General features: G+C 66.9%; 47 protein-coding genes and 1 tRNA gene (1 of these 48 cut by a window edge). 21 read left to right on the forward strand and 27 right to left on the reverse strand.

The features are described 5' to 3' along the window. Positions 1-257 precede the first annotated feature (257 nt). Entirely contained in the window at positions 258-1,475 is a 1,218-nt protein-coding gene (gene fabB, locus ACTCB7_RS03735) for a beta-ketoacyl-ACP synthase I (protein WP_463005594.1), read from the reverse strand. A gap of 13 nt (positions 1,476-1,488) precedes the next feature. Next, the gene (gene fabA, locus ACTCB7_RS03740) at positions 1,489-2,004 is read right to left on the reverse strand and encodes a 3-hydroxyacyl-[acyl-carrier-protein] dehydratase FabA (RefSeq protein WP_463005595.1); all 516 of its coding nucleotides are present in this window, start codon (positions 2,002-2,004) and stop codon (positions 1,489-1,491) included. Positions 2,005-2,223: 219 nt separating this feature from the next. Between fabA and ACTCB7_RS03745 the strand changes: the two genes are divergently transcribed. Next, complete coding sequence (locus tag ACTCB7_RS03745; RefSeq protein WP_463005596.1) at positions 2,224-4,053, forward strand: putative bifunctional diguanylate cyclase/phosphodiesterase; 1,830 nt, start codon at positions 2,224-2,226, stop codon at positions 4,051-4,053. A gap of 27 nt (positions 4,054-4,080) precedes the next feature. Here the strand turns inward: ACTCB7_RS03745 and ACTCB7_RS03750 are convergent, their stop codons facing one another. From ACTCB7_RS03750 to ACTCB7_RS03790, 9 genes are all read right to left on the reverse strand, one after another. Further along, on the reverse strand, positions 4,081-5,352 hold the full coding sequence (locus ACTCB7_RS03750; RefSeq protein WP_463005597.1) for a class I SAM-dependent methyltransferase: 1,272 nt from the start codon (positions 5,350-5,352) through the stop codon (positions 4,081-4,083). Beyond that, the gene (locus ACTCB7_RS03755) at positions 5,349-6,161 is read right to left on the reverse strand and encodes a DUF1365 domain-containing protein (RefSeq protein WP_463005598.1); all 813 of its coding nucleotides are present in this window, start codon (positions 6,159-6,161) and stop codon (positions 5,349-5,351) included. The genes ACTCB7_RS03750 and ACTCB7_RS03755 overlap by 4 nt, the downstream gene beginning before the upstream one ends. Continuing rightward, a complete protein-coding gene (locus ACTCB7_RS03760; RefSeq protein ID WP_463005599.1) occupies positions 6,158-7,471 on the reverse strand; it encodes an NAD(P)/FAD-dependent oxidoreductase in 1,314 nt (437 codons plus the stop codon). The genes ACTCB7_RS03755 and ACTCB7_RS03760 overlap by 4 nt, the downstream gene beginning before the upstream one ends. Next, complete coding sequence (locus ACTCB7_RS03765) at positions 7,468-8,265, reverse strand: SDR family NAD(P)-dependent oxidoreductase (protein ID WP_463005600.1); 798 nt, start codon at positions 8,263-8,265, stop codon at positions 7,468-7,470. Before ACTCB7_RS03765 ends, ACTCB7_RS03760 begins: the two co-directional genes overlap by 4 nt. Positions 8,266-8,290: 25 nt before the next feature. Then, a complete protein-coding gene (locus ACTCB7_RS03770; protein WP_463005601.1) occupies positions 8,291-8,719 on the reverse strand; it encodes a nuclear transport factor 2 family protein in 429 nt (142 codons plus the stop codon). A gap of 179 nt (positions 8,720-8,898) precedes the next feature. Continuing rightward, positions 8,899-10,314 (reverse strand): deoxyribodipyrimidine photo-lyase, encoded by a 1,416-nt coding sequence (gene phrB / locus ACTCB7_RS03775; protein WP_463005602.1) that lies wholly within the window; start codon positions 10,312-10,314, stop codon positions 8,899-8,901. A 24-nt stretch (positions 10,315-10,338) separates the two neighbouring features. Beyond that, positions 10,339-11,250 carry a MerR family transcriptional regulator gene (locus ACTCB7_RS03780; RefSeq protein ID WP_463005603.1) on the reverse strand — a complete coding sequence of 304 codons (912 nt, stop codon included), beginning with the start codon at positions 11,248-11,250 and terminating at the stop codon, positions 10,339-10,341. A gap of 123 nt (positions 11,251-11,373) precedes the next feature. Further along, positions 11,374-11,754: a sirohydrochlorin chelatase gene (locus tag ACTCB7_RS03785; RefSeq protein WP_463005604.1), complete on the reverse strand. Its 381-nt coding sequence runs from the start codon at positions 11,752-11,754 to the stop codon at positions 11,374-11,376. Beyond that, positions 11,747-12,778 (reverse strand): NAD(P)/FAD-dependent oxidoreductase, encoded by a 1,032-nt coding sequence (locus tag ACTCB7_RS03790; protein WP_463005605.1) that lies wholly within the window; start codon positions 12,776-12,778, stop codon positions 11,747-11,749. Before ACTCB7_RS03790 ends, ACTCB7_RS03785 begins: the two co-directional genes overlap by 8 nt. 128 nt (positions 12,779-12,906) lie before the next feature. On the opposite strand from ACTCB7_RS03790, the gene ACTCB7_RS03795 reads away from it, so the two are divergent. Next, the gene (locus tag ACTCB7_RS03795) at positions 12,907-13,818 is read left to right on the forward strand and encodes a TIGR01777 family oxidoreductase (protein WP_463005606.1); all 912 of its coding nucleotides are present in this window, start codon (positions 12,907-12,909) and stop codon (positions 13,816-13,818) included. A gap of 126 nt (positions 13,819-13,944) precedes the next feature. Here ACTCB7_RS03795 and rapA read toward each other — a convergent pair whose 3' ends face one another. Continuing rightward, positions 13,945-16,881 carry an RNA polymerase-associated protein RapA gene (gene rapA / locus ACTCB7_RS03800; RefSeq protein ID WP_463005607.1) on the reverse strand — a complete coding sequence of 979 codons (2,937 nt, stop codon included), beginning with the start codon at positions 16,879-16,881 and terminating at the stop codon, positions 13,945-13,947. Positions 16,882-17,014: 133 nt separating this feature from the next. Next, entirely contained in the window at positions 17,015-17,821 is an 807-nt protein-coding gene (locus ACTCB7_RS03805) for a TlpA family protein disulfide reductase (protein WP_463005608.1), read from the reverse strand. Positions 17,822-18,144: 323 nt separating this feature from the next. Here ACTCB7_RS03805 and ACTCB7_RS03810 point away from each other — a divergent pair, with 323 nt between their 5' ends. Both ACTCB7_RS03810 and ACTCB7_RS03815 read left to right on the forward strand, forming a co-directional pair. Continuing rightward, positions 18,145-19,446, forward strand: a complete 1,302-nt coding sequence (locus ACTCB7_RS03810) for an ATP-grasp domain-containing protein (RefSeq protein WP_463005609.1) — start codon at positions 18,145-18,147, stop codon at positions 19,444-19,446. Between the two features lie 36 nt (positions 19,447-19,482). After that, positions 19,483-21,525 (forward strand): CocE/NonD family hydrolase, encoded by a 2,043-nt coding sequence (locus ACTCB7_RS03815; RefSeq protein WP_463005610.1) that lies wholly within the window; start codon positions 19,483-19,485, stop codon positions 21,523-21,525. A gap of 67 nt (positions 21,526-21,592) precedes the next feature. Here ACTCB7_RS03815 and ACTCB7_RS03820 read toward each other — a convergent pair whose 3' ends face one another. After that, the gene (locus ACTCB7_RS03820; RefSeq protein WP_463005611.1) at positions 21,593-21,775 is read right to left on the reverse strand and encodes a hypothetical protein; all 183 of its coding nucleotides are present in this window, start codon (positions 21,773-21,775) and stop codon (positions 21,593-21,595) included. A gap of 285 nt (positions 21,776-22,060) precedes the next feature. Between ACTCB7_RS03820 and ACTCB7_RS03825 the strand changes: the two genes are divergently transcribed. The 3 genes from ACTCB7_RS03825 to ACTCB7_RS03835 all read left to right on the forward strand — a co-directional run bounded on the left by ACTCB7_RS03825 (position 22,061) and on the right by ACTCB7_RS03835 (position 23,571). Then, on the forward strand, positions 22,061-22,306 hold the full coding sequence (locus ACTCB7_RS03825) for a hypothetical protein (protein ID WP_163650616.1): 246 nt from the start codon (positions 22,061-22,063) through the stop codon (positions 22,304-22,306). A gap of 124 nt (positions 22,307-22,430) precedes the next feature. After that, entirely contained in the window at positions 22,431-23,012 is a 582-nt protein-coding gene (locus tag ACTCB7_RS03830) for a hypothetical protein (protein WP_463005612.1), read from the forward strand. 88 nt (positions 23,013-23,100) lie between these two features. Continuing rightward, positions 23,101-23,571, forward strand: a complete 471-nt coding sequence (locus ACTCB7_RS03835; protein ID WP_463005613.1) for a YqhA family protein — start codon at positions 23,101-23,103, stop codon at positions 23,569-23,571. A 452-nt stretch (positions 23,572-24,023) separates the two neighbouring features. On the opposite strand, the gene ACTCB7_RS03840 is transcribed toward ACTCB7_RS03835, so the two are convergent. From ACTCB7_RS03840 to ACTCB7_RS03850, 3 genes are all read right to left on the reverse strand, one after another. After that, positions 24,024-24,242, reverse strand: a complete 219-nt coding sequence (locus ACTCB7_RS03840) for a CocE/NonD family hydrolase (protein WP_463005614.1) — start codon at positions 24,240-24,242, stop codon at positions 24,024-24,026. Between the two features lie 167 nt (positions 24,243-24,409). Continuing rightward, a complete protein-coding gene (locus tag ACTCB7_RS03845) occupies positions 24,410-25,738 on the reverse strand; it encodes an ATP-grasp domain-containing protein (RefSeq protein ID WP_463005615.1) in 1,329 nt (442 codons plus the stop codon). 204 nt (positions 25,739-25,942) lie between these two features. Beyond that, positions 25,943-26,614 (reverse strand): IclR family transcriptional regulator, encoded by a 672-nt coding sequence (locus ACTCB7_RS03850; RefSeq protein ID WP_463005616.1) that lies wholly within the window; start codon positions 26,612-26,614, stop codon positions 25,943-25,945. A gap of 152 nt (positions 26,615-26,766) precedes the next feature. Between ACTCB7_RS03850 and ACTCB7_RS03855 the strand changes: the two genes are divergently transcribed. The 4 genes from ACTCB7_RS03855 to ACTCB7_RS03870 all read left to right on the forward strand — a co-directional run bounded on the left by ACTCB7_RS03855 (position 26,767) and on the right by ACTCB7_RS03870 (position 32,100). Then, on the forward strand, positions 26,767-29,115 hold the full coding sequence (locus tag ACTCB7_RS03855) for a cytochrome P450 (RefSeq protein ID WP_463005617.1): 2,349 nt from the start codon (positions 26,767-26,769) through the stop codon (positions 29,113-29,115). A gap of 90 nt (positions 29,116-29,205) precedes the next feature. Beyond that, a complete protein-coding gene (locus ACTCB7_RS03860) occupies positions 29,206-30,240 on the forward strand; it encodes a TRAP transporter substrate-binding protein (protein ID WP_463005618.1) in 1,035 nt (344 codons plus the stop codon). Between the two features lie 64 nt (positions 30,241-30,304). Continuing rightward, the gene (locus ACTCB7_RS03865; RefSeq protein WP_463005619.1) at positions 30,305-30,802 is read left to right on the forward strand and encodes a TRAP transporter small permease; all 498 of its coding nucleotides are present in this window, start codon (positions 30,305-30,307) and stop codon (positions 30,800-30,802) included. Beyond that, positions 30,799-32,100 carry a TRAP transporter large permease gene (locus ACTCB7_RS03870; protein WP_463005620.1) on the forward strand — a complete coding sequence of 434 codons (1,302 nt, stop codon included), beginning with the start codon at positions 30,799-30,801 and terminating at the stop codon, positions 32,098-32,100. Before ACTCB7_RS03865 ends, ACTCB7_RS03870 begins: the two co-directional genes overlap by 4 nt. 121 nt (positions 32,101-32,221) lie before the next feature. Here ACTCB7_RS03870 and ACTCB7_RS03875 read toward each other — a convergent pair whose 3' ends face one another. The 10 genes from ACTCB7_RS03875 to ispB all read right to left on the reverse strand — a co-directional run bounded on the left by ACTCB7_RS03875 (position 32,222) and on the right by ispB (position 46,297). Continuing rightward, positions 32,222-32,923 carry a M48 family metallopeptidase gene (locus ACTCB7_RS03875; RefSeq protein ID WP_463005621.1) on the reverse strand — a complete coding sequence of 234 codons (702 nt, stop codon included), beginning with the start codon at positions 32,921-32,923 and terminating at the stop codon, positions 32,222-32,224. Then, entirely contained in the window at positions 32,920-36,285 is a 3,366-nt protein-coding gene (locus ACTCB7_RS03880; protein WP_463005622.1) for a type I restriction endonuclease subunit R, read from the reverse strand. The genes ACTCB7_RS03875 and ACTCB7_RS03880 overlap by 4 nt, the downstream gene beginning before the upstream one ends. A 75-nt stretch (positions 36,286-36,360) precedes the next feature. Further along, complete coding sequence (locus ACTCB7_RS03885; RefSeq protein ID WP_463005623.1) at positions 36,361-37,584, reverse strand: hypothetical protein; 1,224 nt, start codon at positions 37,582-37,584, stop codon at positions 36,361-36,363. A 40-nt stretch (positions 37,585-37,624) separates the two neighbouring features. Next, complete coding sequence (darG, locus tag ACTCB7_RS03890) at positions 37,625-38,719, reverse strand: type II toxin-antitoxin system antitoxin DNA ADP-ribosyl glycohydrolase DarG (RefSeq protein ID WP_463005624.1); 1,095 nt, start codon at positions 38,717-38,719, stop codon at positions 37,625-37,627. Next, positions 38,716-39,372: a type II toxin-antitoxin system toxin DNA ADP-ribosyl transferase DarT gene (gene darT, locus ACTCB7_RS03895; protein WP_463005625.1), complete on the reverse strand. Its 657-nt coding sequence runs from the start codon at positions 39,370-39,372 to the stop codon at positions 38,716-38,718. Before darT ends, darG begins: the two co-directional genes overlap by 4 nt. 3 nt (positions 39,373-39,375) lie before the next feature. Further along, the gene (locus ACTCB7_RS03900) at positions 39,376-41,187 is read right to left on the reverse strand and encodes a GmrSD restriction endonuclease domain-containing protein (RefSeq protein ID WP_463005626.1); all 1,812 of its coding nucleotides are present in this window, start codon (positions 41,185-41,187) and stop codon (positions 39,376-39,378) included. A gap of 57 nt (positions 41,188-41,244) precedes the next feature. Further along, positions 41,245-42,453, reverse strand: coding sequence for a restriction endonuclease subunit S (locus ACTCB7_RS03905; RefSeq protein WP_463005627.1), 1,209 nt, complete (start codon positions 42,451-42,453; stop codon positions 41,245-41,247). Continuing rightward, on the reverse strand, positions 42,446-44,872 hold the full coding sequence (locus ACTCB7_RS03910; RefSeq protein ID WP_463005628.1) for a type I restriction-modification system subunit M: 2,427 nt from the start codon (positions 44,870-44,872) through the stop codon (positions 42,446-42,448). Before ACTCB7_RS03910 ends, ACTCB7_RS03905 begins: the two co-directional genes overlap by 8 nt. 305 nt (positions 44,873-45,177) lie before the next feature. After that, positions 45,178-45,254 (reverse strand) — tRNA-Pro (locus tag ACTCB7_RS03915). A gap of 68 nt (positions 45,255-45,322) precedes the next feature. After that, positions 45,323-46,297: an octaprenyl diphosphate synthase gene (gene ispB / locus ACTCB7_RS03920; RefSeq protein ID WP_463005629.1), complete on the reverse strand. Its 975-nt coding sequence runs from the start codon at positions 46,295-46,297 to the stop codon at positions 45,323-45,325. Between the two features lie 341 nt (positions 46,298-46,638). Here ispB and rplU point away from each other — a divergent pair, with 341 nt between their 5' ends. The 10 genes from rplU to fkpB form a co-directional block, all read left to right on the forward strand. Further along, complete coding sequence (rplU, locus tag ACTCB7_RS03925) at positions 46,639-46,950, forward strand: 50S ribosomal protein L21 (protein WP_163650584.1); 312 nt, start codon at positions 46,639-46,641, stop codon at positions 46,948-46,950. Positions 46,951-46,986: 36 nt separating this feature from the next. Then, on the forward strand, positions 46,987-47,244 hold the full coding sequence (gene rpmA / locus ACTCB7_RS03930; RefSeq protein WP_463005630.1) for a 50S ribosomal protein L27: 258 nt from the start codon (positions 46,987-46,989) through the stop codon (positions 47,242-47,244). Positions 47,245-47,342: 98 nt separating this feature from the next. Beyond that, positions 47,343-48,539 (forward strand): Obg family GTPase CgtA, encoded by a 1,197-nt coding sequence (cgtA, locus tag ACTCB7_RS03935; RefSeq protein ID WP_463005631.1) that lies wholly within the window; start codon positions 47,343-47,345, stop codon positions 48,537-48,539. A gap of 57 nt (positions 48,540-48,596) precedes the next feature. After that, the gene (proB, locus tag ACTCB7_RS03940; RefSeq protein WP_463005632.1) at positions 48,597-49,739 is read left to right on the forward strand and encodes a glutamate 5-kinase; all 1,143 of its coding nucleotides are present in this window, start codon (positions 48,597-48,599) and stop codon (positions 49,737-49,739) included. A gap of 384 nt (positions 49,740-50,123) precedes the next feature. After that, a complete protein-coding gene (rpsT, locus tag ACTCB7_RS03945) occupies positions 50,124-50,390 on the forward strand; it encodes a 30S ribosomal protein S20 (RefSeq protein WP_163650588.1) in 267 nt (88 codons plus the stop codon). 290 nt (positions 50,391-50,680) lie between these two features. Continuing rightward, positions 50,681-52,180, forward strand: a complete 1,500-nt coding sequence (gene murJ, locus ACTCB7_RS03950; RefSeq protein WP_463005651.1) for a murein biosynthesis integral membrane protein MurJ — start codon at positions 50,681-50,683, stop codon at positions 52,178-52,180. Positions 52,181-52,243: 63 nt separating this feature from the next. Further along, the gene (gene ribF, locus ACTCB7_RS03955) at positions 52,244-53,293 is read left to right on the forward strand and encodes a bifunctional riboflavin kinase/FAD synthetase (protein WP_463005652.1); all 1,050 of its coding nucleotides are present in this window, start codon (positions 52,244-52,246) and stop codon (positions 53,291-53,293) included. Positions 53,294-53,302: 9 nt separating this feature from the next. Then, entirely contained in the window at positions 53,303-56,137 is a 2,835-nt protein-coding gene (ileS, locus tag ACTCB7_RS03960; RefSeq protein ID WP_463005633.1) for an isoleucine--tRNA ligase, read from the forward strand. 51 nt (positions 56,138-56,188) lie between these two features. Continuing rightward, entirely contained in the window at positions 56,189-56,698 is a 510-nt protein-coding gene (gene lspA, locus ACTCB7_RS03965) for a signal peptidase II (protein ID WP_463005634.1), read from the forward strand. Between the two features lie 25 nt (positions 56,699-56,723). Then, positions 56,724-57,085, forward strand: partial view of an FKBP-type peptidyl-prolyl cis-trans isomerase gene (gene fkpB / locus ACTCB7_RS03970; protein WP_463005635.1) — the 5' portion only. 88 nt of this gene lie beyond the right edge of the window; the window shows 362 of its 450 coding nt (coding positions 1-362); it begins with the start codon at positions 56,724-56,726; its stop codon lies beyond the right edge, outside the window.

A 57,085-nucleotide genomic window follows, 5' to 3' on the forward strand; every position in this document is an offset into this window, starting at 1 on the left:
AGCTGGCACGCATCGCCTTTTCACTGATGAAGCATGAGACGGGATATCGCCCTCCAAGCCCCATCAAGGCTTGACGGGCAACATAGAATCTCCCACGGCTTTGCTTCCCCTGGTGAGGTGGCTCTGGGGGGAGGGGATTTATCCCCGACGGCGGGGCCCCGGGGCTGACTCATCGCGACTGAAGTCGCTCCCATGATGATATGCAAAACGCCCGGCCAATTGGCCGGGCGTCTCGGTTCAGCGGGAGCGGGAGCCGCTCAGTCGCGGAACTTCTGCAGCACCAGGCAGGCGTTGGTGCCGCCGAAGCCGAAGCTGTTGGAGAGCACGCGCTCCAGGTTCACGCCGTCGCGCCGCCGGGTGACGATGTCGAAGCCGTCGGCCTGGTCGTCGAGCGAGTCGATGTTGGCCGAGGCGGCGACGAAGTCGTTCTTCATCATCAGCAGCGAGTAGATCGCTTCCTGAACCCCGGTGGCCCCCAGCGAGTGGCCGGTGAGCGACTTGGTGGAGCTCATCGCCGGTGTGGCGTCGCCGAATACCTCGCGGATCGCCTTGAGCTCGGCGACGTCGCCGACCGGCGTGGAGGTGCCGTGGGTGTTGATGTAGTCGATGTCGCCGTCGACGGTGGCCATGGCCTGGCGCATGCAGCGCGCCGCGCCCTCGCCGGAGGGCGCGACCATGTCATAGCCGTCGGACGTGGCGCCGTAGCCGACCACCTCGGCGTAGATTGTCGCGCCGCGGGCCCGGGCGTGCTCGAGGTCCTCGAGCACCACCATGCCGCCGCCGCCGGCGATGACGAAGCCGTCGCGGTCCTTGTCGTAGGGGCGCGAGGCCTTCTCGGGGCTGTCGTTGTAGCCGGTGGACAGCGCGCCCATGGCGTCGAACAGGCACGACAGGGTCCAGTGCTCCTCCTCGCCGCCGCCGGCGAAGACCACATCCTGCTTGCCGAGCTGGATCTGCTCGACGGCGTTGCCGATGCAGTGTGCCGAGGTGGCGCAGGCCGAGGAGATCGAGTAGTTCACGCCCTTGATCTTGAACGGCGTGGCCAGGCAGGCGGATACCGTGCTGCCCATGGTGCGGGTGACGCGGTAGGGGCCGACGCGGCGCAGGCCTTTCTCGCGCAGGATATCCGCCGCCTCGACCTGATTGGCGCTGGAAGCGCCGCCGGAACCGGCGATCAGCCCGGTGCGCTCGTTGGACACCTGCTCGGGGGTGAGTCCGGCATCCTCGATCGCCTGGGCCATCGCCACGTAGGCGTAGGCTGCCGCATCGCCCATGAAGCGGCGCTGCTTGCGGTCGACCAGGGCATCGAGGTCGATGTCGACCACGCCGGCCACATGGCTGCGAAAGCCCATGTCGGCGTACTGGTCCTTGAAGCGAATGCCGGAGCGCCCCGCCTTGAGCGCGTCCAGAACCTGGTGCTGGTCATTGCCCAGGCAGGAGACGATGCCCAGGCCGGTGACTACCACTCGTTTCATGGAAGCCTCCTGATCAGAAATTCGCAGTGGAGGTGAACAGACCGACACGCAGGTCGTTGGCCTGGTAGATGTCCCGGCCGTCGACCGACACGGTTCCATCGGCGATACCCAGGATCAACCGCCGCGTGATCACCCGCTTGATGTTGATGTGATAGGTAACCTTGCCGGCGTCCGGCAGGATCTGGCCCGAGAACTTGACCTCGCCGCAGCCCAGTGCGCGGCCACGGCCCGGATGGCCCAGCCAGCCCAGATAGAAGCCGACCAGCTGCCACATGGCGTCCAGGCCCAGGCAGCCGGGCATGACCGGATCGCCGGGGAAGTGGCAATCGAAGAACCACAGGTCCGGATGGATATCCAGCTCGGCGATCAGCTCGCCCTTGCCGTGCTCGCCACCGGTTTCCTGAATGCTGGTGATGCGGTCGAGCATCAGCATGTTGGGGGCCGGCAGCTGGGCGTTGCCCGGGCCGAAGAGCTCACCGCGGCTGCAAGCCAGCAGTTCTTCGTAACTAAAGGAGTGTTGCTTGCTCACTGAGTCGTTCCGAGAGTCAGAATTGTTGTGCCCCGCACTCTGCGCGACGCGCCTAGTCTACTGGCAGCGTGAAGCGAATGCACGCCGGGCCCCAAGGCTAGTGGGCACCGGCGGCCGGCGCAACGCATCTTTGGACGGAGGTCGGCTTGCGCCGGGGTTCGCGAGCGGGGCATGATGCGTGGGTTTTTACCCTCTCGAGAAACCGCACGATGAAACACCATGTGGCCCGCCTTCACGCTTAATCGCCCGACCAGCTGGATGGGGCTGGCCGCCCTGTCGGCGATGGTCTGGCTGCCGTTTCTCGGGTTGCGTCTGGCGGCGCTGGGCATCGTCGCCGTGGCCCTGGTCGACGGCTGGCGGCAGATCCGTCGGGAGCACCAGCGCCGCCGGCTCAGCGAGGAGGCGCTCAAGCTCTCCGGCGACGGGGTGATCATCGCCGACCGCCACAACCGCATCCTCGGCATCAACCCCGCGTTCACCCAGATCACCGGCTATACCCGCGAGGAAGTGCTGGGGATGGACGCCTCGATGCTCTCCTCGGGTCGTCACGACAAGGCCTTCTATGAGCGCTACTGGCAGACCCTGCAGGCCACCGGGCGCTGGGAGGGCGAGATCTGGAACCAGCGCAAGCACGGCGACCAGTTTCCCGAGTGGCTGCGCATGCAGGCCTGTCACGACGTCAAGGGTCGGGTCAGTCACTATGTGGGCCTGTTCACCGACATTTCCCGCCACAAGGCCCGCGAGCAGGATCTGCGTCGCATCGGTTTCGAGGACCCGCTGACCGGGCTGCCCAACCGCCGCCGGCTGCACGACCTGCTGACCTCGCGACTCAATCGCCTGCGGGCCGGCGAGGGGCTGGACCTGGCGCTGATCGACATCGACGCCTTCAAGGCGATCAACGACGCCCTCGGCGTGGATGACGGCGACCGCTTGCTGGCACGCTTCGGCCAGCGTCTGGCGGCGTTCGTTGCCGGCGGTGTGGTCGGTCGGCTGGGCGGTGACGAGTTCATGGTCATCCGCACCACCACCTTCGACGATCACGAAACCTGGGTGACCAGCCTGCGCGACCACATGAGCGAGCCGTTCGACATGGCCGGCAATGCGCTGCGCCTGGGGCTGACCATCGGCAGCTGCCGGGCGCCGGACGACGGCCGCGAGTCCGGCGTGCTGTTCCAGCGCCTGGAATCGGCGCTGTATACCGCCAAGCGCCACGGCCGCAACCACAACCGGCGCTTCCGGCCGTCGCTGGAGGTCGAGGGCGACCGCCAGCTGGAGCTGGTCAACGAGCTGCGGCGTGCCCTGGCCCAGGGCGACCAGCTCGAGCTGTACTACCAGACCCAGCATCGTCTCGAGGACGGCGGCCTGGTGGGCATGGAGGCGCTGCTGCGCTGGCGCCATCCCCAGCAGGGCATGATCTCGCCGGGGGATTTCATCCCGCTGGCCGAGCGCCACGGCCTGATGGCCGCGCTGGGCAACTGGGTCATCGATCGCGCCGTGGCGCAGCTGGCCAACTGGCAGGCCGCCGGCATGCCGCGGGTGCCGGTGTGGGTCAACATCTCGGCGCTGCAGCTGATCCAGGGCGATCTGGAGGCGCGGCTGGCGGCGGCGCTGACGCGTCATCACGTGCCCGCCGCCCTGCTGGGGCTGGAGCTGACCGAATCGGTGCTGCTCGACGAACGTGCCGGTGACGTCTCGCCACGCCTGGAGGCACTGCGTGCCCAGGGCCACCCCATCGCCATCGACGACTTCGGCACCGGCTATTCGTCGCTGGCCTATCTCAAGCGCCTGCCGATCGACAAGCTCAAGCTCGACCGCGCCTTCATCCGCGCGCTGCCCGAGGATGTCGCCGATGCGGCGATCGTCGCGGCGGTGCTGGCGATGGCCCGCGGCCTGTCGCTCGAGGTGATCGCCGAAGGCGTGGAGACCCAGCCCCAGCGCGACTTCCTGATCGCCGAGGGCTGCCTCTATACCCAGGGCTTCCTGTTCGCTCGACCCCAGCCCGCGGCGGAGGTCGAGTCCCGCTACCTGCGCGCCCTGCAGACCGCCTGAACCGTTGCCGGCAACGCCCCGGTCCCGTCAGGGGGCGCCGGTCCGCGGCGCCGGGCGGGCGCCGGGCTTGGCCAGCAGCAGCTGGCAGGTGCCGATGGTGCGTTCGCGAAAGCCTCCCTCGCAGTAGCTCAGATAATAGCGCCACAGGCGGATGAAGCGTTCGTCGTAGCCCAGTCGCCGTACGGTGTCGAGACGCGCCTCGAAGCGTCGCCGCCACTCGTTCAGGGTGCGGGCGTAGTGAGGGCCGATCTCTTCCAGATCGATCAGGTTCAGCGTGCTGTGCCGGGTCATGGCCTCGAGAATCGCGGTGTGCGAGGGCAGGAAACCGCCGGGAAAGATGTAGCGCTTGATGAAGTCCGCCTCGCGCCGGGCCGCCGTGTAGCGCTGGTCGCGGATGGTGATCGCCTGCAGCGCCGCCAGGCCATCGTCGACGAGCAGCCGGTCCAGCGTCGCCAGGTAGGCAGGCAGGTACTGGTGGCCCACGGCCTCGATCATCTCCACCGAGACCAGGCGGTCGAAGCGGCCCTGGAGTTCACGATAGTCCTGCTTGAGCAGGGTGATGCGATCCTCGAGTCCGGCGGCGGCGATGCGCGCGGCGACGTCGGCGTACTGTTCGTCGGACAGGGTGGTGGTGGTCACCCGACAGCCGCGCGTGCGCGCGGCGTGGATCGCCAGTCCGCCCCAGCCGGTGCCGATCTCCAGCAGGTGGTGCTCGGCACGTACCTCCAGCTTGTCGAGCAGGTGGTCGAGCTTGCCGGTCGAGGCCGTTTCCAGGTCGGCGTCGGCCGTGGGGAACAGCGCACTCGAGTACATGCGATGCTCGCGGTCGAGGAACAGCGCGAAGAGTTCGTTGCCGAGGTCGTAGTGCGCCTGGATGTTGCGCCGCGAGCCGCGCCGGGTGTTGCGCCGCAGGGCGTGCAGGGCGCGCAGCGCAAGCCGTGCCAGCCACGCGCTGCCGCTCTCGAAGCGGTCGTTGACGTGGGCGATGTTGCGGGCGAACAGCCGCGTGAGGGTGACCAGGTCGTCCGCTTCCCAGTCGCCGTCCATGTAGGCCTCGGCGGCGCCCACGGTACCGCCCAGCGCCAGCCGTCGCCAGGCACGCGGGCGGTGCAGCACCACGGTGACGTTCAGGTCGCCCCCGCGGCCGAGCCGATGGTGGGTGGCGCCGTCGATCAGCAGCAGCCGGCCGCCCTCGAGGGCATCCAGGCGGGCCAGCAGGCGGGGCTTGAGGCGCTTCAGCAGCCAGTCGTCGCGCCGGGCGGCCGGGCGACGCAGGGGAAGGGGGCGCAGTGAGGTCACGGTCGGCTCTCCTCGGTGGCGGCGTCGGGGCGCTTGCGGGTGGAGCGGCCGCCGCCGGGGTGGTCATGGACGGGGACGCGCTTGAGCCACAGACGCAGGGCTTCCCAGTGGATGGCAGCGACCGTCTTGAGGCTCATCAACGGGTGACGGGCCAGGCTGCGCAGCAGCGCGGCGCGGGTTGCCGGCTGCCCCTCGAGCGTCAGGGTGGCGTCGAAGTGCCGGACTCCCGAGCGGTGGGCCTCCATGTGCAGATACAGGTGCCGGCCCGGCGCGTTGAAGCGCCAGTGATAGGTCATGTCCATGGGGTTGAACGGCGAGACGTGCAGCGCCTTGGTGAAGTGGGCGGCATGGCCGTGGCGGGCGGGGTCGACCTCGCAGGCGTAGACCTGGCGCTCGCCCCAGGGCGTGTTGGTGACCTCGCCGAGCAGGGCGCGCAGCTGGCCGTGGCGGTCGTGGACGTAATAGAGGGTGATCGGGTTGAAGACCATGCCGAACAGGCGCAGCTGGGTGAGCACGGCGATTCGACCGTCGGCACGGGCCGCCACCGTCTCGCCCAGTTCCTGGCGCAGGCGCTCGCGCACTGCCTCGTCCAGCGGCCGGTCGTGGGGGCCGAGGTAGTCCTCACGGCGAAAGCGCGCCGGTGCCGGGCGACGCGCGCTGAAGCCGGGCACGCCGTCGAACAGCGCGGGCAGCTCGTCGAGCTCCAGCCAGAGCATCCACAGCCGGTAGGTGAAGGCGTGTGCCCTCGGCACCGTCCGCCGGTGACGCAGCTCGCCGCGATAGATGCGGCTGCGTGGGGGCGCCTTCATGCCGGTGTCTCCATGACGGGCGCGCCGGCCGGCGAGGCCGCGGCCTCCGGCGCCGTGCCCAGGGCCGCGGCGACCCGCCAGGCGCTCCATACCCCGTCCTCGTGAAAGCCGTTGCGCCAGTAGGCGCCGCAGTAGTGGGTGCGCCGGGCGGTATCGGAGATCTCGGCATGGCGACCCTGGGCGGCGATGCCGTCGAGGGTGAAGCACGGATGCGCGTAGCGGTAGCGGCCGAGGATGCGTTCGGGGTCGATGCTGGCGGTGTCGTTGAGGGTGACGCAGACGGTGTGAGGCGCATCGATCCCCTGAAGGATGTTCATGTCGTAGGTCACCGACACCCGGGCATCGTCGCCGCGGCCGTCAAGGCGGTAGTTCCAGCTCGCCCAGGTACGGCGCCGGCGTGGCAGCAGCCGGGTGTCGGTGTGCAGCACCACGTCGTTGTCCTGATAGGGCAGGGCGCCCAGGATCTCGCGTTCGGCGGGACTGGGGTCGGCAAGCAGTGCCAGTGCTTGGTCGGCATGGCAGGCCAGCACCACCTGATCGAAGCGGGCCTCGCCGCGGGTCGTGGACAGGGTGACGCCCTCGGCGTCACGCCGGATCGTCCGCACCGGGCAGTCGAGCGCGATGCGCTCGGCGTAGGGCCGGGTGAGGGCGGGGATGTAGCGCCGCGAGCCGCCGGGGATGGTGTACCACTGCGGCCGGTCGTCGATCGACAGCAGGCCGTGGTGGTGAAAGAAGCGCACGAAGAACGCCAGCGGGAAGGCGTCGAGCTCGGCGATGCTGGCCGACCAGATCGCCGCGCCCATGGGCAGCAGGTAGCGTTCGCGGAAGTCCGCGCCGTAGCCGTTGCGGTCCAGGTAGGCGCCGAGGGTGAGCGATGCGTCCAGGCGGCCGCTGTCGAGATCATGCGTCGCCTCGCGGTTGAAACGCAGGATGTCGGCGAGCATGCGGTAGAAGCGCGGGCGCAGCAGGTTGCGGCGCTGGGCGAACAGCGTGGCCAGGGTATGCCCGTTGTACTCGAAGTCACGCCGGGCATCGTGCACCGAGAAGCTCATCTCGGTGGGCCGGGCGGGCACGCCGAGCCGGGTCAGCAACCGGTTGAAGTGCGGGTAGGTACGGTCGTTGAAGACGATGAACCCGGTGTCCACGGCATAGTCGCGGCCGCCGAGGGTGATGTCGACGGTGGCGGTATGGCCGCCGAGGCGTGAACCGGCCTCGAACAGCGTGACGTGGTGGCGGGCCGATAGGTAGTGGGCCGCGGCCATGCCGCTGATGCCGCTGCCGACCACCGCGATGTGCTGGGCGTGACTCATGAGACGGTCTCCGTGTGGTGCCGGCGGCGTACCAGACGCCGGCCCAGGCGTAGCCGCAGTCCCGGCGGCAGCAGGCCGGCCAGCTTCACCAGAGCGGTGAAGCGGCGCGGGAAGTGGATGTCCAGACGGCGGCGCTCCAGGCCGTCGAGGATCGCCTGGGCGGCGGTGTCCGCGTCGATGCGCAGCGGCATGGCGAAGTCATTGCGTTCAGTCAGTGGCGTGGCCACGAAGCCGGGATGCACGAGGCTGACGCCGATGCCCTCGTCGGCCAGGTCGATGCGCAGCGACTCGAGGAAGTGGCTGAGCGCGGCCTTGGAGGCGCCGTAGGCCTCGGCCCGGGGCAGCGGCAGGTAGGCGGCGGCGCTCGACACCGCAGCCAGCAGCGGGGGCAGGGCATCCGGGGCGCGGGCCCGGCGCAGCAGCGGCAGGGCGGCGTCGATCACCCGGATGGCGCCGTGGAAATTGACCGCGAAGACCCGCTCCACCAGCGCCGTATCGAAGCGGCGGACGTCCAGGTATTCGCAGGTACCGGCGACATGCAGCAGCACGTCCAGGCCGCCGAAGCGCGCACCGAGCGTGTCGGCGGCTTCGTGCACCGAGGCAGGGTCGGTCAGGTCGCAGGGCAGCACCAGCGCGTCCGGGTACTGACCGGCCAGGCGTTCGAGCGGTTCGCGGCGGCGCGCGCTCAGTGCCACCCGGTGGCCCTGTTCGAGCAGTCGGCGGGCGAGCGCCTCGCCGATCCCCGAGCTGGCGCCGACGAGCCAGATGCGCCGCCGGCCGGACAGTCCCTGCATGATGATCCCCTCCTTGCGTCGCCGGTCAGGCCAGGCGGCGCTTCAGGTACCGAATCGCGCCGCCGAGCAGCGGCACGTGCTCGTAGAGCAGCGCGCCGGCATCGAAGTAATCGTGATGCTCGCGGACCCGCTCGGCCTCGAAGCGCAGGTACGAGCAGCCCTCCACCGTGACGGGATCACCGCCGGCCAGCGCCGGGTGCGTCACCGTCAGGATCCAGCGGACGAAGGCTTGATCGCCGTCGCGCAGCCGTTCCGCGAACGTGAAGCGGCACTCGCCCACCCGCTCGTAGAGCGTGTCGAAGTAGCGGATCAGTGCCTCCCGGCCTTCGATGCGGTGCCAGGGGTCGCGGAAACTCACATCCGCAGTGTAAAACTCTGCGAGTCGATTTGTACAGGTTTTGTCCAGCTTATTGTAGAAGGCGCAGAACGCCTCCAGGGACGGATCTCGGGTCATCGTCGCCTCCTGGATATGATTGAAACGGTCGGTACATGAGCTTTACGGCAGCAAGCTTGCGCGAGGGCGCTGTGAACCCCTCCTTGGGCGCTACCTTTGCCATCCATGGCAAAGGACCCTCGCTTCACCTTGCTGCCGATGTTCAGACAGCAAAAGTGAGCCTTGAATTAACAAACGGTCTAGCTCCTGGGCAGGGCCTTGAAGGCCGCCAGGGCGCGTTCCCGGGCGGCCTTGTGGTCGACGATCGGCGGCGGGTAGTCGGCCGCCCCCAGGGCGTCACGCGGCGGAGCGTGCCGTGCCTTGGCGGGCAGGTCGGCGAGCTCGGGCAGGTATTCGGCGAGGAAACGCCCGTCGGGGTCGAAGCGCCGCGACTGGGTGGTGGGGTTGAAGATACGGAAGTAGGGCGCGGCATCGGTGCCGGTGGAGGCCGCCCACTGCCAGCCGCCGTTGTTGGCGGCAAACTCGCCGTCGACCAGATGGCGCAGGAAGAAGGCCTCGCCGCGGCGCCAGTCGATCAGCAGGTGCTTGGTCAGAAACATCGCCGTGACCATGCGCAGACGATTGTGCATCCAGCCGGTGCGCACCAGCTGGCGCATCGCCGCGTCGACCAGCGGGTAACCGGTTCGCCCTTCGCACCAGGCGCGGAAGGCATCGTCATCGTCGCGCCAGGCGAGGGCCTCGGTGTGGTGCTGGAAGGGGCGGTGACGGCAGACCTCGGGGAAGCCGACCACGATGTGCTGGTAGAACTCGCGCCAGACGAGCTCGTTGATCCAGCCGGTGAGCCCTGCGTCGCCGTCGCCGAGGTGCCCGCCGTTTTCCGCCATCGCCGCCTGCAGGCACTGGCGGTGAGAGAGCATGCCCAGCGCCAGGTAGGGCGAGAGCTCGCTGGTGCCGGCGATGGCCGGCTGGTCGCGTTGTTCGTGGTAGTGGCGCGCCCGATAGCGCAAAAAGCGCGCCAGTCGGTCGGCGGCGGCCGTCTCGCCGGCGGGCCACAGTCGGGCATCCACCGGCGTGTCGGCCAGGCGTGGCGCGTCCGGCAGCGCCTCGGCGGCGATCGGCAGCGCGGCCTGCACGGTCGGCGCGTCGCGCAGGGCCAGCCGTTCGGCGTCGATCTGGCGGTGCCAGGCTCGGGCGAACGGGGTGAAGACGCTGTAGTAGTGCCCCTGGCCGGTCAGCAGCTCGCCGGGTTCGAAGGCCACGGCATCGGTCCAGGCGTGGCTGGCCAGTCCGGCCTCGCGGAAGGCCGCCTGCACGGCGGCGTCGCGCCGGGCTTCGTTCAGCGGGTATTCGCGATTGAAGTGCAGCGCGGCGACGTCATGCTCGCGGGCGATGGCCAGCAGGGGCTCGGCGGCGGCCGAGAAGTCGCCGATGTCGCGCTGCAGCAGCGGGATATGGTAGCCGGCCAGGGCCTCGCCGAGCGCCGCCACGCCGCGACGCAGGAAGTCGATCTTGTTGGCCCCGTGCCCGTGGTCCTGCCACTGCGCCGGGCAGTGAAGGAACACGGCGATCACCGGCCCACGGCGGGCCGCGGCGGCCAGGGCCGTGTTGTCGAGGGTGCGCAGATCGCTGCGGAACCAGACAAGTTGACGGGCCATGGGGCACTCCTGCAGGGCGTGGGCTCAGCCGATCAGCGGGCGCAGCCGGTCGAGCGCCTGGGTGGGCTGATCGCCCAGGGCCTCCAGTGCGGTGTCCTCGATGTCGCCGGCGCGGATCCGGGTTACCGGTCCGGCCAGGCACACCGGTACCGGCAGCTGGTCGGCCAGCCGCGGCAGCTGGCGACGCACCACGTCGTTGCGTTCGGCCCGGCCGCTGAGCATGACCACGGCGGACGGGCGCAGGCGCTCCACCGCCAGCGGCCAGTCACCCTGGGGCAGCGGCGCATCGAACAGCTGCACTTGGTAACCGGCGTCGGCGGCGGCCAGCGCAAACAGCAGCGACCACAGCGAGCCGGGGTCGTCGGGCAGGCAGGCGACCACCACCAGGGCACCGCTGGAACGGAGATTGGCATGGTAGAGCCGGGTGCCGATGCGCGTGCGCAGAAAGGCACTCAGGAACTGGCGCTGGAGGCCGGCGCCCAGCTGGTCGCCCCAGCGCTCCTCGAGCTCGCCGATCAGCGGCTGCCACAGCTCGTGCAGGCAGGTGGCGACGGGATAGAGCGCCAGCCCCTGGTTGAACAGCGATTCCAGCCGGGCGCCGTCGAGGGCCTCGATGCCGGCCAGCAGCTGCCGGCGCTGGCCCTCCCAGTCGCCGCCGTCGTCGGTGAGGGGCTCGGGGGGCGTCTCGGGCTGATCGAGCAGGTCGCGCACCTGGCTGACCGGCACCCCCCGGTTGAGCCATTGCAGGATGCGTTCGACACGCTGGATGTCGTCGCGGGCGTAGAGACGGTGCCCCTTGGGAGTGCGCTGGGGGCGGATCAGGCCGTAGCGGCGCTCCCAGGCCCGCAGGGTGACGGAGTTGACCCCTGTCAGGCGGGAAACTTCGCGAATCGGATACAGCGGGGCGCCGGTCGGATCCGTTGACTTGTCACTCATGCGCACTCGGGCCTCTTGCAGTCCAACGACACGGCCCGCCTCCCGGGGGCCGTTATCATCTACAGAATGGGGGAGATAGTTGTACAAGGCAACCGCGTTGTACAAATCGTCTTCGCGTCCATTCTATCGCGACGCCGTGGGGTGTGCGCGACTCTCGATAATCGCCGCCAGGGCGTCGACGAAGGCGGAATGCTCGCCCACCGGGGGCAGCAGCGTTAGTGCAAGGTCGGGGTGCTCGGCGCTCAGGCGCTCGAGCTGGCCGGGCACGTCCTCGCGCAGGTGGCGGCCGGCGGCGAAGAACAGCGGCAGAATCTCGGCGCGGCGGCAGCCGGCGGCGGCCAGCTCGGCGGCGACGCTGTCCAGCGACGGCTCGCAGAGCTCCATGTAGGCCAGGCGCAGCGGGCGTTCGAGGCGTTCGGCCAGGGACTGGCTCAGGTTGTCGAAGGGCGCGCGCCAGCGCGGGTCGCGGGACCCGTGGGCGAGCAGGATCAGGGCGTCATGCATGCAGGTTCTCCTTGTCGGCGAGTCGAGTGGCCAGATGGTGGCCCAGAGCGTGGCCGGACAGCCAGGCGTCCTCGATGCGTCCGTCCCGCCAGGCGTCGCCGCACAGCGCCAGGCCGTTGCCACCCGACCGGTAGCCGGGCCCGTCGCTGTCCGCTGTCACCGGCTGGGCGTAGCGCCAGCGATGTGCCGTGAGCAGCTCGGCGGCGGGCAGGGGCGCGGGATACTGCGCGGCGAAGGCGGCGAGCAGGGCTGCGGCCACCGTGTCGGGATCGTCCTCCAGATGATCGATACTCCAGGCGACGTCGGCGAGCAGAGTCAGGCTCTCGCTCTGGGCGTGGCGACCGGGCTTGGTGTGATTGCGGATGACGCGATGCAGCGGCCCCGTCGGGAAGGCGGCGGTCTGCCAGTCCGGTGCCGGAGCCTCGAGCGTCGGCAGCCGCGTGGAAAACCGGACGCAGGCGGCCCAGCAGGGCGTCATCGGGCGTTGCGTGCAGGCCGCCGCCAGTTCGGGGGCGATGGGGCCGAGCAGCACGGCGGCCTGGGGCGTCGGCAGGGCCAGCACCACGCCGGCGAAGGGGCCGTGGTGCGCGTTGGTCTCTGCCGCCAGCCACCAGCCCTCGGGTGTGGACCGAATGGCAATGATGCGCTGGCCGGTGTGTACCTCGAGCCCTTCGGCCAGGTGCCGGGCCAGGGCGCTCATGCGCGGCACCGCGGTGAAGCGCTCGGCGTCGGGTGCCGGCTGCCACCCGTCGGCGGTGACCCGCCACGGACGAGTCGGCCAGGGTGCGACGAGGCCGGCGTCCCGCCAGGCGCTCAGGGCTTGGCGAAACGCCGGGTGGCGTGCGGTGAAGTGCTGGGCGCCGAGGTCGAAGACGGTTTCGTCGACGCGGCGGTTGGCCAGGCGGCCGCCGGGGCCGCGGGCCTTGTCGAAGAGCTGCACGGCCCGACCGTGGTCGACGAGCACGCGGGCGCAGGCCAGGCCGGCGATACCGGCACCGATGATGGCAAGCGGGGCGACCGTCATGCGAGGCTCTCCTGTGCGGGGGCGGAAAAGGGCTGCCGAACAGGTAGTCGCCGGCACGCCGCGCCGACTAGACTAGCAAAGCGTACAACGTCTGTATAACTCGGCTTCAGCCAAGCCAAGGAGGCCCGATGCATGTGTTGATGACCGGCGGGACCGGCTTCGTGGGACGTCGGCTCGCCGAGCGGCTGGCCGCGGCCGGTCACACGCTGTCGGTGGTATCCCGTGACCCCGAGGCGGCGGCCCGGGTACTGCCGCCGGCGACCGCGATCCGTTCCCGAGTGCTCGACTTCCGCGATATCGGCGTCGAGGCGATCGTCAACCTGGCCGGCGAGCCGATCGCCGACAAGCGCTGGAGCGCGGCACAGAAGTGCCGCCTGGTCGACTCCCGGGTCGCCATCACCCGCGAGCTGGTGACGCTGTGCCACACGGCCGACGCGCCGCCCCGGGTGATGGTCTCGGGCTCGGCGATGGGCTATTACGGCGCTCAGGGCGAGCGGGTGGTGGACGAGGACACGCCGCCCCACGACGAGTTCGCCCACCGGCTGTGTGCCGAGTGGGAGGCGGCGGCCCGCGAGGCCGAGCCGGCCGGCGTGCGGGTGGCGCTGCTGCGCACCGGGCTGGTGCTGGATGCCGGCGGCGGCACCCTGGCGAAGATGCTGCCGCCGTTCCGGCTGGGCCTTGGGGGGCGCTTCGGCGATGGCCGCCAGTTCATGCCGTGGATCCACCGCGAGGATCACGTGCGCAGCATCGAGTTCCTGCTTGCGCGGGACGACCTTGACGGGCCGTTCAACGCCTCGGCCCCGCACCCGGTCACCAACGCCGAGTTCACCCGCACTCTGGCGCAGCGGCTGCATCGCCCGGCGCTGCTGCCGGTGCCGGGCAGGCTGCTCGAGCTGGCGCTGGGCGAGATGGCGCGACTGCTGCTTACCGGCGCGGACATGCGCCCGCGCCGGCTGCTCGATGCCGGCTTTCGCTTCGACTACGAGACGCTGGACGCCGCGCTCGCCGCGATCCTTTCGCGGGGCAAGCGTCGCGACTGACGTCGCTCCCACAATGCCCACAGGGAAGATGTCTCGATGGCTGCTTGTGGGAGGGGATTCATCCCCGAGGACGGAGCCCCGGGGCTTGCCTGTCGCGGATGAACTCGCTCCCGCAACGACGTGATGTTAGCGTCGAGTTTCCTTGTCCACCGTCACGATCACCCGCACCGCGTCGAGACGCAGCCGCGCGCCCTCGATGGCGGTGTCGAGGGCCGCGCGCTCGTCGCGCAGGGCATCGAGTTCGTCCTGACGCACCGAGGGGTTGTGGCGGGCCAGCGCCTGCAGGCGGGTCAGCTCGCCGTCGAGGCGTTCGCGCATGCGGCTCTGGGCGGCCTCGAGGATGGTCGGCAGCTCGCGCTCGGCCTCGCTCTCGCCGCGGGTCAGCAGGTCGCGGAGCTGCTCGTGGCGTGACTTGATCAGGTCGCGGGCCACCGCCTTCTTGACCTTCTGCAGGTTCTTGGCCAGTCCGGTGAACGAGACCTTGTCGGCCAGGTTGGCGCCGGATTCGTCGAGCAGCACGCGGATCGCCGTGGGCGGCAGGAAGCGGTCCACGTGCAGGTGCGTGGGCGCCGGGCAGTGGGTGCAGAAGACCAGCTCGGTGAGCACCCGGCCGGGCGGGATGGCGGGATGATCGAGCAGCGCCAGTGCCGTGTTGCCCATGGTGCCGGTGAGAATGCGGTCCATGATCTCGCGGGTCAGCGGGTGCTCCCAGGAGAGGTGCTGGACGTCGTCACGGGCCAGGGCGCGCTCGCGGGAGCGGGTGGCGGTGAAGCCTTCCTCGCCCTTCACCAGCCCCGGCAGGCCGTCGAGCATCTGCGGGCCGGCGCGCAGGTGCAGCAGTTCGCCGCCCAGGTCCTGGCTGTCGACACCGAAGATGTCCAGCGCCTGGTCCAGGTAGCGCGGCAGGGCGCGGTCCGCGTCGAGCTCGCGGATCGCCGTGGCGACGGCATCGGCGCGCTCGTTGCGGCAGGCGTTGAGCTCGAGCAGGCGGTTGCGTCCGGCGTTGCGTTCGGCCAGCTTGGCGTCGAACAGCGCGCGGGTCTCGTCGACCACCTCGGCGAGGGCGTCGTCGTCGAGTAGCGATTCGGCCAGATCATCACCGAAGGCGTCGAACAGGTCGCTGCCCACGCCATGGGGCGCGCTGAAGGCGTCCATGCCTTCCTGGTACCAGCGCAGCAGCCGCTCGCCGGGGCTGTCGGTGAACACCGGCACGTGGATCTCGATGGCGTGGCGCTGGCCGATGCGGTCCAGGCGGCCGATGCGCTGCTCGAGCTGGTCGGGATGCTGGGGCAGGTCGAACATCACCAGATGGCGGCAGAACTGGAAGTTGCGTCCTTCCGAGCCGATCTCCGAGCAGATCAGCAGCTGGCTGCCGTCCTCCGCGTCGGCGAAGTCGGCGGCGGCGCGGTCGCGCTCGACCAGTGTCAGCCCCTCGTGGAACACCGGGGCGTGGACACCGCCCAGCACGCGCAGCGCCTCGGCCAGATCGATGGCGGTCTGGCGGTCGTGGGCGATCACCAGCGCCTTGTCGCGGCCCATCTCGGTGAGCTGTTCGAGCAGCCAGGTGACGCGCGGGTCGATCTGCCACCAGGGCTCGCCGTTGAGCGGGTCGTCGTCCAGCGCCCGGTAGGTGGCGTCCAGATAGAGCATCACGTCGGGGTGATCGAGCCCGGTCTCGATCAGCAGTTCATCGAGAGAGTCCTCGTCGCGGGCGAGCTTGCGCAGCACGCGGCGGTAGGCCGAGGGCGGGTCGAGGCGCGTGACGTGCAGGCGCCGTTCGGGGAAGCCGCCGACATGGCGCCGGCTGTTGCGGAACATCACCCGGCCGGTGCCGTGGCGGTCGAGCAGCTGGTCACGCAGCTGGGTCCGTGCGGCCTCGCGCTGGGCGCTATCGCTCTCGGGGTCGGCCAGGGTGTCGAGCAGCGCCCGGCTGTCGGCGTCGTCGATGACCGTGGCGGCGGTGTCCAGTGCCGTTGCGTCGCCGGGCAGGGCGTCGAGGGCGTCGATGGCCTCGGCGACCCGCACGTAGCCGGCTTCCTCGGCGCGGAAGCGCTCGAGGTCATGGTAGCGGTCGGGGTCGAGCAGGCGCAGCCGGGCGAAGTGGCTCTCCAGGCCCATCTGCTCGGGGGTGGCGGTGAGCAGCAGCAGCCCCGGCGCCACGGCGGCCAGGCGCTCGACGCAGGCGTAGCCGGGGCCGCTCTCCTCCGGCGTCCAGTCCAGATGGTGGGCCTCGTCGACGATCAGCAGGTCCCAGGCGCAGGCCTCGGCCTGGCTCTGGCGATGCGGGTTGGCGAACAGCCACTGCTGGCTGGCGAGGATCAGCTGGCCGGCCTCGAAGGGGTTGGCCTCGCCATGGGCCTGGCTCTGGCGCTCGTCGAGCAGGGTGACCTCGATGGCGAAGCGGCGCAGCAGCTCGACCAGCCACTGGTGGGTGAGGCTGTCGGGGACCAGGATCAGCGCCCGCTCGGCGCGCCCGGTGAGCAGCAGGCGGTGCAGGATCAGCCCGGCCTCGATGGTCTTGCCCAGCCCCACCTCGTCGGCGAGCAGCACGCGCGGCGCGTGACGCCGCGAGACCTCGTCGGCGATATAGAGCTGGTGGGGAATCAGGTCGATCTTGGGGCCCGCCAGGCCCAGCGCCGGGTTCTGGCTGATGCGGTGGTGGTGATGCAGAGTGCGAAAGCGCAGGTCGAACCAGTCGTTGCGGTCGACCTGGCCGGTGAGCAGGCGATCGCGGGCCTGGTTGAACTGCATGCGGTCGGAGAGCTTGGCCTCGGAGAGCTCGTGCCACTCGCCGGCGGCGTCGAAGCCGATATAGATCACCAGGCCGTCGACTTCCTTGGTGTCGTCGACGGTCAGGGTGACACCCTCGGCGGACTCGATGTGATCGCCGCTGCCGAAGACCACGCGGGTCAGCGGTGCCTGACGCGCGCTGTAGGTGCGGGTTTCCTGGCTGGCGGCGAAGAGCACGGTGACGCTGCGGAAATCGACGTTGAGGATGGTACCCAGGCCCAGTTCGGCCTCGCCGTCGCTGATCCAGCGCTGGCCGGGAATGAAGTCGCTCATGGTGTCCTAAATGCTCGAAGAAATCGGGGCTTGCGGGCCGGCGGGCTTGCGGTCCCGGCCGCCCGGCGATGGGGCGCCGTATACTAACGCAAAGCGGCAGGCGGCTTAAGCGCCGCTCGCGCTTTCTCGCCGATCAGCGGTGGGCGAGCCGGGTCCAGCTGTCGAGCAGCGCCCGTGTCGGCTCCCCGGCGTGGCTCGCCACCCGGCGGCCGTGGCGATCGAACACCAGGGTCGCGGGTAGCCCGGGGGCGTGGCTCAGCGCCAGCCACTTTTCGTGCGGGTCGAGCAGCACCCGGGGCAGGGAGAGGCCGTGCCGGTCGAGATAGCGGCCGACGGCGAGCAGGCTGTCGCCCTCGGCGATCACCGCCACCCGGGCCTCGCCCCGCGCGGCGAGTGCCGCCAGGCGGGGCAGCGTATGCCGGCAGGCCCGGCAGCGCGTCTGGACGAGGGTGACGATCAGCGGCCGGTCGTCGGCGGGCGCGAGGGTGACGCTCTGCCCTTCGAGAGTGTCGAGGGCCAGGTCGGGCAGCCGGGCGAGGCCCGGTGCCGGGGCGAGTGGCTGCCAGATTGTCAGGCCCAGCCAGGCAAGGGCGGCGGCCACGAGCAGCCCCTGGGCGGCGAGCCGGGGGCGTCGGCGGTCGCGCAGGGCCCACGCACTCCAGGCCGCCGCGCCCAGCCAGCCGGCGAGCGGCTGGTAGCCCGGCAGCCAGGGGCGGAGCAGATCCAGCGGGGCGGCGAGCGAGGCCTCGGGGTGCAGGGCCGCATGGCCCAACCGGGCGGCGAGCAGGGCGAGAATCAGGCCGCCGCCGAACCAGACGGCGCGGCGTCGACGCGGCAGGCGAAGTACCAGCGTGGCGGCGATCAGTACGCCGCCGGCGATGAGCCCGGCGTAGAGGCGCGGCAGGGGGATCAGCCAGGAGCCGAGAGTGATGGCGTTCATGGGCGACGGGGGGTTCGAGCGATCGGGCGCATGGCGTGGGTGCAGCGGTGGCGGCGATACCGTGACCAGCCTACGGGGCGGGGCCCGGCTTGTCATGTTCCGTGGATTCAGGGGGCTGCTCCCGACCTGCGACGGTTTAGCGCGCCATTTCCCGCTGCCGGCGGCGAAAGCAACTATCCTGAGAGCGACGTTTCAGAGCACAACGTGATTTCAACGTTGCACGTCGGGATGCGGTCGGCCGGCGGCCGCTGCCTGCCGTGGCGCGTTCCTTTATCAGCTCCTCGCCGGCGTGGCGGGCCTGACGGGCCGCCCGGGAGGCTGCCGTGGGCCAGCGCAACATCTTCGTGGTCGGACTCAATGACTTCAATCGCGCGCGTCTCGAGCAGCTGCGCGGCGCGCAGGACTATCGCTTTCACGGCGTCATCGAACCCGCCGAGGTCTACGACACCGAGGTCTTTCCGATCGAGGACATGCTGTCGCGCGCCGAGGCCACGCTGCGCGACTTCGACGGCCCGGTGGACGCCATCGTCGGCTATATGGACTTTCCGGTGTCGACCATGCTGCCGCTGCTCTGCGAACGCTTCGGCACGCGCACGGCGAGTCTCGAGAGCCTGCTCAAGTGCGAGCACAAGTACTGGAGCCGGCTGGTCCAGCGCGAGGTGATCGGCAACTACATTCCGCGCTTCACCGCCTTCGATCCCTTCGACGACGAGGCGCTGTCGAAGATCGGCCAGGCGGGGCTCTACTTCCCGTTCTTCGTCAAGCCGATCAAGTCGTCGGGCTCGCGGCTGGGCTTTCGCATCGACAGCCCCGAGGACTTCATCATGGCGACCGGGCGGCTGCGCGACGAGATCGGCCTGATCTCCGAGCCGTTCAACTTCGTCCTCGAGCAGGCCAGCCTGCCCGAGGCGGTGCGTGCCGTGGACGGCGGCCACTGCATGGCCGAAGAGATCATCGGCGGCTGGCAGTGCACGGTGGAAGGCTATGTCTTCGAGGGCGAGGTGGTGCCCTACGGCATCGTCGACTCGATCCGCTATCCGCAGGTGCTGAGCTTCTTCTGCTACCGCTATCCGTCGCGACTGCCGGCGCGCATCCAGAGCCGGATGGAGGAACTCACCCGCACGATCATGGCCCACATTGGCTACGACAACGCGGCCTTCAACATCGAGTTCTTCTGGGACGAGGTCCAGAACCGCATCTGGCTGCTGGAGATCAATACCCGCATCTCGCAGTCGCACTGCGACCTGTTCGAGAAGGTCGACGGTGTCAGCCATCAGCAGGTCACCGTCGACCTGGCGCTGGGCCAGCGTCCCGACATGCCTCATCGCGAGGGCGAGTACGCGGTGGCCGGCAAGTTCTTCTACCGGGTGTTCTTCGTCGACGCCACGATCGTGAGCGTTCCCGATCCCGAGGCGATCGCGGCGCTGGAGCGGCGCTTCCCCGGCACCCACATCGAGCTTCAGGTCACCCCGGGCATGCGGTTGTCGGCGCTGCCCGAGCAGGACAGCTACAGCTATGCGCTGGCGCTGGTCTGGATGGGCGCGGACAGCGACGAGGCGCTGGAGGCCAACTACGCCCGGCTGGCCGAGGAACTGGTCTTCGCGTTCGAGGACATCATCGGCTGATGCCGAGGCGACAATCACACGGGGAAGGGGGAGCGTATGCGCATCGTCGAGACCTATTCGCGCCGGGTTCACGAGGAGGAGACCTGGATCACCCTGAGCGACGGGTGTCGGCTGGCGGTGCGCCTGTGGCGGCCGGTCGATGCCGAGCGTCACCCGGTGCCGGCGATCCTCGAGTATCTGCCCTATCGCAAGCGTGACCTGACCGCGAGCCGTGACGCCCAGACCCATCCCTACTGGGCCGGGCACGGCTACGCCGGGGTGCGGGTGGATATCCGCGGCAGCGGCGAGTCGGACGGCGTGCTCACCGACGAATACCTGCAGCAGGAACTCGACGACGGCCTCGAGGTGCTGCGCTGGATCGCCGCGCAGCCCTGGTGCACCGGCGATGTCGGCATGGTGGGCATCTCCTGGGGCGGCTTCAACGGCCTGCAGATCGCCGCGCTGCAGCCACCCGAGCTCAAGGCGGTGATCACCCTGTGCTCGACCGACGACCGCTATGCCGACGACGTCCACCACATGGGCGGCTGCCTGCTGGGCGACAACCTCTCCTGGGCCTCGACGATGTTCGACGCCAACGCCTGCCCACCGGATCCGGCGCTGGTCGGCGAGCGCTGGCGCGAGATGTGGATGGAACGTCTCGAGGGCAGCGGGTTGTGGCTGGCCACCTGGCTGGCCCACCAGCGCCGCGACGACTACTGGAAGCACGGCTCGGTGTGCGAGGACTTCTCGCGCATTCGCTGCCCGGTCTATGCCATCAGCGGCTGGGCCGACGGCTACTGCAATGCGGTTTTCCGGCTGCTGGACGGCCTCTCGGTGCCGCGCAAGGGGCTGGTCGGCCCCTGGGCGCACAAGTATCCGCACCTGGGGGTTCCCGGGCCGGCGATCGGCTTTCTCCAGGAGGCGCTGCGCTGGTGGGACCACTGGCTGAAGGGCAAGGATACCGGGATCATGGACGAACCCATGCTGCGCGTGTGGATGCAGGAATCGGTGCCGCCCTCGGCGCGCTACGACGTGCGCCCGGGACGCTGGGTCGCCGAACCTGACTGGCCGTCGCCGCGGATCGTGCCGACGCCATTCCGGCTGACCAGCGGCCACGACCTGGAGCCCGAGGTGGCGCGGATCGCTGCCGACAGCGATCTGGACGACATGCCGCTGACGATCCGCTCGCCGCTGTTCGTGGGCCTGTATGCCGGCAAGTGGTGCTCCTACAATGCGCCGCCCGACCTGCCCCACGACCAGCGCGACGAGGACGGCGGTGCGCTGATCTTCCAGACCGCGCCGCTCGAGCAGCCGCTGGAGATCTGCGGCCAGCCGGTGGTGGAGCTGGATCTGGAGGCCGATCAGCCGGTGGCGATGGTCGCGCTGCGCCTGATCGACGTCGGCGAGGACGACAAGGCGACGCGGGTCTCCTACGGCCTGCTCAATCTGACCCATCGCGACAGCGACGCGTTTCCCGAGCCGCTGGAGCCGGGTCGGCGATACCAGGTGCGTGTCCTGCTCAAGCACATCGCCCAGCAGTTCCCCGCGGGGCATGCGATCCGCCTGTCGCTGTCGAGCAGCTACTGGCCGCTGGCCTGGCCGGCGCCGATCCCGGCCAAGCTGACCCTGCATCCGGCCGAGTGCCGGCTGGTCCTGCCGTGTCGCGAGCCGCAACCCGCCGAGGAGGCGGCGCTGCCCGCCTTCGCCGATCCCGAGGGGGCGCCGCCGCTGGCGCGCACGCTGATCCAGCCCAGCCAGGAGGCCTGGCGGGTGATCCGCGACCTGGGCAACGACCGCACCACCCTGGAAGTGATCAACGACGAAGGCACCTACCGCCTCGACGACATCGACCTCGAGCTCGCGGTGCGGGTCACCGAGCGCTACAGCTACGCCTACGGCAACTACGACAGCCTGAGCGGCTGGACCGAATGGCGGCGCAGCTTCGCCCGCGGCGACTGGCAGGTGCACACCGTGGCCCGCACGCTGATGACCTCGGACGCCGAGCATTTCCGCCTGCGTGCCACCCTGGACGCCTACGAGGGCGAGAGCCGGGTGTTCGCCAAGACCTGGGACGAGACGATTCCCCGCGATCTGGTGTGACGTCGTCGCTGCGCCGGGCCGCCATCGGGATGCTGTCGCCGGTGGCGGCCCCACGGGCAGGGCGAGGTCAGTGCAGTCGGGGCTCGCTCAGGGCGCGATTGGCCTGAAGAGCTTGGGTATAGGTGGGGTAGCGGTCGACCTCGCGGATCTTGCCGCCGGTGGTTTCCAGCAGCAGCCAGTAGTCGGGCTGCTTGAGCTGCCTGCCCGGGCCGAGGTTGGCCGGCGTGATCTTGAAGCTGCGAATCGCCATGACACCCTCCTTATGTTACACAAGGATACAAAACAAGCATGGAAGAGCGACATGCATCGTGAAACGCGATTTTCGCCGTGAATAAGACCGTCAGGCGGGCGCGTGAAGCGGCCTCGGAAAGAGCAGGAAACTCGTCCTGCGGGAGCAGGAAGATGCGACGCACAGGCGGGTTCCCGTCTGTGCGTCGCCAGCGGCGTGACGCCGGGCTACAATGAGCCGCCTGCGGGCTGTGGCCCGGAGCCTGATTTCCGTTGGCTTGAGGCGGTCCTGCCGCCCGGAGTGTCCATGGCAAAGCGAGTCGACACCCTGCGCGCCCTGGCGATTGCCAGTCAGGCCGTGGGTTTCATCCTCATCATCACCCTGGAAACCATGCTCGGCGATGCGGCGCGCCCCTGGCAGGGCGTGACCCTGGCGGTGATGCTGACGGCGGCACTGAGCATCGCCCTGGTGCGTCTCTACCGCCGCAATCGGGCGCGCAAGGCGGCCGCCGAGCGGGCCCGGCGGGCTTCCGAGACCTGGATGTCTGACTGACGTCTTCCCTTGTGCGGCAATTAACAAAAGGATGCGCAAGTAAACAGTATAAAACGTTGATGAAATTGTTGTTTCTCACGCTGACGTCTATAAGAGATGCCATATAAGAAAAGTGAGGAACACCATGCTGGCGCGCAAGGTGCGGCAGCGAGCCGTTGTGGCCTGCTGGAGCTTTACGCTGTTGCTTATTCCCGGCGCCATGGCAGTGGTGATGCGCTTCAATCCTGCTGTCTACGCCGGTCTGCCGTTATCGCGGCGGGAATTCGTGGCCGTGATGCTGGCGTTTTTCGTGATGGCATTCATCGGGATTGCCTTTCTTTGTTCTAAGTTGAATGAGGATCTCGATACGGTCATGCAGGAGAATGACGCCGAAAGTGACGACGCCTTTTCTCGGAAATCGAGAGGCAGAAAGCCGATCAAGGATATCGACCTTCTGGCCGACGATCAGGATGTCGGGTTACGTATATTGCGCATGGCCCAGGGTAGTCCGTTGCGGGGGAAGGTGCCGGAATGGGCGGTGATTCGCACCCTCAATGGCGGAATGCCGTCCACGGCAGCCGAGGCCAATAGCCTGGTGAAAAGCGGCTCCAACCAGATGGAATGGGTCAACCCGCGAGGGGAGGTCAACGTGGCCGTGTTTCAGAGTGCCGGACCGGATCTCAAGATTCAGGTGCAGCAGATCCGCCGGCCCGCCGCTCGAGCGTGACGCGCTCGCCGCGGGGTCGTCGAGAGTGGCGCATCCGCGACGGTGATGGCATAACATCCGGACAGCCTGATAACCGGAGGTGGTCGCCATGATCGAGCGCTGGTTGCGACGCAGCCGACAGATGATTCATGTCACGGTGGTGCTGGCCATCCTGGCGGCCTTCGTGCTCTACGCTCTGGCCTGCCTGAGCCTGCTGCAGACGCTGTGGTCGCTGGCCTCAGGCGGCGTCGGGGATGGCAATACCCTCAAGGAAAGCGCCGTGGGGCTGCTGAAGATGATGGACCTGCTGCTGATCGCGGCAAGTTTTCAGATCATGGCCCACGGCATGTATCGGCTGTTCCTGCGCCCCGACTTCGAAAGCCCCGGGCCTCTGCAGGTGGCCAGTTTCACCGAGCTCAAGCACTCGCTGGTCACGGTGGCCGGCATCGTGCTGGTGATCCTGTTCGTGGAGAACGCCGTCAAGCTGGGCGCAGGGCGGCCGATCCTCGAGCTGGGTATCGCCATTGCGCTGGTGATCGCCGCCTCGGGCTGGGCGTTCCGCTCCGGGAAGGGGCATTGACGTGATGTTGTGGCGTGGTGTGTGTCCTGCTGCTGATCTTGTCGGCTCCGAGGCAGGCCTCGGAGGGCTCACAGCCAAAAGAGGGCAACGCTAAGGAATGCCTCTCTATAGCTATAGCTGCAGGGCGTCACGCCAGCAGGGCATTGAGTTGCTCCACACAGGCCTGAACGACGTTTGCCGCCGCGTCGCTGTTGGATTCGGGGCATGCTGAGAGGATCGCAATGCCGGCCGCGCCAGCGTTCGCCGACCACGGCAGGGTCCGGCGGCAGGGAGTTGTAGGCAAACATGGTGGCCGCCTAGGACAGGTTGTCACCCAGCAGGCACCCCCCATGTAGTGCACATCATCGGCATAGCGATCATCGGTGGAGCAGACGCTGACCACGGCCTCGAGCGCCAGCGGCCAGCTGCCGGCCATTGAAGCCGCCCCAGGAAATGCCGGTCATGCCATTGAATCAGGGCTGCGCGGCGATCCATACGAGTACATCCTCGCCGTCGAGAAGTTCTTGTTCCAGGTATTCGTCATGCAGTATTCCCTCGGAGTTGCCGCTGCCACGCGGGCCCACGCGTACCGACGCATAGCCGTGCCCGGCGAAATAATGAGGGTGGATGGCGTCCCGCCTGGCGGTGCTGTCACGCAGCCGGTAGGGGATATATTCCAGGCTCGCCGGCACGGGAGACTCGTGGGTATCTTCCGGAAGCCAGAGGCGCGCATTGAGCCGAGTTCCATCGCGCAGGGGAACGCAGGGGAATCCAGACGAGGGCACGCCGCTCCACCCCATGCGGGAATGCCGTGACGACCTTCATGACAGCGCCTGCCGGCGACCGATATCCATCGCGCTCATTCCTGCTCGGCCCCTGTGTTGCGCTCAGCCGCCCGGTTTGGCCTGCGCTGCACCTCGTAGGGCAGCATGTCCTGGCAGCGTCGCAAGCGGTTGCGCAGCGCCGACTCGCTATTGGCGCCGAGAAACACTACCCCTAGCTCGTAGGAAAAGGAGTCCTGGTGTCGCAGGCGTGACAGCGACATGCCTTCATGCACGTTGCTCTCGAAGATAGCCCCCGGGAAACACGCCTCGACCTGCTGCGATTCGTCGCGCGTCGGCACGCGGCTTACCCGCCCTTCGTGGAACACCCGAATCATCTGTTTGGCCGCCAGCCGATAGCGTCCCTGTCCGCGCGGCATTCGCGGCGGCAGGCCCAGAGCTACATCGATCATCACCTGGAAATGCGGCGCGCCATCCACCAGCTGAAACAGCGCGGCATGGGATCGGGAAAGCCGGGAGTTGATTTCCAGCAGCCAGATCCGGTCCTGCCGCCGATCATGGAAGAACTCGATGTTGAAAGGGGCATCGTCATAACCGATGTGTTCGACAAAGCGTCTTGTACACGCGACCATCCGCTCCCGCACTGACCCTGGCAGCTTCGATGGGTAGACATAGCGCGACAGCACCGACCGGTGATGCGAGTCGCGAACCGAATCCACGACGCCATAGACATGTACCCGTCCGTTCTGCACATAGCCTTCCAGCGTGTATTGCCGGCCGATGGAGATCAGGCTTTCGGCAATGCAGTGGTGGCCGGTCACGGTCGCGACGTCTCGCGGAATTTCCGCGTGGGCAGTGCTCTGTGCGAGCGGCTTGCCATAGCGCCTAATACCGGCGCGGATAACCGGCAAGACGTTGCGTAGTGTTGCGGCGTCGTCGATGCGAAAGCCGAGGTGGGAAGAATGCGCCGTGATGGGCTTGAGCCAGAAAGGGTAATTCAGCACCACCTGCCTGACGGGGTTCTCATCGAAGGGATCAATCACTTGAAAGGTGGGAACGCAGTCGGGTACGACACGTTTCTGTTCGATTCGGCTCCAGTACTTGTGCTCGCACTGCAATATCGATTCGAGCGACGGCCCGCGCAGCCCCAGACGACGGCGCAGCAAGGGGAGCAGTACGCTAGTGGGAAAGTCCCAGTAGCTGATGATGGCATCTACCTGGTGCGGAAAGCGCGACAGCTCGTTCAGTGCTCGATCCACCAATCCATCGATGTCGTACTCATCGGTGTGCACGACCTCATCGACCGACAGCAGAGGGTGGAAAGCATAGTCATCAGCCTGCCGGAGCATTGGCATCAGCCGCTTGCCCAGAGCGTCGTAACCAATCACGAATACGTTCCAGGACATGCCTTTTCTCCCCTGTCTAGCCATCGTGTAACGGTGTGGAGCTATAAAGGATGGCATTCGAGGCCAGGGCTTCCTTGATGCTGGTCAGCACACGAATGGATGACGGCGGGCGGCAAGCAGGGAGGCGGGAGAGTCGGTGAGGCCGGGGGCGATTCACGTCACTTGTTGGCCGGCCCCTATCCCGACGTCTGTTGCTCTATCGCGTCATGACAACAGGGTATTGAGTCGCTCCACACAGTCCTTGACGGCGCTTGCCGCCGTGTCGGCATCCAGGTCGTCCAGCGCAACGACCCCCACGCTGCCCTCGAAGCCCGAACGTGATGCCGGATCGCACAGCGGACAGGCCACGCCCACGGCGCCGCGCTGGAGCTGCCCGCGGGTAATGCTGTAGCCCAGGCGGCGAGCGTCGCGTACCGCGTCGCTGTCCGATTCAGTTTCGGGGCGTGCCGAGAGGATGGCAATGCCGGCCGCACCGAGGGTCAGGGGATGTCGGCTTCCCACCCGGTAGCCGACCCGGAGCAACGCCTCTTCGGGCTCGGCCACCATCAAGGCCACGCACTCATCGCCTTGGGCGGCCGACAGGTAGGCGGTGGCGTTCGTCTCGCGGGCGAGGCGACGCAGCAAGGGCTCGGCCACGCTGCGTAGTTGCGGCTCGAATTGCGCGGCGAGGCCGAGGACCCCACCCCCCAGGCAGATGGCCCCGTCCTCCCGGCGATAGGCGAGGGCGTTCGCCTCCAGCGTCGCCACGATGCGATAGACGATCGCCCGGTTGATCCCCAGCGCCTCTGCCAACTCGGCAATGCTCAGGCCGCTTGGGTGGCGGGCGATGATCTTGAGGGCCTGGAGCCCCCGATCGAGGGTTTGCAATTGACTCATCGTGCGTGGCTCGCCGTTCAGAAACTGCAACTTAGACTTTGGGCTAGAGAGCCCAGGGTATCACCTGTCCGCCCCTTGACCCCGGTCAAGGGCTTACCTATGTTCGTTCACAGAACAAGTCTTTTCAATAAAAGTAAATAACGAGACCCGCCATGCTCACGCCTCGGACCTCGCCGCGTGCCGACGAAGGACGTTGTCCTTTTCGCGACGCCGCCTCTCATGCCTCCGATGTGGCGCCGAACGGCTGCCCGGTATCGCCGCAGGCGGCATCGTTCGATCCCTTCGAAAGCGACTATCAGCTGGATCCGGCGGAGGCGCTGCGCTGGTCCCGCGATCAGGAGCCGGTCTTCTACAGCCCCAAACTCGGCTACTGGGTGGTCAGCCGTTACGCCGATGTGAAGGCCATCTTCCGCGACAACCGAACGTTCTCGCCGTCCATTGCCCTGGAGAAGATCACGCCGACCACCCAGGCTGCGCAGGACACGCTCCAGCGCTACGGCTATGCCATGAACCGCACGCTGGTCAACGAGGACGAACCGGCCCACATGGAGCGCCGCCGCGCCCTGATGAAGTCGTTCGAGCTGGAGGAGCTGGCCCATCACGAACCCATGGTGCGGCGCCTGACGCGCGAGTATCTGGATCGGCTGGTCGACAAGGGCGAGGCGGATCTGGTCGATGAGATGCTCTGGGAGATCCCGCTGACCGTGGCGCTGCACTTTCTCGGCGTGCCCGAGGAAGACATGGACACGCTTCGCGAGTACTCCATCGCCCACACCGTGAACACCTGGGGCCGGCCCTCGCCGGACGAGCAGGTCGCCGTCGCCGAGGCGGTGGGCAAGTTCTGGCAGTATGCCGGCCAGGTGCTGGAGAAGATGCGGCAGGACCCTGCCGGCCATGGCTGGATGAAATACGCCATTCGTCGCCAGCAGGAACTGCCGGAGGTGGTCACCGACTCCTACCTGCATTCGATGATGATGGCCGGCATCGTCGCCGCCCACGAGACCACGGCACACGCCACCGCCAACATGCTGCGCCTGCTGCTGGAAAACCGCGCGGTCTGGGAGGATCTGTGTGCCAACCCGTCCCTGATTCCCAATGCCGTCGAGGAGTGCCTGCGTCTGTCGGGGTCGGTGGCCGCCTGGCGGCGTATCGCCACGACCGATACACGGATCGGCGACGTGGCGATCCCCGAGGGGGCGAAGCTGTTGATCGTCAGTGCTTCGGCCAACCATGACGGCCGGCACTTCGAGAATCCCGATGAGCTGGACATCTATCGGGACAACACCACCGATCATCTGACCTTCGGTTACGGCAGCCACCAGTGCATGGGCAAGAATCTCGCTCGCCTGGAGATGCGGATCTTTCTCGAAGAATTCACGCGCCGCCTGCCGCACATGACCCTGGTTCCCGACCAGACATTCACCTTCGTGCCCAACACCTCGTTCCGTGGCCCGGAGCATCTGTGGGTACGCTGGAACCCGACCCGGAACCCCGAACGCCGCGACGGCTCGCTACGGGAGCAGGGGCGTGATTTCCCGCTGGGCGCGCCCTCCCGGCGCGATGCCGAGCGGGAGGCCGTGGTGACTCAGGTCATCCACGAGACGCCCGACGTCATCCGCCTGGTGCTGGAAGATCCGCGCGGGCGACCACTGCCGCGCTGGACGCCCGGCTCACACATTGACCTGGCCGTGGGCGACGTCACGCGCAAGTATTCCCTGTGCGGCGACCCGGACGACGAGTATCGCCTGGAGGTCGCCATCCGCCGGGAAGCGCCGGGGCGGGGCGGCTCCCGCTACATCCATGACACGGTCAAGCCGCAGACCCGGGTACGTCTGCGGGGCCCGCGCAACCATTTCCGGCTGGACGAGACTGCCGACGACTACCTGCTGATCGCCGGTGGCATCGGCATCACCCCGATCATCGCCATGGCGGATCGACTCAAGCGGCTTGGCAAGCGTTACACCATCCACTACGGGGGGCGTTCCCGGGGCTCCATGCCCTTGCTGGCGCGACTGAAGCGGGACCATGGCGATCGGCTGTGCCTGTATCCGGCAGACGAGGGGCGGCGTCTCGATCTACCGGCCGTCGTGGGCGGACGTGGCGAGGCCCAGGTCTATGCCTGTGGCCCGGCGCGTCTGCTCGATGCGCTGGCGGAGCTCACCCGGGACGCTTCGGACGCCATCCATGTCGAGCACTTCAGCGCGAGTCACGCGATCCTCGATCCCCGCCAGGAGCAGGCCTTCGAGGTGGAACTCAGCGACTCCGAACTGACCGTGCCCGTAGCCGCCGACCAGACCGTGCTGCAGGCGCTGCGCGCGGTCGGTGTCGACGTGCCCAGCGACTGTGAAGAGGGGCTGTGCGGCACCTGCGAGGTAGCCGTCATGGCGGGCGACGTGGATCACCGTGACAAGGTTCTGAGCGCCGACGAGCGAACCGCCAACCGGCGCATGATGACCTGCTGCTCCCGTGCGAAGCGCGGCAAGCTCGTGCTGGGACTCTAGCCGGTCGATAACGTCTTTCTCCCGGCCCCTGACGGCCAAACAACAATACCAACCCCATCTCCGCGCCTGCGGAGCAATCAGGAGCACCCTGTGAACAACAAGACGCTTACCTTCGCCTCGCTTGCCATCGGTGCGACGCTGCTGATGTCGCAAGCCGCCTCCGCCCAGACCACGCTCAAGGTCAGCCATTACCTGCCCCCCGTGCATGGCATCCATACCGATTTCATCGTGCCCTGGACCGAGCAGGTCACAAAGTGCACCAACGGTGAGGTCCAGTTCGATATCTATCCGGGCGGAACGCAGCTGGGCAATGTCGCCAAGCAGCAGGAGCAGGTGCTGGCCGGCGTCGTGGATATCGCACTCGGCCTCCAGGGGATCCCCCGCGGGCGCTTCCCGCGCACCTCGTTGATCGAATTGCCGTTCATGACGCGCGATGCCGGGGCCGCCAGCGAGACGCTGTGGGCGATGTATCCCGAGTATCTGGCCCCCGAATATCGCGGCCTCAAGGTGCTCGCCTTGTTCGCCCATAACGGTGGGCTCATTCATACGGCGGACAAGAAGGTGGAAACCATGGAGGACATGCAGGGGCTGCGCCTGCGCACTCCCAGTCCCGCCGTCTCGCAGATGCTGACGGCGCTGGGCGCCACCCCGCAGGGCCTGCCGCCGGGCGAGGTCTACGAGAACATTCAGAAGCACGTGATCGACGGGACCGTGTTCCCCTGGGACCCGGTGAAGTCGTTCGGCTTGAACGAGGTGCTCAACTATCACCTGGACGCCGGCGCCTATACGGTCCCGTTCTTCTTCGTGATGAACCAGCGCAAGTACGACTCGCTGCCCGAGAACGTCCAGGCGTGCATCGACGAAGCGTCGGGGGCCTCGCTGGAGGCCAAGTTCGGTGACTGGTGGGACAAGTGGGACGCCGCCGGCCGCGAGGAAGCCGTGGCCTCCGGCGATGTCATCACCCACCTGACGGATGCCGAGCGTGAGCGCTGGCGCGAGGCACTGAAGCCCACCACCGAGGCCTATATCCAGGAGGTCGCCGATCACGGGGTCGACAACGCGCGCGAGATCTACGAACGCATGCGCGAGCTGCTCGCCGAGAAGCAGCAAGACGACGCCTCCTGAGCCTCCTTGCGTGGGCCGGCACCCGCCAGGGTGACGGCCCGCCGTCTTTAGGGTGACCCTATTTATGCGATATGTGATAACCGCCTTGCGCTCCCTGGTGACGCTGGTCGCCGTGATCGGGGTCGCGGCGTATGCGGCGGCCGCGCTGCTGACGGTGGCCGACATCATCGGCCGCCAGCTCGGCTATCCCGTGCCCGGGGTGGTCGATCTGGTCCAGTTGTTCGTGCTGGGCGGGGCCTGGCTGGTCATTCCCTACGCCTTCATGACCGGGGCCCATGTGGGGGTGGATCTACTTGTCGAGTCGCTGCCCCGTCAGCTGACGCGCGTGATGCGGGGCGTCGCCGGGCTGGCCGCCATGGCGCTGCTGGGGATGATGCTGTACTTCTGTTACGCCACCTTCCAGCAGCAGGTCATGTTCGGTGATCGTTCGCAGCAACTGGGCATCCCGATCTTCTACTACTGGGTGCCGCTGCTGTTTGGCGTCGGCCTCTCCATCGTCGGGACCGGACTCGGCCTGCTGCCGTCCCTGCAGCCGACGGCTTCCACGGAGGTCGCCTCATGAGTGGCGCGATGCTCGGTCTGGCCGGTTTTGGCCTGACGCTGGTGTTGATTGCCTTTGGCTTCCCGGTCGCGGTGGCCATGGCGCTGGTGGGGGTCGGTGGTTTCTGGTGGCTGAACGGACTCATGGGGGCCGGGTTCATCCTCGGCTCGTCACCCTTCGAGGCGATCTTCCCGTACTCGCTGAGTGTCGTGCCGCTGTTCGTGATGATGGGCGTCTTTGCGGCGCGCGCCGGGCTGTCACGTTCGCTGTTCGACATGGTCAACAGCTTTCTGGGTCATGTGCGTGGCGGGCTCGCCGTGACCGGCGTCGGTGCCTGTGCCATCTTCGGCGCCATCTGCGGGTCGTCCCTGGCCACGGTCGCGACGATGGGGCGCGTGGCGATCCCCGAGATGGAGAAGCGCGGCTATGACGGCTCGCTGTCGTCCGCTTCCATCGCCGCGGGCGGCACGCTGGGGGTCTTGATCCCGCCCTCCATCCTGCTGGTGATCTACGGCATCCTCACCCAGACCTCGATCGGCCAGTTGTTCATCGGTGCCATCCTGCCCGGGATCATCGGGGCGGTGCTCTATGGATTGGCGATTATCGTGCGGGTACGCATGGCCCCGCATCTGGCGCCTTCCACGCCCAGGGCCGGGTGGGGCACTCGGCTGGCCACGCTGCGTCGGGTCTGGGGGGTGCTATTGCTCTTCGCGCTGGTGATCGGGGGCATCTATCTGGGCTGGTTCTCGCCCACCGAGGCCGCCGCGGTGGGGGCTGTCGGCGCCTTCGGCCTGGCGCTGCTTTCCGGTGAGCTCGATCGCCAGGCGCTGTGGGGCGCGGTGCGGGAAACCGCGGGCCTGACGGGGATGATCTTCTTCATCCTGATCGGCGCGTCGCTGTTCAACTATTTCCTGGAAACCACCGGGCTGCCCAGCGCGCTGATCGGCGGCATCGAGGCCAGCGGACTGTCGCCGGCCATGGTGCTGGTCCTGATCATGCTGTTCTACATCATCCTGGGCTGCTTCATGGACGCCATGTCGATGATCCTGCTGACCGTGCCGTTCCTGGCGCCGGTCGCGGCCTCGCTGGATTTCGACATGGTGTGGTTCGGCGTGCTCGTGGTGACGGTGGCCGAGATCGGCCTGATCACCCCGCCCATCGGCATGAACCTGTTCGTGGTCCAGGCAACCCAGCCCCATCTGACTCAGCGCATGGTCATCCGCGGGATCCTGCCGTTCATCCTGGCGGATGTGGTGCGGCTCGTGCTGCTGGCAGCGCTTCCTATGCTGACTCTGTGGTTGCCCGGGAAGATGTTCTGAGGGCAATGGCTATCGCTATCCTTCATCGCAATGCCTCGTGTCTGTAGGTAATGCGGTGATCGAAGCGAGGGTGACGGGTGTCTAGAACACCCGGGGCGACTCAGGGTTCAGAGGAGTAAGTTTAAAGCCCCTCCACCTCGATCCCATGCCGAGCAAGCCAGGCCTTGCGCTGTTCATAGTCCGGCATGGCGCGCTCCAGGCGGCGCCAGAAGGCGGGGGTGTGGTGGGGCTCGTACAGGTGGACGAGTTCGTGAACGACCACGTACTCGGCGATGTGCCGGGGCAGCAGGATGGTCTTCCAGTGGAAGTAGACCCGGTTGGCTTTACCGCAGGAGCCCCAGCGATAGCCAAGGTCCTGGACCTTCACGCCAGCGGCCTCCAACCCCATGCGTCGGGCATGCTCCCTCACCTTGGCGGCGAGCCAGTCTCCGGCGCGGGCGCTGTACCAATGGACAAAGTGTTCACGAGCATCGGGCAGGGCGTCTTCGCGTAGCTGGAAGCGCCCGGCGGCCAGCTTGAGCGGAACACCCTGGATATCAGGGGCCACTCGCTTGAGTCGGTAGCTGCGTCCCAGATACAGGAAGCCCTCGCCGTTGACGTATTCCTTGCGCGGAAGTTGGCGCCGGCGCTCGGCCTTCTGCGCCAGCTTCTGGTAGATCCACAGCCGCTTCTCGAGCACGAAATTGCGCAGGAGCTGTTCATCGGTGCCCGTGGGCGCGGCGATGACCAGTTCGCCGTCGCGGTCCACGGTGATCTCCAGCGTCTTGCGACGCGAGCTTTCGCGCACCTCGAGGGTGAGGTCGTCCACGTCCAGCTGTGTCATGCGTTCACCAGCTTATGGTGGTTGCTGCGCGCCAACTCGAAGAGCCGCTCGGCGGTGGCCTCGGCCTGGTCCATCGGCACCAGGCTGCCCATCATCAGCTGGCTGAACAGGTGCTGCTTGAGGCGCTCCTGATCCGGGATGTGAGAAGGCTTCCAGAAGTCGGGAATGGCGATCTCCGGCTGGATCGTTGCTACGACCTCTTCGGTGGCATCGAGCAGCGATTGGGCGGTGGCCGGGTCCATGCTCTCTGGTTCCAGGCCGGCGCTGGCCACCAGCTCACGCCAGAAGGGCTCGGCATGGGCGGGCATCTCGGGAATTCCCTCGCCCGGGTCTCTAGCCCCGTCACGCAGTTGCTGGATCAGCGTCCTGAGCGCTTCCACCTGCTCGGCCCACTGGCCATCGAGCTGGTCGAGCAGCTCCTCCAGGCGCTCACTCAGGCGGCTGTACTTAACCGGATCTTCATCCAGGTGCTTGCGCACGTGGGAGCGCACCGCGTGCTCCATCTCCGAGGCCTTGGCCCGGTCGCCTGCCTGGCGGCCGACGTGCTCATCGAACTCGGCATCGGTGAGCTGAACCGGCGGGATGCGCGGGTCGATGCCGAGCGAGATTACATAGTCGTCGATCAGCTTGCGCACCTTGTTGCCGGTATCGCGCCCGAGCTCCGGGGTGTCCTTGTAGCGGTTGCGCGCCAAGGCATGGATATAGGCAAGGCGCTTGGCGTCGTTGACGAACTCCAGTCCCTCGGGCCGCGGCAGCACGTCGTCCAGGCCACGATTGAACTCCTTGAGCTTGACCATGAACTCGGCGCGCACCCGCTCATCACCGAGCGCTTGCACCGCCTCCTCGGCATCGTCCAGGTCGTCCACGCCCTGAGCACGCAGCACGTCGATGACCCGCAGGTGGCGATCGCGCAGCAGCGGTATCTCGTCCTTGAGGCTCTGCAACGCGCCCTCGATATCCTCCTCACTGTAGGCGGCCAGGGCCTCCTTGAGGTGGTTGGCCACGCCGAAGTAGTCCACCACGATGCCGTGGGTCTTCCCGTGGCCGGTGCGGTTGACCCGGGCGATGGCCTGCAGCAGCTCCGCCTCGCGCAGCGAACGGTCCAGGTACATCACCCCCTCGATGGGAGCGTCGAAGCCGGTCAGCAGCATGCTCTTGACGATCAGGAAGGCCAGCGGATCGTGCTTGGCGGGATCCTTGGGCGCCTCGCCGGAGAGCGGCCGCAGCGGCTTCTTGAAGCGCCTGATGTGATTCTCGACGGCGGCGCGGTCGCTCCACCTGGCCCAGGCGGAATCGTCGTTGTTGCCGCCGCTGAACACCACCGCGAACTCCAGCTCGCACAGCACCTTGCGATAGCGCCAGGCCTGGATCGCCGCCTTGACCCGGGGTGGGCGCAGGAGCAGCTGGCCATCGTCCAGCGCCTTGTCCTCGGGGGAGAGTGCCATGGCCTCCTCCAGCAGTTCGGCCTTGGCCTGCTCGAGGGCCTCGAAGTAGCGCAGCGCCGCACGGCGGCTGTAGGCCACCAACTGGGCCTTGTAGCCGTTGGGGAGGATATGGGTGACGTAGTGGCGCAGGATGTCCTGGGCCTTCTCCTGGATCAGCTGTGGCGCCTCGAAGATCTGCCCCTTGGTGGCGTACTTCTTCTTGATCGCCTCCAGCTCTTCCTTGCTGTGATCGCGGAACAGGTCCTCGAACAGGCCGTCGAGGCTGGCGCCGTCCTTGATCGCCCCCTTGGCGGTGCGCCCCTCGTAGAGAATCGGCACCGTGGCGCCATCCTGCTCCGCCTCCTTGATGGTGTAGCGGTCGATGTACTCGCCGAAGATGTCGTGGGTGCGCTTCTTGTCGCCCATGATGATGGGCGTGCCGGTGAATCCGATACGGGCGGCGTTGGGCAGGGCGCGCATCATGTTGGCATGCAGGTCGCCGGCCTGGGTGCGGTGGGCCTCGTCCACCAGGATCAGGATGTCCTCGCTGGTGTTGAGCACCTCGAAGGGCTCGCTGAGGGTCGGCTTCTTCGGTGCGTTATCGCCCGTGGAAACATCCGGTTCGGCGGCATCGCGACGGCCGGTGTCCAAGCTCGGTGACGTACTGGCGTAGTCGTCGCGGGCCTCTTCTTCGGTATCCGGGTCGCGGTACTTCTGGATGGTGCCGAACACCAGGCCGGGGCCATCGCGGGCCAGCAGCTTCTTGAGCTGAGTGGTGTTACCGGCTTTCTCGACTCTCTCTCCGGTAAGCTCAGCGGTGGCGGACAGCTGGGCCTGCAGGTCCTTGCGGTCGGTGATCACCACCACCTTGAAGCGGCGCAGCGCCGGGTCGGTGCGCAGCTTGCGCACCAGGAACACCATGGAGAGACTCTTGCCGCTGCCCTGAGTGTGCCAGACGATGCCGCCGCGTCGGTCGGCCTCGCCGTCCTCGCGGCGCGTCTTGCCGCTCTTTAGACGTTCGACGGCTCGGGTCACACCACGGAACTGCTGATAGCGGCACACCAGCTTGATCTCCTGGCCGCCGATAGTCATGAACAGGGTGTAGTGGCGCACGATGTCGAGCAGGTTGGCCCGGGTGAGCATGCCGGCGATCAGCCGCTGCTGGGCGGAGAGATCGGCCACGCCGAGGTCGATGGCCACCTCCGCCTCGCGCTGGGGCGCCACCGTCTTCCAGCTCAGGTAGTGGGCGAAGCGGGTGCCGATGGTGCCCACTCGCGCCTCATCGAAGTTGCTGGCGACCAGGAACTGGCTGGTGGCGAATAACGCTGGCGCGCCCTCGTGCTCCTCGACCTCGTTCTCCAGGAAGCGCTGGTCGTGGTAACGGCGCAGTTGGTCCACCGCTTCGCTGAGGCCCTCCGGCACGGTGCGGCTCTTGCACTCCACCACCACCAGTGGAATGCCGTTGACGAACAGCACGAGGTCCGGGATCACGTGCCCCTTGGCCGAGTCGTGGCCTGGCGGGCACTTCACCTTGAACTGGTTGACTACCGTGAAGATGTTGTTCGAGGGGACATCCCAATCGATGTAGCGCAGCGTCTGGCCGCGGCCGCCGTCCCAACCCTCGAGCCCCTCGACGGGCAGGCCATTCAACAGTAGTTCGGTGGCCTGCTTGTTGGCCTCAAGGGTCTTGCTGGCCGGAAGCCGGGTGATGGCCGCCACCGCCTGGTCCAGGCGCGTCTCATCGAGCCAAGGCTTGCCATCACGGAGATTGAGCCGGCGCAGTCGTTCGCGTAATAGCGGCTCCATCACTACCTGGGAAAAGCGGTCGCGGTGGGTAATGGTGGGGTCGTCTAATGATCCGGCCAGAAACTCCCAGCCCTGATCCACCAGTTGATCGATAAAGGGCTTCTCGACGTCCGTGTACTCGGGACCTGCCATGCCCTGGCTCCAATATGCGATGAAAGACTCTCGATGCTAATGGACACCTAATGCTTTGGGAAATTTGGCACGCTACTACCACTGCCTGCGCTGCCGAGAATAGGTGTAGCTGGTCACATTTTCGATATCGGCAAACAAGGTGGCGATGCCCTGATTCAGCGGATTCCCGGCCTCCAGTCTGTGCTCGACCCAGGCCAGCCACTCGCCCAGCGATGTCTCGCCGATCATGGTATCCAATTCAAGATCAAGCTGCTTCAGAGCCAGAAAAAAATGACGGGCGCGCTCATGGCGCTGCCAGGTATCCGCCAGCTCCAGAAACCGCTGCCATTGATTGTCGTCGCGTTGACGCGCCTGCTCAGCAAGATAGCGTTCATGTTCGGCAATTCTGGCAAGCCGCGCCTTCTCCAGCCGCTGCTGTGTTTCAAGCACCAGCAGCGGTGCGGCCTTCGTCAACGTCTCGAAAATCTCCGGGAGACACGCTTCCAGCGCCACTTCATCCGTTTCCAGCCACTCATGCCTGAAGCCTGTGGGTAGATAGCGCTTGATTTCGAAGACCAGCCGCCCAGTCGGTTGAAGCTCCGGCTTCCAGTCTTTACCGGCATTCCAGCTCCAGCGTTTTTCTTCTGCCGTCAAGGGGCGCCGAATCTGCCGGTTCTTCTCGCGAAGCTGGATGGGGATCTTCTCCCCCTGAAGCTCGATAGCCAACTTCTTGCGCTCTTCCTCCATTGCCTTGCCGCCTGCCTTCTCGATGGCCTTGAAAAGGGTGTCGAGAATCCGCTGTCGGCGTCGATCTATCGGGGTAAAGGGAGGTGAAGACCAGTTGAGCAGTGGATCCCGACGACCATCTTCCTTTCTTCTTTTATGGTCTTCCAGCCAGCCGGCGATGATGCGATGAGGCTTTCTCAGTTGTGCCGGAACACTCAAGCTGGGACCTGACTTGGCGGGTGCCTTCTTCTTCGACTCAGGCGTCGATGTCGGAGCAGGCCTGGCCTTTCTACCAGCCGCCTTTGGTGTATCAGTTCGGGGCGATATCTTGCTGCGAGAGGGGGGAGGCGCAATGACCACGGTACTGGTATCGCCGGGCGCTTCGGGAAGCGGTGGCCGAATCACGGCCTTTCCAGCCGCCACTTGCGACCAGTGGCCTGCGGGAGGCGTGGGTATTTCGGCCTGGTCGCATAGATCCTTCAGCCGTTGGCTCGCTACACCATACTCGCGAGCCAGATGGCTCATGGGCGATGACCACACCTTTTCATATAGCCGTTCGCGATCGATACGTGTAACCGGTGCATCTTCCGCCACGATCCCCTCCCTCCCGTTCGAAGACCGCTGTCATATCGTCCTATGACTCGGCGATCAAAGGTATGTGAACACCTCCTCCATCCGTCAGTCGCTCGAGCGCCAGCGCGATCAGGCGGTCCGAAAACAGCCGCAACTTGCGTTGGCCGGCAATGTCATCGGGCCAATGTCGCAAGCCCTCCTTGATGGATTCGACGGTTGGCTCGACATGCTCCTGGCTGATGAGCCAGTCCAGCGTCGCCAACACTTCCATTCCCAGCGGCGACTGGAAGCCGTCGATCAGTGCATCGACTTCTTCGAGTACTTCGGCGTAGGGGTGTGCTTCGGCGCTGCGCAGGTAGGCGCTGACACGCTCTCGGCGGGACTCGTCGAACCAGACCACCTCATCAGGGGTGGCATCGTTGATGCGTTTCTCGCTGTGGAGGTAGCTGCCATCCAGGCCGTTGAGCAAGTGCCGTAGCCGATCGGAGTAGGGACCATAGCGGTGCGGCTGGAACTCGAGCCTGAGAGGGTTTTCCAGGCCGTGAGCGATGATTCGCCGTTCCATCAGCCAGGCGAGTTTCTGGACTTCCAGCAGTGAGCACTCGAGGCCCAGCACCCAATAGCGGCGCACCAGCTCGGCGATCAGTGCCCGCGCCGGAGTCAGCTTCTCGACGCCCGAGCGCTTGGCGACATTCTGGTATTCGCGGGTCGGCCCGAAGACAAGCACTCGCACATCACCAAGGTCGCCGAGAGCAGCCTCGATACGCGGGCGTACCTGGTCCCATTCCAACCCCCCGTTGCCGCAACCCAGCGGGGGCAGGGCGATGGAGCGAATGTCCTGTTCTCGGATCACTCGCTTGAGGTCCTCCAGACCGGACTCGATCCACTCCATTCGCGTCCTGGCGCGCCAGTGCTGCTTGGTCGGGAAGTTGATGATCCAGCGCGGCCCCATCAGGGCGTCCCGCTGGGTGACGAACATGCGCCCCGTTACCACCTGCTGGTGCTTACAGGCATCCTCATAGGCGGCGAAGTTCTCGGGGAACGCCTCCTTGAACATCAGGGCGATGCCCTTGCCCATCACACCGACGGTGTTGACGGTGTTGACCAGTGCCTCGACGTCGGCCTCGAGGAGGTTGCCACGGGTGTACTCAATCATCGGAAGAACCAGTTGGGGCGTGTCACCACCTTCAGCGGAAGCTGGTGTGCTGCTACCTGTGTTTCTACAGCGACTCGCACCTCGTCAGTATACGTGCCAACGCCAAGTAGTGCAGAGGCCGGCAGATGATGATGTACCAACGCCTCGGCCTGGTATCGCTCAGTCTTCTCCGGGTCTTCTGGATCTCGACGGAAGTCCTGCGCCTGCAACAGCTGCCAGGGGACGAACTCCGCGAGATCCTCCAGCCGGTTGCTGAAGCGGGCCAGGGGTAGATAGGCGTGGCGGTCGGTGAAGACGAAGGGCAGTCCCATTTCCTGCATACGCGGCAGTGAGCAGACCAGCACGAGGATGTCCTGCTTGCTTTGGATAGGCACGCCACGCCCTGTCACGATGTTGAGCAGCATCGGAGACGCGGGTGTGAAGTAGAAAGGAATGTAATCGCTGAGCGTGCCGCCAGGTGGCATGGGGACCTCTCGAGTCGCTCGCCGTCCTATCAGATCGCGATTGCCGATCGTGACGAATCCGGGGTCCTGCTCCGCGGCCGAACGGCAGTAGAGCCCGTTCGCCAGTAGCCATGGCAGATTATCGCGATGCGTAATGCGAAAGATCAGTGCCTTGCGGGCATTCAGGCTACGTGAGAGGTCGGTGGCCATGGGTCAGTCTTCCCCCTCCTCATCGGCGCCTGCCAGCGGCTTCTTGCCCATGGCCTTCTCGATGATCTCGAGCAGGCGGCGCTTGCGCTGCTGGTAGAAGGCGTCGAAGTCGTCGGCGCGCAGCGTCGCGGCGGGGAGGCGGTGGCCCTCGAGGAGGGCGTTCATCGCCTCGTCATCGAGCTGGACCTGTTCGTGGCCCTGCAGGGCGGTCAGGTACTGGGAGGGCGCGTCACCGCCGATCATACGGTTGGCCTTATAGGAAATCGGGGTCTTGTTGATGATCGCATCGTAGACCCGCGGCGGTATGCCCTGCGCCTCGCACCAGGTCCGCGGAAAGATATGGTGGATGTCCAGTTCGACCCCCTGCGTATCCAGCTGCTGGATGTCGCCTTTCCAGAAGAAGTCCTTGGCTCCCTCGCGAAGGATCAGCACATTGATGCCCTTGTAGGCGGCACTCAGGCGGCTGCGTAGGGACTCCAGCCGGGTCGGGTCGAAGGAGGCGTCCGTCACGGTGCGTGGCACCTGGCTGTCGTCCTCGAACCAGTTCATCAGCTCTTCCAGGTCCAGGGCGATGCGGGTCTCCACCGCACCGCCGTAGAGCTCGCCCAACACCCCGCTCCAGAACCAGCGCGAGAGCTTGGCGTGGATGCGCGGCTCGCGCCAGCGGTTGCCCAGCAGAGTCATGACTGCGGCCAGGGGGACCAGTTGAGTGCCGTAGGGCAGCTCGCGGCGGCTGTAGAAGCATTCGCCGAGCAGGAAGCGGGCCGCCTCGACGAAGCCTTTTTCGACCTCATCGACCCAGTGCTTGTACGCCGACAACGGCAGGTCCAGCACCGAGGCGCGCTTGGCGCTGACCGGGCGCACCTGCTTGCCCGTCTTGCCGGCCTTGAGGTCCTCCAGCTTGCGCTCGCGGGTGTGCAGCAGGGTGATGGCCTGGAGCAGGTCGGTGCTCTGCACATCCCTGAGCAGCTCATGCGCCTCGAAGCGTGCCTTGCGGGACGCCACCTGGCGGATGTCGGAACCGAACCAGTCGTCGCGCAGGTTGTAGCCCTCGGCGGCGTAGCTGGCGGTGATTAGCTCGAACACCGAGAGCTGCACGCCGCCGGTGTTCACCTTCTCGAACACCAGGCAGACGGCCTCCTTGGAGGTCTCCTTCTTTAGCTCGATTACTGGAAGCTGGTAGGAGCGAAACGCGTTGATGACCTCCTTGCGGAACTTCATGTAGGTGCTGAAGTTCTCCGGGGCGTACTCCTGCAGGGCCTCCTCGAAGTCATCGGAGTTGATGATCTGATCACAGGGGAAGAACAGTTGCTCGCATTCGAGTCTGCGACTGGAGAGGTCCAGCTTCACATCTCGACCAAAGTTAGTAAGAACCTGACGATTTTCATCTACGGCCTCGATAGCGTCATCGAGCTGGTCTTCTCCTGCCAGTGCCTTCTGAATATCGAAATAGTAGTGACGCTTGATGGGCTTGCCCTTGGCGGTGCGCGTATCCACCGGGATGGGCAGGCCCACCGCCTGGGTCAGACTGGTGAGGCGCTGCTGGCCGTCGAGGATCAGCTGGTTGGGGTCCTTGGTCACGCCATCGGCGTCGATGCCTTCGACCGGCCGTGTCTCGAAACGCACCTCGCCGCCGGTCTCCATCAGCATCACCGCGCCTACCGGGAAGGAGCGGGCGATGCTGACCAGCAGGCTCTTCACGTGGTCGTCGTCCCACACCCAGCCACGCTGGAAGTCGGGGAGCTGAATCTTGCCGGTGGTGATGTCCTTGAGCAGCTCAGGCAGCGAGCGCTTGGTGCTGTCGAAGGTGGTCATGGCGGTTCCCTTTGCGATGTGATCCTGATGTTGTGATGCTGTTGTAAGCGTCCCGGTCTATGCCGGGGTGGTGGCTTGGGCCTCGGCGAGAAGCTGGGTGACGCGGACGCGGCCGGTAAGGAGGTCGTCCATGAGACCGGCTTTATCCTCCTTCAGTTTTTTTATTAAAGCTCGCTCAGAACTTATGCGTCCTTCCATGTTTTTCATGATTTTTGAAATTTTATGTTGTTCAATTTTTCTCGGTAGTGCCACCCCATAAGAGGAGAAAAACTTATAGTCCAAGCTCTCTACGGTGGTCCCTGCCTTGACTGACTTCATCAGGATTCGATCTGCATTGCCCTGAAGCAAGTATTTTACAAACTCCCCAGCAACACCCTCAGAAGGGATTAAGGTTTTTATATCTTGGTTTATGGTAAAGTTCTTGCCGACCCTGACGACCGGCAGCCGCTTCCTCAAAATTCCGCTTCTGAAAACCACTAGCACTGATCCGGCGGGGAAAATAAAAAGGTTTGAAGAGTGGGCTGCCAGTTCAGATATTTTATCTTCTGTCTCGTCAATCTCATCACCAACTAGATCTTTGGGGGAAACCCAAAGGATTCCTGACTCTGGCCAAAAACCGGGGTTAGACTTTGATGGAGTGCTACCACCCTTCCATGAGCCAAGGCCACCAACTGTGCATAGTTCCCACTCCCTCGGAATCAACCCCAGCGGCGACTTCTTGTAGAGCTCCGGCGCCTGCTCGGGGCTGGGACGGAGCCGGCCGTTCTCGTCGATGCCGCGGGTCAGCAGGTCGTGGAGCAGGCCCTCCTTGACCTTCTCCAGCTTGGCGATCAGCGCCTCCGTCTTCTGGATCTGGGTGTCGAGGGTGTCGAGGACTTTCGCTATTACCGCCTGCTCTTTCTTACGCGGGACAAAAACAGAAATTTCATAAACATCGTTTCTGTTTAGGCCCGGGACACCCGTTGAGGTGTCTAGGACTTGAAGTGGAAGCCAATCCAGTACTCGATAAGCCCATGAAATATCGCAGCCTTGAGATTCAACATAATAGGTGGTGTCAATTGGCCAGAAGCTGGTATCAGACCAAGCAACTTTGCCAACACTTCCCTTCCTGCCGATAACAATGCCGGGGCCAGTGACCAAGGGGCATTCGTGGTGGCCTACAACACCGTTCGAACCAAAGACTGGGTAGCCATATCCAGATCTTTTGTCGGAAGATAATGCTTGCCCATATTCGAGCCTGACCAGCTTCCCGAGTGGCTCAAACATACCCCAGCTCCCCCAGATACTGCTGCAGCTCGCGGGCGGCGTCGTCACGCTCGGCCTCGATGTCTGCCAAGGTGACCCGATACTTGTCCCACCAGGTCTCGAAGGCGGCAATCACCTGCTGGCGCTGCTGGCGAATATAGCGCTCGAGGATGCCCTTGAGGTCGTTATGCAGGATGGTGCCGACCAGCTCGGCAGCTGCTTGCTCTTCCAAGGCTTCCACGGCCTGGTTCAGGCGCGTCTCAAAGTTCACCAACATGGCCCTGTGGTCCTTGCGCACCTGGGTACGCACCTTCTTCCAGGCCTTGATATCGGCCTCGGTGGGGGTGTCGTCGTCCTCCTCGCCGTCGCTAGCTTCCGAATCGTCGCCGTCGTCGCCCTCGGGCTTGGCCTCGGCGGCCTTGATGCGGGCGTCCAGCTCGGCCTTGCGGGCGGCCAGCTCCTCCAGCTCGGCTACGTAGTCCTCCAGCAGGAAGTGCACCAGGCGGTGATCCAGCGGGTTGGCTTTGCTTTGCTCGTCTTCCAGCAGGCTCACGATGCTGGTGCGCCAGGCATCCACCACGCCCAGGCAGCCGCGGGCCTGCAGGGTGCGGAACTCGTTCTTGTTGTCGAACCAGAAGCCCGCGATGATGCCGCGCACCGCGAAGCGGTCGAGCATGGCGGTGGGCTCCAGGGCCGCGGTGAAGCTGCCCAGCAGCTCGTCGCGCAGCCGGGTGAGGCGGCCGCCATTGCCGGAGAGGGTGGTAATGCTCTCGCCGTGTTTGGCCCACCAGGCCTCGAAGGCGGCCATCACGCTGGCCTCCTTGTCGGCCAGGCCGGCGTCGCCCTCGATGGCGGGCTTGAGGTCGCGCTTCTCGGCAAGGCGCTCGGCGAAGTCCACGTAGTCGAGGTCGCCCGCCCGAGGCATGAACAGCGCCATGGGGTCGAGGCCCTGAGCATCGAACAGCGGGCGCCTGGTGTCGATCTCGGCCACCGGCACGCCACCCTTGAGGTGGGCGCGCACGTCCTGGGGCTCCGGCGGCGGGGTGTTATCGGCGTAGCGGCGAATGTTGAGGTTGTAGTCGTTGTCGCGCAGCTCCTCGAGCGGCACCACCCGGGCGAAGCCGGGCACCTCCGAGAAGGCCTCATAGGTACTGGCGATCTTCTCGATGTGCTCGGGCAGCAGGTGGTTCTGGGCGCGGCCTTCATAGAACTCGCGGTCGGCGTTGATAAACAGCACCCGGCCCTTTCGCTCGTCGGGCTTGGCGCCCTTGGCGCGCAGCACCAGGATGCTCGCCGGGATGCCGGTGCCGTAGAAGAGGTTGGGGGCCAGGCCGATCACCGCCTCGATTAGGTCGTCCTCGAGCAGGCCGGCGCGGATGCGCTTCTCGTCGCCGCCGCGGAACAGCACGCCGTGGGGCATGACGGTGGCCAGGCGACCGTCTGCCTTGAGGCAGGCGATCATGTGCTGCAGGAACATCAGGTCGGCCTTCTTGGCGCCCTCGGGCACGCTGCCGTAGTGAAAGCGCTCGGGGAAGTTCTGGCTCGGCGTATAGCCGATGGAGAAGGGGGGATTGGTGAGGATGCGGTCGAAGCGCACCAGCTCGCCGCCCTCTACGTGCTGCGGGTCGGTGAGGGTGTCGTCGTTGCGCAGGTCGGCACTGCTCACCCCGTGCAGCAGCATGTTCATCTTGGCGATGGCCCACACCGAGCCGGAGGCCTCCTGGCCGAAGAGGTTGAGCCGGCGAGGATCGCCGCCCTGTTCCTCGAGGTACTCCTTGGCGTGGATCAGCATACCGCCCGAGCCCATGCAGGGGTCATAGACGCTGTGGCCCTCCTGGGGGTCCATCAGCCGCACCATCATGCGAACCACCGGGCGCGGGGTGTAGAACTCGCCGCCCTTCTTGCCGGCGGAGTCGGCGAAGTCGCGGATCAGGTACTCGTAGGCGGCGCCGAGCAGGTCGGGGAACTCGAAGTCCTCGTTGCGCAGGCGGTACTCGCTGAAGTGGACGATCAGGTCGCGGAGCTTCTTGTCCGGCAGGGTGGTGGAGCCCACCTTGCGGGTGAAGTCGATGTGCTCGAGCACCCCGGCGAGGCTGGGGTTGTGCTCCTCCAGGCCGGCCAGCGCCTTGTTTAGCGCATTGCCGACGCCCTGGTGGGCTTCCTTCAGCAGGTAGGGCCAGCGCGCCTGTTCGGGCACGTAGAAGGTGGCCTTGTACCAGCTCGGCATCTCGATGACCTGGGCGATGTCCACTTCGCTCTTGCCGGCCTGCTTGAGCTGCTCGTGGACCTCCTCCTGGCGCTGCTCGAAGACGTCCGAGCAGCGCTTCAGGAACAGCATGCCGAAGATGTATTCCTTGAACTCCGAGGCGTCCATGCGGCCGCGCAGAATATCGGCGGCCTTGAACAGGTGCCGTTCGAGCTGGTTGAGCGTGAGGATCATGTACTGCGGTTCCCTGGATGCGGTGAGCCGGCTGTAGTAGACAGCCATAAAAATTGGCATCTATCACATCAAACTTGGGGGAGGAAGGCTACGGCTGATTGGGATGAGCCTTGCTGTAGCTGAGGAAGGGGGCGTGCTGGCGGACAATATGGACGAACCGGTTGGGGCGGACAGCGGTTTCGGGGAGGGCTGAAGGCTGACTTGGCGCGATGTCGCCGGCTGCTGCCTATTTGCTACCTGAATGCTCGGCAACGAAAAACGGCCACTGCTCCGAGGAGCTAAGTGGCCGTTTTTACTGGATTCTTTGGTCGGAGTAGCAGGATTCGAACCTACGACCTCTGCCTCCCGAAGGCAGCGCTCTACCAAGCTGAGCTATACTCCGTGTCGCTGGGCGTGTGCCTCAACGGGGCTGCATTATACGCATCGCGGCGCGCTTGGCAACCCCCTTGTTCAGGCTTTGCGTTCGACGGCCAGGTGCGCCAGGGTCGCGAGGGTGTCGCGATAGCGGCTGGCAGGCAGTGCCTCGAGCTGGGCCAGGGCTTTGGCGGCCATGTCCTCGGCGCGCTGCCGGGTGTACTCCAACGCGCCGGTTTCGTCGACGATCGCCAGCACCTCGTCGAGCGAATCGAGGCCGCCCTTGCGGATCGCCTTGCGGATCAGCGCGGCCTGATCGGCGTTGCCCTCGCGCATGGCGTGGATCAGCGGCAGGGTCGGCTTGCCCTCGGCCAGGTCGTCACCGACGTTCTTGCCCATGGTGCCGGCGTCGCCCTGATAGTCGAGCAGGTCGTCGATGAGCTGGAAGGCCAGGCCCAGATGGCGGCCGTAAAGACGCAGCGCCTCTTCCTGCTCCGGCGTGGCGCCGGCGAGCACGGCACCGCTGTGGGATGCGGCCTCGAAGAGCATCGCCGTCTTGCCGGTGATGGTCTCGAAGTAGGCGGCCTCGTCGACGTCGGGATTGCCGACGTTGGTCAGCTGCAGCACCTCGCCTTCGGCAATGGTGCAGGTGGCCGCGGAGAGGATCTGCATGACCCGCATCGAACCGATCTCGACCATCATCTGGAACGAGCGGGAGTAGAGGAAGTCGCCGACCAGCACCGAGGGAGCGTTGCCCCAGTTCTCGTTGGCGGTGGTACGGCCCCGGCGAAGGCTCGACTCGTCGACCACGTCGTCGTGGAGCAGCGTCGAGGTGTGCATGAACTCGATCAGCGTGGCCAGACGGATATGGGCGTCGCCGGCGTAGTCCAGCGCGCGTGCGGACAGCAGTACCAGCAGCGGGCGCAGGCGCTTGCCGCCGCTGTCGATGATGTACTGACCGATGGTCTCGACAAGTGGTACCCGGGAATGAAGCTGGTCGAGTACCGTGCGATCGACGGCGGCGAAATCCTCGGCCACCGCGGCATGAATGGGCGATGCGTTGGGTTGCATGTCGTGGGCTGTGGTCCTGGAGTTGGGGCCCGGCAAGCGCCGGGCGCTGGCCGAGGGCGTCGTCGTGGAATGGACGAGGCTCTGTGCACCCGGCAACCGCGTGGCAGTCGAGCCCGGGGCCAGCCTAGGCTTGTCGCTATGCTATGAGGGGGGGTAGGAGGCGTCAAGGCGAGGCGCCGCGGGGCGTGGCGCCCGGTCGAGCCCCCTTGCCGGCGTGGTCGACGACGGTTATAATCCGCGACCCTACTCATCATGCTCCCTGTCAGATGGCTGCCGGAAGGGGCGCCACTCGCCGCAGGTCGATGAAGAGCCCATCCCCCGATGAGTGTCTGGAGAGCAACATGTACGCTGTTATCAAGAGTGGCGGTAAGCAGTACCGCGTCCAGGAAGGCCAGACCCTGAAGCTCGAGAAGCTTGAAGTGGCCACCGGCGACAGCCTCGATTTCGACCAGGTGCTGCTGGTCGCCGACGGCGACGACGTCAAGGTCGGCGCGCCGCTGGTCGATGGTGCCAAGGTGACCGCCGAAGTCGTGTCCCACGGTCGTGGCGAGAAGGTCAACATCCTCAAGTTCCGTCGTCGCAAGCACTCCATGCGTCGTCAGGGCCACCGTCAGTGGTTCACGGAAGTCAAGATCACCGGGATCTCCGCGTAAGCGGCAGTACTCCCCCGAACGAGCGAGGTATTTGCAATGGCTCACAAGAAGGCAGCCGGTAGTACGCGTAACGGTCGCGACTCCGAATCCAAGCGTCTGGGTGTCAAGCTGTTCGGTGGCCAGGCCGTCGCGCCGGGCAACATCATCGTGCGTCAGCGCGGCACCAAGTTCCACGCCGGTACCGGCGTCGGCATCGGCAAGGATCACACCCTGTTCGCCCTGGACGAAGGCGTGATCAAGTTCGAGACCAAGGGTCCGAAGAACCGCAAGTTCGTGAGCGTCGTCTCCGCCTGAGACCGCCGCGAACCGACGCAGGAAGGCCTCGCCATCCGGCCCCGCCATGGCGGGGCCTTCTTGTATCATGACGGCCTGTGCCGTCGGGAGAGTGTCCAATGCAATTCGTCGACGAAGCATCGATCATCGTGGAGGCCGGCAACGGTGGCAAGGGCTGCCTGAGCTTCCGCCGCGAGAAGTTCGTGCCCAAGGGCGGGCCGGACGGCGGCGACGGCGGCCACGGCGGCAGCGTCTACCTGATCGGCGACGACGCGCTGAACACCCTGATCGACTTCAAGTATCAGCGCTTCTACAAGGCCCCGAACGGCCAGCCGGGGCAGGGTCGCCAGATGAGCGGCAAGGCCGGCGACGACCTGCACGTCAAGGTGCCGGTGGGCACCACGGTGATCGACGAGGACACCCTCGAGGTGATCGCCGACGTCACCGAGCCCGGCCAGGTCGTGCTGGTCGCCCAGGGCGGACGCCGCGGGCTGGGCAACATCCACTTCAAGTCCTCGACCAACCGCGCGCCGCGCAAGACCACGCCGGGCACGCCGGGCGAGCGGCGCAACCTGCGTTTCGAGATGAAGGTGATGGCCGACGTTGGTCTGCTGGGTATGCCCAATGCCGGCAAGTCGACGCTGATTCGTGCCGTCTCGGCCGCCAAGCCCAAGGTCGCCAACTACCCGTTCACCACGCTGGTGCCCAATCTCGGGGTGGTCAAGCTGGGCACCCACGAGCACTTCGTGATGGCCGACGTGCCGGGGCTGATCGAGGGCGCCTCCGACGGTGCCGGGCTGGGGCTGCGCTTTCTCAAGCACCTGACCCGCACGCGGCTGCTGCTGCACGTGGTCGATGTGGCGCCGTTCGACGAGTCCGACCCGGTCGAGTCGGCCCGGGCGATCGCCCGCGAGCTCGAGCAGTTCTCGCCGGCCCTGGCCGAACGGCCGCGCTGGCTGGTGCTCAACAAGCTCGACCTGCTGCCCGAGGAAGAGCGCGAGGCGCGCGCCGAGGCGATCATCGCCGCGCTGGCCTGGGAAGGGCCGGTGTTCCGCATCTCGGCGATCGCCGCCGAGGGCACGCGGCCGCTGGTGGAGGCGGTGCATCGCTGGCTGACCGACCAGCGCATCCTCGAGACCGAGGACGAGGGGGTCGCCGAGCGCGAACGCGAGATGCGCGAGCGCATGGAGGCCGAGGCGGTGGCGCGTGCCGAGTCGCGGCTGAGCCGCAAGCGCAAGCCGGCCCACGAGGACGTGGACGACGATGACGACCTCGACGACGATGATTACGATGTCGAGGTCGAATACGCCCCCTGACGAACCGGCTGTACTCGCTCAGTTGGGGTAGCTGGTAATGATCGAGTCGAGGACAGGATGCAGAGCAACGACGAGCGGGCGCCGGGACGCGAGGCGCTGACCGGCGCGCGGCGCGTGGTGGTGAAGATCGGCAGTGCGCTGCTGACCGATGACGGACGCGGCCTCGATGAGCCGGCCATCGGTGACTGGGTCGACCAGATCGCCGCGCTGCATGCCCGCGGCATCGAGGTGGTGCTGGTCTCGTCCGGCGCGGTGGCGGCGGGCATGGCGCAGCTCGGCTGGAGCGTGCGCCCCTCGGCGGTCCACGAGCTGCAGGCCGCCGCCGCGGTGGGGCAGACCGGCCTGGCGCAGTGCTATCAGGGTCACTTCGCTCGCCACGAGCTGCGCAGTGCCCAGGTGCTGCTGACCCACGACGACCTGTCCAACCGCAAGCGCTACCTCAACGCGCGTTCCGCGCTGCGCACCCTGGTCGACCTGCGGGTGATCCCGGTGGTCAACGAGAACGACACCGTGGTCACCGACGAGATCCGCTTCGGCGACAACGACACCCTGGGTGCGCTGGTGGCCAACCTGCTCGAGGCCGATGCCCTGGTCATTCTCACCGACCAGGAAGGTCTCTACGACGCCGACCCACGCCACAATCCGCAGGCCGCACTGATCCCCGAGGGGCGCGCCGACGACCCGCGGCTGGCGGCCATGGCCGGCGGCGGCGGTGTGCTGGGGCGGGGCGGCATGACCACCAAGATCCGCGCGGCCCGGCTGGCGGCGCGCTCCGGGGCGGTGACGGCGATCGCCAGCGGTCGCCAGGCGGACGTGCTGACCCGGCTGATCGACGGCGACCGACTGGGCACGCTGTTGCGGCCCGAGCACGCGCCGCTGGCCGCGCGCAAGCGCTGGCTGGCCGGGCAGCTGAAGGTACGCGGCACCCTGACCCTGGATGCCGGTGCGGTGAGCGTGCTGCGCGATCGCGGCTCGAGCCTGCTGCCGGTGGGGGTGCGGGCCGTCGAGGGGCACTTCGTGCGCGGCGACATGGTGGTCTGCGTCGACGAGCAGGGCGAGCGGGTGGCCAAGGGGCTGGTCAACTACGGCAGCGACGCGGCGGTGCGCCTGCTCGGCCAGCCGAGTCACCAGATCGAGGCGATCCTCGGCTACATGGAAGCCCCGGAGCTGATCCATCGCGACAACCTGGTGGTGCTGTAGCTGTGTAAATTCATCAGGTTGTTTGCGGGGGCTTCCGCCCGGTTAATCCAGGCTGACTGGCCTGCTGGAGTATTCTGTGGGAGGGGATTCATCCCCGACAGCGGCGGCCCGGTGGCGGCTTCATCGCGACTGAAGTCGCTCCCACTGCCTGGCTGGCCGTCTCCCACCGCCTTTTCGGATGACCCTTGCCGATGGAAGTGTGCTGTCGCTCGATTCAGGCACCGCGCGGGCTGTGGCAAGCCCCGGGGCGCCGTGCTAGAATGCCGCATCCTCTCAGACATGGCCCGTGGTTGTTGAGCGGCCAAACCGCTTCGGCGGATCCGAAGAGTCGAAGCCGGTCAAAGACTTATCTACCGAATTTAGCGATTCTCCAAGGAGATTACGGTGGCGAATACCAAGCAAGCCCAGAAGCGCGCGCGCCAGGCGGAACAGCGTCGCAAGCACAACGCCAGCCAGCGCAGCATGGTGCGGACCTACGTCAAGCGTGTGATCAAGGCGATCCAGACCGGCGACCACGCCCAGGCCATGGACGCGTTCAAGGCGGCGCAGCCGGTCATCGACCGCATCGCCGACAAGGATGCGCTGTCCAAGAAGAAGGCGGCCCGCATCAAGAGCCGTCTCAACAAGCGGATCAAGGCGCTGGCTGCCTGAGCCGGTGTCGCTGAGCCGATGACCGTCGGCGTGCCCGACGGTCACGGGTTCTCGAAAAACCGGCTTCGGCCGGTTTTTTTGTGCGTGCCACCCGCGTGCGGGGCACCCGGTGGCGTGAGGGTCAGCAAGGAGTCGTGATGGCCGAGCAGCAAGCGCAGTCCGGTCGCCGCGTGAGTGCCGATGACGTGACCGGCGTCGGTCCGGCCGCCGGCGACGGCGGCCCCGAGTCCGCCCCGGGCAAGGCGGCGTCGCGTCGCGGGGGGCTGCTGCGCTCGGGGCTGGTGGTCAGCATGATGACCATGCTCTCGCGGGTGATGGGGCTGGTGCGCGACGTGACCATCGCCGCGCTGTTCGGGGCCGGCAGCGGCGCCGATGCCTTCTTCGTGGCGTTCAAGATCCCCAACTTCATGCGCCGGCTGTTCGCCGAGGGGGCCTTCAATCAGGCCTTCGTGCCGGTGCTCTCCGAGTACGCCACGCGGCGTACCCGCGAGGAGGTGCGCGAGCTGCTCGATGCGGTATCGGGGAGCCTGACGCTGGTCCTGGCCCTGCTTACCGCCCTGGCCATGCTGGCCGCGCCCTGGCTGGCCTGGCTGTTCGCGCCGGGCTTCGGCCGCGACCCCGAGAAGCTGGCGCTGACCGCCGACATGCTGCGGCTGACGTTTCCCTACCTGCTGCTGATCTCGCTGACGGCGTTTTCCGGCAGCGTGCTCAATACCTGGAACCGTTTCGCCGTGCCGGCCTTCACGCCGGTGCTGCTCAATCTGGCGCTGATCGGCGCCGCGGTGTGGCTGACCCCGTGGATGGCGGTGCCGTCGATGGCGCTGGCCTGGGGGGTGCTGATCGCCGGGGCGGCCCAGCTGGCCTTTCAGGTGCCGTTCCTGGCGCGCCAGGGGCTGCTGCCGCGGCCCTGGCCGCGCTTTCGCCATCCCGGCGTGCGGCGCGTCCTGTGGCTGATGGCGCCGGCCCTGTTCGGGGTCTCGGTGTCGCAGGTCAACCTGCTGCTGGATACCGTGCTGGCCTCGCTGCTCGCCTCGGGCAGCGTGTCGTGGCTCTACTATTCGGATCGGCTGGTGGAGCTGCCGCTGGGGGTGTTCGGCGTGGCGATCGGCACGGTGATCCTGCCGGCACTGTCCAAGCGCCATGCCGAGCAGTCCCGCGAGCATTTCGCGAAGATGCTCGACTGGTCGCTGCGCGCCGTGCTGCTGCTGGGCCTGCCGGCGGCGCTGGCGCTGGTGGTGCTCGCCGAGCCGCTGCTGGTCAGCCTGTTCCACTACGGGGCGATGACCGACCACGACATCGTCATGGCGTCGAGGAGCCTGCGCGCCTATGCGCTGGGGCTGGTGGCCTTCATGCTGATCAAGGTGCTGGCGCCGGGCTACTTCGCCCGCCAGGACACCGCCACGCCGGTGAAGATCGGCATCGTCGCCATGGTCGCCAACATGGCCTTCAACCTGGCGCTGATCCTGCCGCTGGCGCATGCCGGGCTGGCGCTGGCCACCTCGGCGTCGGCCTTCGTCAATGCCGGGTTGCTGGCCCGGGGGTTGCGCCGGCGCGGCGTGCTGGTCTTCCAGCCCGGCTGGGGGCGCTATGCCTTGCAGCTGACGGGCGGTTGCGCCCTGATGGTGGGCGGGCTGTGGTGGCTGTCGCCGGACTGGCATGTGTGGCTGGACTGGAGCGTCTGGCGCCGCGCGGCCTGGCTCGCGGCCCTGGTGGTCGGCGGGGCCGCGACCTACTTTGCCTGGCTGTGGGCGACCGGGGTGCGCCTGCGTGACTTTCGCCTGCAGGGGTGATGGCGGCTGTCAAGCCCCATCCCCTTCGTTATAATCGACGATTTGATGATGCCCGAGCGACGTATGCAACTGATCCGCGGTCTGCACAATCTGAAAGCGCATCACCGGGGATGCGTGGCGACCATCGGCAACTTCGATGGCGTGCATCGCGGTCATCAGGCGATCCTCGACCAGCTGCGCGACCGGGCGCGGGCGCTGGCGCTGCCGGTGACCGTGGTGATCTTCGAGCCGCAGCCACGCGAGTACTTCGCCGGCGACCAGGCGCCGCCGCGGCTGACCCGGCTGCGCGACAAGGTGCGCCTGCTCGCCGAGCACGGCGCCGAGCGCATCGTCTGCCTGCCCTTCAACGAGGCGTTGCGCAGCCTGACCGCCCGGGCCTTCGTCGACCGCGTGCTGATCGAGGGGCTGGGCGTGCGTCACCTGGTGGTGGGCGACGACTTCCGCTTCGGCTGCGACCGGCGCGGCGACTTCGCCCTGCTGCGCGAGATCGGCGAACAGGAGGGGTTCGGGGTCGAGCACACCCGGACCTTCCTGCTCGACGACGAGCGGGTCTCCAGCACCCGCATCCGCACGCTGCTGGCCAGCGGCAACTTCTATCAGGCCGCGCGGCTGCTGGGCCGGCCCTACCGCTTCACCGGCCGCGTCGTCGCCGACCGCCAGCTGGGACGCACCATCGGCGTGCCCACCGCCAATGTGCCGCTGCTGCCCGGGCCGCTCGCCCTGCGCGGCGTCTACGCGGTGCTCACCCGGCTGGCCGACGGGCGCTGCCTGCCGGGGGTGGCGAACATCGGCTGGCGGCCCACGGTCGGGGCCTCGCGGCCGGTACTCGAGGTCCACCTGTTCGATGTCGACGAGGACCTCTACGGCCAGGTGATCGAGGTGCTGCCCTGTGCCCGGCTGCGCGGCGAGCTGACCTTCGACGGCCTCGAGGCGCTCAAGCACCAGATCACCCTTGATCAGGCGCGCGCGCGGGCCTACTTTCGTCAACACGCCGTCGCCCCGGGGCATGACGGCGGAGCGTGTCTCTCCGAGCTGGCCTCGGCGCCGCTGGCGCCGGGTTCCATGACTTCCGATTTTCCGGCGGACGCGTCCGCCGACAACGATGACGGCTGACCCAAGGCTATGAGCGACTACAAGCACACCCTCAACCTGCCAGAAACCGACTTCCCGATGCGCGGCAACCTGCCCAAGCGGGAACCGGCGCGCATCCAGCGCTGGCAGGAACTCGACCTCTACCGGCGCCTGCGCGAGGCGGGGCGGGATCGCGAGTCCTTCGTGCTGCACGACGGCCCTCCCTACGCCAACGGCAGCATTCACATCGGGCACGCCGTCAACAAGATCCTCAAGGACATCATCATCAAGGCCAAGGGCCTGGCCGGCTTCGACGCGCCCTACGTGCCGGGCTGGGACTGCCACGGGCTGCCCATCGAGCACAAGATCGAGACGCTGCACGGCAAGCACCTGCCGCCGGACGAGGCCCGCGCGCTGTGCCGCGAGTACGCAGCCGAGCAGATCGACGGCCAGCGCAAGGACTTCGTGCGCCTGGGCGTGGTGGGCGACTGGGAACACCCGTACCGCACCATGGATTTCGCCAACGAGGCGGGCGAGGTACGGGCGCTGGCCGAGATGGTCCGCCACGGTTACGTGTTCAAGGGCCTGAAGCCGGTCAACTGGTGCTTCGACTGCGGCTCGGCGCTGGCCGAGGCCGAGGTCGAGTACGCCGACAAGAAGTCCGACGCCATCGACGTGGCCTTCGCTGCCGAGGACGCCGCGGCGCTGGCCGAGGCCTTCGGTCTCGACGCCCTGAGCAAGCCGGCGGCGGTGGTGATCTGGACCACCACGCCCTGGACCATCCCCGCCAACCAGGCACTCAACGTGCACCCCGAGGTGAACTACGCGCTGGTCGATACCGGCGAACGCCTGCTGGTGCTCGCCGAGGACCTGGTCGAGAGCAGCCTCGAGCGCTTCGGGCTGAGCGGCGAGCCGCTAGCGGTCACCACCGGGGCGAGGCTCGAGAACCTGCGCTTCCGGCACCCGTTCTACGACCGCCTGTCGCCGGTCTACCTGGGCGACTACGTGGCCACCGACGCGGGCACCGGCATCGTCCACTCGGCGCCGGCCTACGGCGAGGACGACTTCGTCACCTGCCGCGCCTACGGCATGGACTTCGACGAGATCCGCAACCCGGTGCAGAGCGACGGCGTCTATGCCGACGATCTAGGGTTCTTCGGCGGCCAGCTGATCTGGAAGGCCAATCCGCAGATCGTCGCCAAGCTCGAGGAAGTCGGCGCGCTGCTCGCCCACGAGAAGATCACCCACAGCTACATGCACTGCTGGCGCCACAAGACGCCGGTGATCTACCGCGCCACCGCGCAGTGGTTCGTGGGCATGGACATTCGCGGCGAGGACGGCAAGTCCCTGCGCGAACGCGCCCTGGAGGGCATCGAGGCCACTCAGTTCATTCCGGCCTGGGGCAAGGCGCGGCTGCACAGCATGATCGCCAACCGCCCCGACTGGTGCATCTCGCGCCAGCGCAACTGGGGCGTGCCGATCCCGTTCTTCCTGCACAAGGCCACCGGCGAGCTGCATCCGCGCACGCTGGAACTGATGGAGGCCGTGGCGCAGCGCATCGAGGCCGAGGGTATCGACGCCTGGTTCCGGCTCGACGCCGCCGAGCTGCTGGGCGACGAGGCCGCCGACTACGAGAAGACCACCGACACCCTCGACGTGTGGTTCGACTCCGGCACTACCCACTGGCATGTGCTGCGTGGCTCCCACGCCCTCGGCCATGCCCAGGGGCCCCGGGCCGACCTGTACCTGGAAGGTTCCGACCAGCATCGCGGCTGGTTCCACTCCTCGCTGCTCACCGGCTGTGCGATCGACGGCCATCCGCCCTACAAGGGGCTGCTGACCCACGGCTTCACCGTCGACGCCCACGGCCGCAAGATGTCCAAGTCGGTGGGCAACGTGATCGCCCCGCAGGAGGTCATGGACAAGCTGGGCGCCGATATCCTGCGCCTGTGGGTGGCCTCCACCGACTACTCCGGCGAGATGGCGGTCTCCGACGAGATCCTCAAGCGCACCGCCGACGCCTACCGGCGCATCCGCAACACCGCGCGCTTTTTGCTGGCCAACCTCAACGGCTTCGACCCCGCACGGGACGCCGTGGCCTTCGACGACCTGCTGGCGCTGGACCAGTGGGTGATCGATCGTGCCGCGCAGCTGCAGTCGCGCATCGAGACCGCCTATGCCGAGTACCGCTTCCTCGAGGTCTACCAGCAGGTGCATACCTTCTGCTCGCGGGAGCTGGGCGGCTTCTATCTGGACGTGATCAAGGATCGCCAGTACACCACCCAGGCCGACTCGCTGGCGCGGCGCAGCTGCCAGACCGCGCTGTATCACGTGGTCGAGGCGCTGGCGCGCTGGGTGGCGCCGATCCTGAGTTTCACCGGCGAGGAGATCTACGAGCACATCCCCGGCGAACGTCGCGAGAGCGTGCTGCTCGAGACCTTCTACGACGGCCTGGCGACCCTCGACGACGGTGCCGCGTTCGACCGCGAGTTCTGGGAGCGGGTGCTGCAGGTCAAGCAGGCGGTCAACAAGTGCCTGGAGGACGCCCGCAACGCCAAGCGCATCAAGAGCGGGCTGTCCGCCGAGGTCACCCTCTACGCCGACGACGCCCTGCGCGAGACGCTGGGCCGGCTGGGCGACGAGCTGCGCTTCGTGCTGCTGACCAGCGAGGTGCATCTGGCCTCGCGGGACGCCGCCGGTGACGACGCCGAGGCCACCGAGCTGGAGGGGCTGGCCGTGGCGGTGGCCGCCAGCGCGCATGCCAAGTGCGAGCGCTGCTGGCACCATCGCCCGGACGTCGGCACGCATGCCGAGCATCCGGACCTGTGCGGGCGCTGCATCAGCAACCTGCCGGACGGCTCCGGCGAGGTTCGCCGCTATGCCTGAGGCGGGCGCGGCAATCGAGTCCAGGGGGATTTCCTCGTGAAGGAGCAGGCGATGACGCGTCGCGAAGGCGAGGCCGTGCCCATGCGGCAACCGTTGCGCTGGCTGCTGCTGTCGGCGCTGGTGATCATCCTCGACCTGGGCAGCAAGCTGCTGGCCAGTGCGCTGCTGACCTACGCCCGGCCGGTCGAGGTGCTGCCGGTGTTCAACCTGACCCTGCTGCACAATCCCGGCGCGGCGTTCAGCTTCCTGGCCGGCCACGACGGCTGGCAGCGCTGGCTGTTCGCGCTGATCGCGGTCGGGGCCAGCGCGGGCCTGACCGTGTGGCTGACCCGCCTGAAGCGCGGCGAGACCCTGATGGCCGCCGCGCTGGCGCTGATCATCGGCGGCGCCCTGGGCAATCTCTACGACCGGCTGGTGCATGGCTACGTGGTGGACTTCCTGTCCTTCCACTGGGGGAGCCACTACTTCCCCGCCTTCAACCTGGCCGATACCGCGATCACCCTGGGCGCGCTGGGGCTGATCGTCGAATCCCTGCGTGACGTCCGGCGTTCCCGGGCGTGACATTCTGCATAGCGAGCCTGTGAGCATGAGCGATTATCGGATCGGTGACGGCATGGAAGTCACCCTGCACTTCACCCTCGAGCTCGAGGACGGCACGGTGGTCGACTCCACCCGTGACAAGCAGCCGGCCACCTTCCAGGTGGGCGACGGCAACCTGCCGCCGGGCTTCGAGCAGCCCATCCAGGGAATGGCTGCGGGCGAGACGGGGCGCTTCACCATCACCCCCGAGCATGGCTTCGGCCAGCACAATCCGCAGAACGTGCAGTCGATCCCCCGCGACAGCTTCGCGGATACCGACGAACTGGAAGAAGGGCTGGTAATGTCATTCGCCGACCCGGCCGGCGGCGAGCTGCCGGGGGTGATCGCCGAGATCGGCGAGAAGCGCGT

This window comes from Modicisalibacter sp. (assembly GCF_055145905.1).

Bases quoted from the DNA above. Each gene is read 5' to 3' on its own strand.
- fabB (WP_463005594.1), bottom strand. From the start codon at position 1,475: ATGAAACGAGTGGTAGTCACCGGCCTGGGCATCGTCTCCTGCCTGGGC.
- ACTCB7_RS03745 (WP_463005596.1), top strand. From the start codon at position 2,224: ATGTGGCCCGCCTTCACGCTTAATCGCCCGACCAGCTGGATGGGGCTG.
- ACTCB7_RS03755 (WP_463005598.1), bottom strand. From the start codon at position 6,161: ATGAAGGCGCCCCCACGCAGCCGCATCTATCGCGGCGAGCTGCGTCAC.
- ACTCB7_RS03760 (WP_463005599.1), bottom strand. From the start codon at position 7,471: ATGAGTCACGCCCAGCACATCGCGGTGGTCGGCAGCGGCATCAGCGGC.
- ACTCB7_RS03765 (WP_463005600.1), bottom strand. From the start codon at position 8,265: ATGCAGGGACTGTCCGGCCGGCGGCGCATCTGGCTCGTCGGCGCCAGC.
- ACTCB7_RS03770 (WP_463005601.1), bottom strand. From the start codon at position 8,719: ATGACCCGAGATCCGTCCCTGGAGGCGTTCTGCGCCTTCTACAATAAG.
- phrB (WP_463005602.1), bottom strand. From the start codon at position 10,314: ATGGCCCGTCAACTTGTCTGGTTCCGCAGCGATCTGCGCACCCTCGAC.
- ACTCB7_RS03780 (WP_463005603.1), bottom strand. From the start codon at position 11,250: ATGAGTGACAAGTCAACGGATCCGACCGGCGCCCCGCTGTATCCGATT.
- ACTCB7_RS03785 (WP_463005604.1), bottom strand. From the start codon at position 11,754: ATGCATGACGCCCTGATCCTGCTCGCCCACGGGTCCCGCGACCCGCGC.
- ACTCB7_RS03790 (WP_463005605.1), bottom strand. From the start codon at position 12,778: ATGACGGTCGCCCCGCTTGCCATCATCGGTGCCGGTATCGCCGGCCTG.
- ACTCB7_RS03795 (WP_463005606.1), top strand. From the start codon at position 12,907: ATGCATGTGTTGATGACCGGCGGGACCGGCTTCGTGGGACGTCGGCTC.
- rapA (WP_463005607.1), bottom strand. From the start codon at position 16,881: ATGAGCGACTTCATTCCCGGCCAGCGCTGGATCAGCGACGGCGAGGCC.
- ACTCB7_RS03805 (WP_463005608.1), bottom strand. From the start codon at position 17,821: ATGAACGCCATCACTCTCGGCTCCTGGCTGATCCCCCTGCCGCGCCTC.
- ACTCB7_RS03815 (WP_463005610.1), top strand. From the start codon at position 19,483: ATGCGCATCGTCGAGACCTATTCGCGCCGGGTTCACGAGGAGGAGACC.
- ACTCB7_RS03820 (WP_463005611.1), bottom strand. From the start codon at position 21,775: ATGGCGATTCGCAGCTTCAAGATCACGCCGGCCAACCTCGGCCCGGGC.
- ACTCB7_RS03825 (WP_163650616.1), top strand. From the start codon at position 22,061: ATGGCAAAGCGAGTCGACACCCTGCGCGCCCTGGCGATTGCCAGTCAG.
- ACTCB7_RS03830 (WP_463005612.1), top strand. From the start codon at position 22,431: ATGCTGGCGCGCAAGGTGCGGCAGCGAGCCGTTGTGGCCTGCTGGAGC.
- ACTCB7_RS03835 (WP_463005613.1), top strand. From the start codon at position 23,101: ATGATCGAGCGCTGGTTGCGACGCAGCCGACAGATGATTCATGTCACG.
- ACTCB7_RS03845 (WP_463005615.1), bottom strand. From the start codon at position 25,738: ATGTCCTGGAACGTATTCGTGATTGGTTACGACGCTCTGGGCAAGCGG.
- ACTCB7_RS03850 (WP_463005616.1), bottom strand. From the start codon at position 26,614: ATGAGTCAATTGCAAACCCTCGATCGGGGGCTCCAGGCCCTCAAGATC.
- ACTCB7_RS03855 (WP_463005617.1), top strand. From the start codon at position 26,767: ATGCTCACGCCTCGGACCTCGCCGCGTGCCGACGAAGGACGTTGTCCT.
- ACTCB7_RS03865 (WP_463005619.1), top strand. From the start codon at position 30,305: ATGCGATATGTGATAACCGCCTTGCGCTCCCTGGTGACGCTGGTCGCC.
- ACTCB7_RS03870 (WP_463005620.1), top strand. From the start codon at position 30,799: ATGAGTGGCGCGATGCTCGGTCTGGCCGGTTTTGGCCTGACGCTGGTG.
- ACTCB7_RS03875 (WP_463005621.1), bottom strand. From the start codon at position 32,923: ATGACACAGCTGGACGTGGACGACCTCACCCTCGAGGTGCGCGAAAGC.
- ACTCB7_RS03880 (WP_463005622.1), bottom strand. From the start codon at position 36,285: ATGGCAGGTCCCGAGTACACGGACGTCGAGAAGCCCTTTATCGATCAA.
- darG (WP_463005624.1), bottom strand. From the start codon at position 38,719: ATGATTGAGTACACCCGTGGCAACCTCCTCGAGGCCGACGTCGAGGCA.
- darT (WP_463005625.1), bottom strand. From the start codon at position 39,372: ATGGCCACCGACCTCTCACGTAGCCTGAATGCCCGCAAGGCACTGATC.
- ACTCB7_RS03900 (WP_463005626.1), bottom strand. From the start codon at position 41,187: ATGACCACCTTCGACAGCACCAAGCGCTCGCTGCCTGAGCTGCTCAAG.
- ACTCB7_RS03905 (WP_463005627.1), bottom strand. From the start codon at position 42,453: ATGTTTGAGCCACTCGGGAAGCTGGTCAGGCTCGAATATGGGCAAGCA.
- ACTCB7_RS03910 (WP_463005628.1), bottom strand. From the start codon at position 44,872: ATGATCCTCACGCTCAACCAGCTCGAACGGCACCTGTTCAAGGCCGCC.
- ispB (WP_463005629.1), bottom strand. From the start codon at position 46,297: ATGCAACCCAACGCATCGCCCATTCATGCCGCGGTGGCCGAGGATTTC.
- rplU (WP_163650584.1), top strand. From the start codon at position 46,639: ATGTACGCTGTTATCAAGAGTGGCGGTAAGCAGTACCGCGTCCAGGAA.
- rpmA (WP_463005630.1), top strand. From the start codon at position 46,987: ATGGCTCACAAGAAGGCAGCCGGTAGTACGCGTAACGGTCGCGACTCC.
- cgtA (WP_463005631.1), top strand. From the start codon at position 47,343: ATGCAATTCGTCGACGAAGCATCGATCATCGTGGAGGCCGGCAACGGT.
- proB (WP_463005632.1), top strand. From the start codon at position 48,597: ATGCAGAGCAACGACGAGCGGGCGCCGGGACGCGAGGCGCTGACCGGC.
- murJ (WP_463005651.1), top strand. From the start codon at position 50,681: ATGATGACCATGCTCTCGCGGGTGATGGGGCTGGTGCGCGACGTGACC.
- ribF (WP_463005652.1), top strand. From the start codon at position 52,244: ATGCAACTGATCCGCGGTCTGCACAATCTGAAAGCGCATCACCGGGGA.
- ileS (WP_463005633.1), top strand. From the start codon at position 53,303: ATGAGCGACTACAAGCACACCCTCAACCTGCCAGAAACCGACTTCCCG.
- lspA (WP_463005634.1), top strand. From the start codon at position 56,189: ATGACGCGTCGCGAAGGCGAGGCCGTGCCCATGCGGCAACCGTTGCGC.